Source organism: Nocardioides sp. NPDC006303, assembly GCF_040613175.1.
Classification (GTDB): Bacteria; Actinomycetota; Actinomycetes; order Propionibacteriales; family Nocardioidaceae; genus Nocardioides.
On record NZ_JBEXRR010000036.1, the window covers coordinates 1 to 56,357 of the forward strand.

Sequence of the window (56,357 nt, forward strand, 5' to 3'; positions counted from 1 at the left end):
ATTCCCGCGGGCGGTGATAGAGGACGTACGCAACGCACCGGGCGACCACGATGCTGCTCTCATCCGCGCGGCTGACTAGGCTGTGATCCCTGCGCGTCGGCCACCTTTCCGTGGTCTCTCTGATCCGGCGCCTACTCGGCGAGCACGAAGTCAGCGGCACGCTCGCCGATGAGGCAGGCGGGTGCGTTGGTGTTGCCGCTCGTGATGCGCGGCATCACCGAGGCGTCGGCGACGCGAAGTCCGGCGACCCCATGGACGCGGAGGGAGGACGGATCCACCACGGCGTCCGGGGTCGTTCCCATGGCGCACGTGCCGACCTGGTGGTGGTAGGTGATCGCGGTCCGGCGTACGTAGTCACGCAGCTCCTCGTCGGACTCGAGACCCGGTCCGGGGTAGATCTCGCGGGCGCCCCACTCGGTGGCCAAGGCCGGCTGACGCCCGATCTCGCGACACTTCTTGAGCGAGGCGACCAGGGCATCGAGGTCGGCCTCGTCGTCGAAGACGTTGAGGTCGATCGCGACGGGATCATTGGCACCCGGACCCGTCAGCGTGACCGAACCACGGCTCTCGGGCCGGACCAGACCTGCCATGAGCGAGAAGCCGAACTCCGGCCCGCTCATCCAGTCCTCGGAGTACATGGGGACTCCGAAGTTGATCGGCTGGGTGTCGGGGGAGTCGAGCCCCTCGCGGCTCCGCCAGAAGTGGTGCGTCTGGCAGGCGGCGAGCCCCGGCGTCGGCGGGCCGACCTCTCGTGCCGTTGTCTCGAAGATGACCGGAGCGATGAGATGGTCGTGCAGGTTGCGACCCACGCCGGGCAGATCGCACTCGACCTCGATGCCCAGCGCCTGCAGCTCGTCCGCCGGCCCGATGCCGCTGCGGAGCAGCAGGCGCGGGGAGTCGAGCGCGCCAGCACACAGGATCGTCTCGGCGGCGTACGCCTCGGTCGGGACGCCTTGCACGTCGACCTCGACGCCGCTGACCACACCGTCCTCGACGATGAGGCGGTTGACCCGGGCGCCCGTGACGATCTGGAGGTTGTCCTGCCCGCGGACCGGCTTGAGGTAGGCCTTGTAGGTGTTCCAGCGCTCGATACCGCGAATGTTGAACTGCATCTTCGCCACGCCGTCGAGGCGACCACTGTTGTAGTCCGGGTTGAGCGGCAGGCCTGCCTCGACCGATGCGTCCAGGATGGACTGCTGGATCGGGTCGAGGGTGTACGAGACGTTGATGTCCAGCAGGCCGTCGGTCCCTCGGCCCGTGGCGGGCTGCCCGTCGTACGCCTCGATGCGGTCGTAGACCGGTGCGACGTCATCCCAGCCCCACTCGGTGGCGCCCAGCTTCTGCCAGTGGGTGAAGTCCTCGACGGCGCCGCGCACCCAGATGCAGGCGTTGAGAGCGTGGGAGCCGCCGAGCACCTTGCCTCGCGGCAGGTGAAGGGCGCGTCCGGCCGCGTTCTTCTGCGGCACCGTGAAGTATCCCCAGTCCTGTGGGCTCATCCAGAGCTCAGCCAGGCGCATCACGTCGTGGATCGCGGGATTGGTGTCCTCGTCCCCGGCTTCGAAGAGCAGGACAGACTTGCCCGCATCCACGAGGCGGCGGGTGAGGATGGAGCCGGCGGACCCGGCTCCGACGACGATTACGTCGGCATTCAGCGTCATGACGCGACCTCCCAGTGGTGAAATGTGCGACTCGCGAGGGGTCTCGCGATGGTGGCGCTCCTTCTCATTCTGAGAATCGGAAAGGCCGGCGGAAGAGCGGGCGAGTAGCTGTTCGCGCTACGCCAAGTCTCGATCACGGCGGGCCAAGTCAACGATCGGTTCCCACTCCAGAATCGAGTGGGCGCCCTCTCCGGCGCACCGACCAGCGGCACTCGCCGACCTCACCGCAGCGCAGGAGGACACCGGAATGGCAAGCAAGCTCTTCATCGATGGAGAATGGACCAGTTCCTCCGGAACTTCCGCGATCGACACCATCGACCCCGCCACCGGACAGGTCATCGAGACCGTCCCCACCGCCAACCGGGGCGACGTGGACGCCGCCGTCGCTTCAGCTCGAGCCGCCCTGAGCAATCCCGCATGGGCGGGCCTGCTCCCGGTCCAGCGCGCCGGCTTGTTGTTCAAGCTCGCGAGCTTGGTCGACGAGCATCACGAGGAGCTGGCACAGCTCGAGACCCGTGACCAGGGCCAGCCGATCGGTGTCTCGCGCATGGTCTCGGTGACCGGCGCTGCCGAGCACATCCGCTACTACGCGGGTTGGGTCACCAAGATGCAGGGAAGTACGAACCCGGTCTCCTTCCCGGACACGCTGAACTACACCCGCCGCGAGCCGGTCGGAGTCAACGCACTGATCACGCCGTGGAACTTCCCGTTGATGATCCTGACGTGGAAGCTCGCACCGGCGCTGGCGACCGGAAACACCGTCGTGATCAAGCCCAGTGAAGTCACCCCACTGACGAGCCTGCGCCTCGTAGAGCTCTGTGCCGAGGCCGGCTTCCCACCCGGAGTCGTCAACATAGTGACCGGCGATGGCTCGGTCGGCGAGATGCTCACTCGTCACCCGGACGTCGACCACGTGTCCTACACGGGGTCCACGGCCGTCGGGAAGCTCATCACCATGGCGAGCGCCGAGACCAACCTCAAGCGACTCACGCTCGAGCTGGGCGGAAAGGCCCCGAGCATCATCGCCCGCGACGCCGACATCGACGCCGCGGTCGGCGGCAACATCATGGGTGCCACTCTCAACAGCGGGCAGGTGTGCGCTGCGTACACCCGGTTCTACGTCGAGCGCTCCCGCGAACAGGAGTTCGTCGACAAGGTGGTCGGCGGTCTGGCCCAGGTGCCGATCGGGCCGGGCGCCGACGAGTCCAATGTGCTGGGGCCGCTGGTCTCGGCCAAGCACCTCTCGCACGTCGAAAGGCTGGTCGCGACCGGAGCCGCGGACGGCGCGGAGCTGGTGGCCGGCGGAAAGCGGATTGACCGGGACGGCTACTTCTTCGAGCCGACCGTGTTCACCGGCGTCAAGGACGATGCGGCGATCATGCAGGAAGAGATCTTCGGACCGGTCCTCGCCGTGACCGCGTACGACGACACCGACGAGCTCCACGAGCTCATCAACCGCGCCAACGACACGCCCTACGGCCTGGCCGCCACGGTGTGGACCCGCGACATCGCCACGTCCCAGCGTCTCGCGAACGGCATCAAGGCCGGCGCCGTGTTCGTCAACATGCCGCCCATCCCCGACATGGCCGCACCGTGGGGTGGCTACAAGGCCTCGGGCTGGGGACGCGAGATGGGTCCGTGGGCGCTCGACGCATACACCGAGCTCAAGTCCGTGTGGCTTCACTACGGGTCCTGAGCAACGCGACCGCACCAGCACCTACGCCACTAGGAGAACAAGACGTATGTCCAGCAAGCCGTTTGCTTCGTCCGCCGACCTCGCAGCCAAAGACCAGACTCTCGAGGTCCTCGCCGAGGGTGTCTACGCCCTCACTGCCGAGGGCGACCCCAACCTCGGCGCGATCGAGGGGGAGGACTTCGTGGTGTGCTTCGAAGCGCTGGCGACCCCGGTCGCAGCTCGCCGATGGCTCGCGATGCTCCGCGAGCACACCGACAAGCCCGTCAAGTACCTGGTGCTCTCGCACTACCACGCGGTCCGCGTCCTCGGAGCCAGTGCGTTCGACGCCGAAGTGATCGTCGCCCATGAGCAGACCAAAGTGCTGATCGCCGAACGAGGGGAGCAGGACTGGGCTTCGGAGTACGGCCGCATGCCACGCCTGTTCGACCAACCGGAGTCCATCCCGGGGCTGACGTGGCCGACGGCGACGTTCTCGGACCGGTTCACGATCGACCTCGGAGGTGAGCGTGGGGAGCTCGTCCTCCAGCACCTGGGCCGAGGGCACACCGCCGGGGACATCGTTGCGTGGCTCCCGAAGCAGAAGATCCTCTTCGCCGGCGACCTCGTGGAGGCTCAGGCGGCGCTCTACACCGGCGACGCTTTCCACCGCGACTGGTCCGGCGCGACATTGGACGGCATCGCCGCGCTCGGCGCCGAGCAGCTCGTCGGCGGCCGGGGCGCGGTGGCGCAAGGGGCTGGCGCGGTGTCTGCCGCCATCGAGCAGACTCGCGGATTCCTCACCACGATGATCGACGAGGTCGGCTCGGTCCAGGCCCGCGGCGGGACGCTCAAGGAGGCGTTCGAGGCCACGCACGCGGCCTTGTCCCCGCAGTTCGGGAAGTGGCCCATCTTCGAGCACTGCCTGCCGTTCGACGTGGCCCGCCTCTGGGAGGAGCTCGCCGGGACCGACTGGCCGACCATCTGGACGGCCGAGCGCGACCGCGAGATCTGGGCCCGGCTCCAGGACTGAGTGAAGCCATGGCAAGCGTGAGCTACTCAGAGAATCCGGTTGTCGTCATCGGCGACGGTCCCGTCGGACAGAGCGCGGCGTTGCTCCTGGCGCGATGGGGACTGCCCGTCATCGTGGTGGATGCCCGCCCGGCACGCGACATGGTGGGGTCGAAGGCGATCTGCCAGCAACGCGACGTCCTCGACATCTGGGACAACCTGGGCGGCGCGGGAGCCCAGATCGCGCGCGAAGGCGTCACCTGGACCCGCGCCACGACGTTCCATCAGGACCACGAGCTGTTCACGATCGAGTTCCAAGACCCGGGCGAGTCGCCGTTCCCGCCGTTCGTCAACATCTCGCAGTGTCGCACCGAGGAGATCCTCGACGAGAAGATCCAGGCCGACCCGCGAATCGAGGTCCGGTGGGGCCATGAGGCCACCGGGATCACACAGGACGACTCCGGCGCCGTGGTCACGTGTGTCACCGAGTCCGGTGAGGTTCGCATCACCGCGTCGTACGTGATTGCGTGCACCGGTGCCCGCAGCGACCGGCTCCGAGCACAGCTGGGACTGACGTTCGACGGTTCGACGTTCGGCGACCAGTTCCTGATCTGCGACATCCGCACCGACCTGCCGGGCTGGGGCCAGGAGCGCCGGTTCTACTTCGACCCCCCATGGAATCCGGGTCGCCAGGTGCTCATCCATCCCTGCCCCGACTCCACGTTCCGGATCGACTGGCAGGTGCCGGAGAGGTTCGACCTCGCCGAGGCCGAGCGCTCGGGTTCGCTCGACGAGCGCATCCGCCAGATCATCGGCGACCGCGAGTACGAGGTCATGTGGAGCTCGGTCTACCGGTTCCATTCCAGGGTCGTGAACCGGATGCGCGTCGGACGGGTCCTGCTGGCCGGCGACTCCGCTCACCTGGTCTCGCCGTTCGGCGCACGCGGTCTCAACAGCGGTGTCCAAGACGCCGAGAACGCTGCCTGGAAGATCGCATTCGTGCTGCATGGCTGGGCTCCGGAGAGCCTTCTCGACAGCTATCACGACGAGCGGCACGCGGCGGCGCTGGAGAACATCGATGTCACGACAGCCACGATGAACTTCCTGGTCCCGCATACGGCCGAGGAGCAGAGTCATCGCCGCCGGGTGCTCGAAGCCGCACGTGACGATCTGACGGCACGGGCCGAGGTCGACTCCGGTCGACTCGCCGAGCCGTACTGGTACTCCGACTCGCCACTTACGACACCCAGCATCGACCGCCCGGCATCTGGCCGCCCCCCACGCGGCACGACGCCACCATGCGCGCCGGGCGTGCTGATTCCCGATCACAAGGTGCACGACAGCGTCGACGGGTGTCCGGACCGCCTGAGGCGGCGACTGCGCGACGGCATGACCCTCCTGTGCGGGGAAGCCGTCGACATCGGTCAGGTTCGCGAGGCGGTGGCGGCGAGCTCCGCTCACGTGTACGTCAGCGGAGTCGACGAGCTCGACCATGACCTCGGGCGCGCACTCGGGCTCGGGGCGGAAGAGGTCTGGCTGGTTCGGCCCGATGCCCACATCGCAGCGTGTCTGACGTCGGCCACCACCGAGGACGTCCGCGCCGCGGTCGAGCGCACCCTGGGCAGCGCCGCGAATGCGCTCTCGTGAGTCGACATTGGCCGGTGAGCCGGAGCGGCCGGCTCATCCAGTTGGCGGTCGGCCTGCTCATCGCGTCGACGGGCATCTGGCTGAGCATCCGCGCGAACCTGGGGGTCGCCAGCTGGGAGGTCCTCCACATCGCGCTGGCGGACCGTCTCGGGATCGGTGTCGGAACGGCGTCGATCGGAGTCGGGGTCCTGCTGGTCACGATCGTGGCACTCCTGGGCGTACGTCCTGGAGCGGGAACGCTGCTGAACGTCCTGATCATCGGGGTCGCTCTGAATGTCCTGCTCGACCTGCCGGCACTCGCGTCGTTGCCCTCGGACGGGCTGCCAGTTCGGCTCGGTGCACTTGCCGCCGGAATCGTCGTGTTCGCAGTTGGATGCGCGATCTATGTCGGGGCGCATCTGGGTTCGGGTCCTCGCGACGGGCTGATGCTGGCGGTGCATCTGAGAACCGGACTGGCCATTGGGCCGGCGCGGATCCTCTCCGAAGGCGTCGGGCTGGCCACCGGTTGGCTGCTCGGGGGACCGGCAGGGATTGGGACGGTGCTGTTCGTCCTGACCGCCGGCCCATGTGTGGCAGTCGCGTTTAAGGCTCTCGGTCTGCGGCCTCTGGCACCTACATCACCTCACGCTGCGGCGTGCTGACAACCATCTGCAAGGAGACGACTCTTGTTCTACCGCCACCTGGGTGACATCCCTCGGCACCGGCACACGCAGATGAGGGACGCCGACGGCCGGTTGCACTACGAGGAACTCATGGGGGAGGAGGGGTTCTCCTCGGACTCGTCCTTGCTCTATCACCGCGAGATCCCGTCTGCGATCGTCGCGACTGCAACGTGGGAGCTGACGGACCAGGCGACCGCTCCGAACCACCCCCTCCGGCCGATCCACTTCACGCTCCACGACCTCTTCCGCGACAGCGAGGCTGACATGACGGATGCGGTGATCGGCCGGCGCCTGGTGCTCGGCAACGGCGATGTCCGGATCTCCTACGTGGTCGCAGGTGCGGTCTCGCCGTACTACCGCAACGCGATCGGGGACGAGTGCGTCTACGTCGAGTCGGGCTCCGGCATCGTCGAGACCGTCTTCGGCGCCCTGCCGTATCGGACTGGTGACTACGTCGTGATTCCCCGGGCGGCGACTCACCGTTGGTTGCCGGCGGACGTCAGCCGTCTGTACGCCATCGAAGGCCAGGGGCACATCGCCCCTCCCAAGCGATACCTCTCCCGCTACGGCCAGCTGCTCGAGCACGCACCGTTCTGCGAACGCGACCTGCACGGGCCGGCCGAGCCGCTTCTGGGCGAGGGGTCCGACGTCGAGGTGCTGGTCAAGCATCGAGGCGACGGTCCAGGGGGCATCGTCGGGACGACCATGACGTACGCCACCCACCCGTTCGATGTCGTCGGCTGGGACGGCTGCCTCTATCCCTACACGTTCAACATCGAGGACTACATGCCCCTGACCGGCAAGGTCCACCAGCCGCCCCCGGCTCACCAGGTCTTCGAGGGAAACAACTTCGTGATCTGCAACTTCGTCCCGCGCAAGGTCGACTACCACCCACTCGCGGTGCCCGTTCCCTACTACCACTCCAACGTCGACAGCGACGAGGTGATGTTCTACGTCGGCGGCGACTACGAGGCACGCAAGGGCTCAGGAATCGATGTGGGTTCGGTGACCCTGCATCCCGGCGGCCATGCTCACGGCCCCCAGCCCGGCGCGACGGAGCGGTCGCTCGGAGCAGAGTTCTTCGACGAGCTCGCGGTCATGGTCGATACGTTCCGCCCGTTGGAGGTGGGCGAAGCCGGTCGCACGGTCGACGAGGGTGTGTACGCCTACACGTGGGCGCAGGGCCGCAGCGGATCACTGAGATGAACGACGCGCGACGGCGCCGCTTGTCCCATTGCCAGTTCGTCCGTTTCCAATTATAGTACGAACGTAATTTAAAGTGCAGAACGGCTCAGGAAGGAGCCCCTCATGATGAGCCAGTCGTGGCGGGAGGGCTTCGTGACGTCGTACAAGGACGTGGCTACAGAGAAGGAAAACACATGCCGTCTGTACTGGTGACAGGTGCAAGCCGGCGTAGCCGACGACGCTTGCAGTGGACTCTCGCGGTGCTAGCGGCTATCCCCACCGCCAGCGCCGCGCGCGAGATCGTGCTCGGCCCTCGAGGAGTGCCTGGCGGATCGCCGGAGGTGACCCCGACGGTGGACAGTGCCCTTCGCTACGCCAGCGTGTTCAAGCTCGCCGTGGGACCTGTGATGTGGTCTCAGGTGTCACGCGTCGACAACAGCTCGCCGGCACTCACGTCTGCGCTGGCCGCGCTCTTCGTCGGCGGTCTTGCTCGGACGTGGTCCTGGAAACAGGCTGGCCGGCCCCATCCGGTCTCGGTGACAGCGCTGGGGCTCGAGCTCCTCGCCCCGCCCGTGCTGATTGCCTGGCAGCGGCGAGTTGCCTCGCGCTGAATCTCGTTCATGCCTGGTCACTTGTCTTGGGTGATCGGGTGCTTGAGAATCGTCGACTGTGACCAGCCTCATACGCGCGACGGTCATTTCAGGCGCCCGTGAGCTGATCGACGAGCTCGGCGGGAACGCGGATGAGCTGCTCCTGGCCCACGGCATCGATCCCCGGGCGATCGATGACTTCGACCGCTACGTCCGCTACGCGGATGCGGCCGCGGTACTGGGGCACGCGGCGCTTCAGCTGGATGTCCCGGACGTCGGGCTGCGCCTAGGCGGCAGGCAGGGCATCGGAGTCCTTGGCCCCCTTGGTGTCATTCTCCGCAACGCTGAGACCGTGGGTGACGCGGTGTCGGCATGCTGTCGGTTCTTGGGCAACATCGCGCCGGCCGACACGGCCGAGCTGATCCCGGGATCGGGCTCCCGATCGGCCGTCTACTCGTACTCGACGATCTTGGACAGTCCCTTCGACCGGCGTCAGATGGTGGAGCGGAGCCAGGCGTTGGCCATGCACGTGCTGCGGATCATGATGGGCGATGGCTTCACGCCCCGCCGAGTTACGTTCCAGCACGAACGGCTCGCGGCGGTCGACTGCTATGAGAACGTCTTCGGCTGCCAGGTGGTCTTCGGTCAAGACCGCAACGGCATCCACCTCGCACCGGATGACCTTCGGTGCGCCATCGATCACCGTGACGCGGTGGCTGCCGAACTGGCCGAGGACTACTTGAGCAGGTTGCATCCCGAGATCGCTCTGGCCGAGCACATCCGCGACGTCACCCGGCGGCTCATGATGGTCGGCGAGATCGGGTTACGCCAGGTCGCCCGGGCGGTATCGATCCACGAGCGCACCCTCCAGCGCGAGCTTGCCGCAGAGGGGACGAGCTTCGAGGAGATCCTCGACGATCTACGCCGCGCCACGGCATGGGAGCTCGCGGCGACCGGCATGCAGGCTGCGCAGATCTCTCGCGCTTTGGGGTACGCCGAACAGAGCAGCTTCACCCGCGCATGTCGACGCTGGTTCGGTCACTCTCCCCGCGACCTTCTTCGTCAGCGGCGAGGCCAGAACCCAGGGCGGGAGCCAGCCCGGCGCGCGTAGTGATCGACCGCTGGGTCCGCCTTGCCGGCGTCAGATGACAAATCTGTGTCGCCCGAAGGCAAGTTCACAGACGACCTCCTCTGCCATCTTGTGATGGACGTCATGCCGGTCGGACGTCCTCGAATCGACAGGATGGTGGATCCACGTGTCAGATCTCAATCGAGTCACAGTGCTGGGGGCAGGCGTGCTGGGTGGGCAGATCGCCTGGCACAGCGCCTTCAAGGGCAAGACCGTCGTGGTCTACGACATTGCCGAAGACGCCATCGAGAGAGCGCGTGCCACCCACGACGGCTACGCAGGAATCTATCTCGATCAGGTCGGGGCGAGTGAGGGTGACATCGCCGCCACGCGCGAACGGCTCACGTACAGCACGGACCTGAAGGCGGCGGCGGGCGAGGCGGATCTCGTGATCGAGGCCGTGCCTGAGGTGCCCGACATTAAGCTCGCGGCCTACGAGAAGCTCGCCGATGTCCTGCCCGCGCATTCATTGATCGCGACGAACAGCTCGACCTTCTTGCCCCGGGACTTCGCTGCCGCCACGGGCCGGCCGGACAAGTTCTGCGCGCTCCACTTCGCCAACATGATCTGGGCCATGAACGTCGCCGAGGTCATGGGCCATCCTGAGACGTCGAAGGAGACGCTGACCTCCGTCGCGGAGTTCGCCATCGAGATCGGCATGCGGCCCATCCCGGTGCGCAAGGAGCAGAACGGCTACGTCATCAACACGTGGTTCGTGCCACTGCTCAACGCCGCCCAGACGCTGGTGACCAACGGCGTTGCCACGCCCGAGGACGTCGACCGCACGTTCATGCTCAACGGCGCGAACTTCGGCCCGATGGGCATGTTCGACTTCGTCGGCATGAAGACCGCCTACGACGTTCTCGCCTACTGGGGAGCACGGTCCGGCGACGAGCAGATGAGCCGGAACGCGGCGTACATCAAGGAACGGTTCCTTGACCGCGGTGCGCTGGGGGTCGCCACCGGCTCGGGCTACTACAGCTACCCGGACCCCACCTATCAGCGGGCCGACTTCCTGGCCGTTCCGGACCTGGCGGAAGTCCCAGGTCTGGTCGAGTCGATGCTCCCGGCCTGAGCCCCTCACCCACGCCCAACCCGGAAACAACGAGGAGCCCACGATGACTGCCACAACCTCAGCCCACACGTCCGTTGCCTTCGACCACGTCGACGTACTCGTCGTCGGCGCGGGGATCGCCGGGCTCAGCGCCGCCTACCACCTCAAGAGACTGCAGCCGGGACGTACGTTCGCGGTCGTCGATGCGCGCAGCAACATCGGGGGCACGTGGGACCTCTTCAAATACCCCGGCATCCGTTCCGACGCCGACCTGCAGACCTTCGGCTTCGGCTTCAAGCCATGGCGTCGGGACAACGCGATCGCCGACGCCCACGAGATCCTCGACTACCTCCAGGAGACCGTCGAGGAGAACGACCTGCAGCGACACATTCACCTGGGGCACAAGGTGCTGAAGGCGGACTTCTCGACCGCGGACGAGCGCTGGGTCGTCACGCTCGAACGCACCAGCGACGGGACGCGGGTCGATGTCACGGCCACCATGCTCTTCTCAGCGGCGGGCTACTACGACTACGACCAGGGCTACACCCCTGAGTTCGAAGGCAGGGATGACTTCGGCGGCGAGCTCGTCCATCCGCAGCACTGGCCCGAGAACCTCGACCACTCCGGGAAGAAGGTCGTCGTCATCGGCAGTGGCGCCACTGCCGTCACCCTCATCCCGTCCATCGCCGCGAGCGCCGATCACGTCACGATGCTGCAGCGCTCCCCGTCGTACGTGCTCCCGATCCCTCGGCAGGACCCGATCGCCAACACCCTGCGCCGAGTCCTACCTGCCAAGCCGGCCCACGACCTGGCCAGGGCGTTCAACATCCGTAGGTTGAACGTCCTCTACGGGCTTAGCCAGCGGTTCCCCAGGCAGATGCGCGCACTCGTGCGGAAGATCAACGCCGCATCTCTCCCTGAGGGCTACCCCGTCGACACCCACTTCAACCCGTCTTACAACCCGTGGGACCAGCGCATGTGCATGGTCCCAGACGGCGACATGTTCAAGGCCATCTCCGACGGCAGTGCCTCTGTCGTGACGGACAAGATCGTCCGCTTCACGAAGTCCGGCATCCTGCTGGAGTCGGGTGCCGAGCTCGAGGCCGACATCATCGTGACCGCTACGGGGCTCAGGATGGTGCCCTTCGGAAAGATCGCCCTAGCCGTCGACGGCAAAGACGTCCACCTGCCTGACCACGTCATCTACAAGACGCTGATGGTCAGCGACGTCCCGAACTTCGCTTTCACCGTGGGCTATGTGAACCAGGCGTGGACTCTGAAGGCGGATCTCGTCTCGGCATGGTTCTGCCGCCTTCTCGCCTATATGGATGAGCACGGTCACGCCAGCGTCACGCCAGTGGTCTCGGACAGGTCCATGCCCCTCAAGCGCTACGTGGAGATGGATACGGGCTACGTCAACCGGGCCATGCACCTGTTCCCCAAGCAAGGCACCCGCGGCCCCTGGGTGGCGCCACAGAGCTTCAACCGTGACCGGGTCGTCCTGGGCAAGGACCCCATCGACGACCCAGAACTCCGCTTCACGGATACGACGCTGGCTCCGACGGCAGCCAGGTCCTCGTCCGCCGACCGGGCCTTGGTGCTTGGTGAGTAGCCCGGCGTTCGTCGATGTGCAGGGCCGGCGTGTACGCGTGCGGGTCGCCGGGCCTCTCGAGTGCCCACCGGTCGTCCTGATCCATGGGATCGGTCGAACGCTGGACGATTGGGCCGAACAGTTCCCTCGGCTCTCCTCGAGATGCCGACTGATCGCGCTCGACCTTCCTGGTTGTGGCTTTTCCCAACGTGCACCGCAGCCGACGACGCTGACGGTCCTGGCCCAGGCGGTCGTCGATGTCTTGAACGAGCTCAGCGAGGCGCGGCCAGTGCATCTGGTCGGCAACTCCCTCGGCGGTGCCGTTGCGATGCAGGTCGCCGTCACGGAACCCAGCCGTGTCACGAGCCTCACCCTGGTGGACAGCGCAGGCTTCGGGAAAGAGGTCGCACTCGCACTGCGCCTGCTTGCCGTGCCGTTGATCGGTGAGGCTTTGACCGCACGTCTCCCACGTTGGTTCGCACGAGTGTCGGAGAGCACGCTGTTCGTCGACCCTCGTCTTGCAACCGAGGCGCGGGTGGATCATGCACTCGCGGTCTCTCGCCAGCCCGCCACCGGGAGCGTGATGCTGGAGATCGCGCGGTCGCTGGCGACGCTGTCCGGTGTCAGCGCCGCCTGGCGCACAGACCTCCTCCGCACGGCGGCGGACCTCGAGCTCCCGACTCTTCTGGTGTGGGGCGATCGCGATCGGGTGCTTCCCCATACCCACCTGCAATCGGCACGAGCTGCTTTCCCCAAGGCCGAGTCGGAGTTGTTCCCAGGGGTCGGGCACATGCCTCAGATCGAGGCCCCCGACGCCTTCGCTGAACGGTTCCTCGATTTCCTGGGCGGCGTTCCGCAGCCGACAGGGTCCGGTGCGGTGAGGTCGCCATCAGTACGACGCCAGGCCGAGTGATGCGGTTGGAGTGCTCTCCAAATGTGGCTTCCGGAATTGGGGTGTTCCACATGGCGGTCCCTGTGTGACGGGTGTCACCGTACGGGGGTGGCCCGCACTGATGGCGCGGCGACTGAACCCACTGTTGCTCGGAGGCTTCCATGGTCGATCACCCCTCGGACGATGCGGCACCAGACGATGGCTGGGTCGGGCCGGCCTTGGGTAGACGTAAGGTCCTCGGGTACTTGCTGGCGGCACCAACACTCGCGGTGGCAGTGCGCCTGGGAGTGGACTCGAATGTGCCCAGCGAGGCTGGTGCGCTGACCGCGCTTCCCGTGCCCAGCAACGATCTGCCGGCAGATATCTTCGACCTCGGGGACGCGCAGAACTATGGTGCGAAGCCGACGTCGCACCTGATCTGGATGGAGCTGCGCGAGGACGGCACGGTCCACTTCGCGCTGCCGCGTATGGAGGCCGGCCAGGGCATCGTGACCTCGACGGCGATGATCATCGCCGACGAGCTCGACATCCCGGTCAGCAAGGTCGAGGTGACGCTCGCGAAGGCACGCCCTGAGCTGGTCATGAACCAGCTGACGGGAGGCTCCAACACCACCATGTCGACGTACTACCCGGTGCGCGCTGCGGCCGCCATTGCCCGTGGTGCGCTCCTCGAGGCCGCGGCCGCCATGCTGGGCGGGCTCACCCCGAACCTTCTCGACACCGAGGCAGGCTCGGTGGTCGCGCCCGACGGGACCAAGATCCCGTACGGCGATCTTGCCGCCGCTGCCGCGGTGCCGAAGACCACCGAGGTGGAGGCCGAGCTCAAGGCGACGTCCGAGCTCAACATCGTCGGGTCGCCGATGGGTCGTACTGACGCGCGCGCTGCAGTGACCGGAGCGAAGCGCTTCACCTTGGACCTCGACATCGCCGACGCCCTGCCCTGCATGGTCGCCAAGCCGCCGACGATCTTCGGCAAGGTCCGCAAGCTCAACAACGAGGCCGAGGTCGCCGAGATGCCGGGCGTCACCCACGTCGCCGTCATCGAGACCGGCGTCGCGATCCGGGCACGCACCTTCGGCCAGTGCATCGATGCCATCCGAGCCCTCGATGTCGACTGGGATCCGGGACCGGTCGGCGCCGACTCCGACGAGGATGTGCTGGCTGACCTCAAGCGGGCTGAGGTGCCGCTGCTGGTTCCCAGCGTTCCGCTTCTTGCGAAGACCGTCGATACCGAGTTCACCTTCGCCTTCGCCAGCAACGCATCGCTCGAACCGGACTGTGCGATCGCCGACGTACGTGCCGACTCGGCCGAGATCTGGGGCGGGTTCAAGGCTCCGGTCCCGGCCCAGCAGGAGATCGCCCTGAAGCTCGGCCTGCCGCAGGGCAAGGTGACGATCAATGTGGTCACCGGCGGCGGGTCGTTCGGCCGCAAGCTCTTCCACGACGGCGCCATCGACGCGGCTCTGGCGTCCCAGGCGATGCGGGCACCGGTACGGGTGATGTGGCACCGCGCGGACGCGTGTCGTCACGGGCGGATGCATCCGATGTGCACGTCGCGCGCGCGGGCAACCACGCTGGGCAAGCAGGTCTTGACCTACGAACAGCGGCACACCAGCGCCCGCACCGACTTCGGCCACGGATTCGGCGACATCATCACGGCGGCAGCCGGGAAGCTTCCGGTGACCGACTACACCCTCTCGCAGACCGTCTACTCCCTGACCGCCGGAGCGCACTACAACTTCGGGGCCACCACGTCGCTGCTCAACGAGCTGGTGGACCGACGGTTCAACACGGCGTCAATGCGCAACATCTACTCACCCAACGTGGCGATCGCGCGGGAGGTGACTGTCGACAAGATCGCCCGAACCACCAACCAGGATCCCTACCAGTTCCGGCGCGCCTTCGTCCGCAAGGATCGGTCTCGTGCGGTCCTGGATCGTGTCGCCGAGGCCGGCAACTGGGGACGCTCGATGCCCGCCGGCCACGGTCAGGGTCTTGGGATCCACAACGAGTACCACGGTTTCAGTGCATGTCTGATCGAGGTCGACGCCACCGCGGCGACGGTGAACCGGAAGATCCGGAAGGCCGTGACCGGCCCCCGTGTCACCAAGGTCGTCTTTGCTGTCGATGTCGGCCTGATCATCAACCCGACCGGGCTCGAGGCGCAGATGATGGGCGGCATCATGGACGCCCTGGCGATCGTCTTCACCTCCAGCGTCCACCTGAAGGACGGCAACTTCCTCGAGGCGAGCTGGGACAACTACGCCTACACGCGACAGTGGAACACGCCGCCCGAGCTCGAGATCCACCTGATCGAGTCCAACGACGAGAGCCCGGGTGGAGCGGGGGAGTTCGGGGTGGCCGCGGCCTGTGGCGCTGCCGCCAACGCGTACTGGGCGGCCACCGGCACCATGCCGACGCAGTTCCCGATCAACCACAAGGGCCCGCTGCACTTCGAGCCGTTCCCGTACACCCCGTCCGTCCCGCCGTCGCCGACCGACGGCCTCGACTACGTCAGTTAGGACCACGAGATGTCGACACACACGTTCAAAGTCAACGGCAAGCAGGTCAGCGTCGAGGTCGAGGACGACGTACGTCTTCTCTGGGTCCTGCGGGACGTCCTGGGCATCACCGGACCGAAGTACGGCTGCGGCATCAACGTCTGCAAGGCCTGCACCAGCCATATCAACGGCAAGGCGTTCAACCCGTGCGCGGTGCGAGTCGCAGACATCGCCGACAGCGACGAGGTCATCACCATCGAGGGACTCGCGGACACCGTCGAGGGCGACCTGCACCCGATGCAGCAGTCCTGGATCGACCACGACGTCGCCCAGTGCGGATACTGTCAGCCCGGCCAGATCATGGCCGCCGTCGACTTGGTGCGGCGGGTGAAGGCGGAGGGCCGCGCTGTCACCGACGCCGACCTGGACACGATCCGCAACGTCTGCCGCTGTGGCACCTACCCGCGCATCCGCTCGGCCATCCGCGACGGCGCGGAGAAGATGTAGCCGAGAGGATGTAACCGTGCTGCCGCATCTGTCACGCGCCGGCGCGCAGCACCCGGACTGCTAGGAGCAACTCCACGAGCGACTCGAGCCGGCGAAGGTCGGAACCGGTGCTCGAGGTGATGCGCTCGAGCCGGTAGTAGACCGTGTTGGCGTGAACGAAGAGGGCCTCGGCCGCTTCGCGGACGTTGAGGTTGCTGTCAGCGTAGGCCTCGAGCGTGTCGGCGTAGATGCCGTCGCCAGCCAGATCCTCGGCGAAGAACGCGACCACCTGCTCCCTGAGGAGACGACGAGCGAATGGGTCGGGTCGCCGAATCAGGTAGGTGAGAGGGGAGACCTCGGCAATCGGCATCAACCCCTGGCGGCCCCGGAGTGATTCGCAAGCCAGGGCGGCCGCGCCGTAGGCATCAGCGGCAAGCATGAGGCCTGCTTGGCTCGTGCTGCAACCGACCGACATCGCGGTACCCCGGGCACTCAGCTCATCCGCGAACCGGCGCAGCGAGTGCGTGACCTCCGACTCGGTCCTGTCCAGCAGCGGAACCAAGCCGACCATCTCGCCGCGCCGGGCGACGAAGATGCCGGCCCCCGCAAGTGCGAGGGTCGCCGCCGACACGGCTTCGGACAGGTCGTCACTGCACCCCTGGCCAGCTGCCGGTCGTGCCACCACCAGAAGGAAGGTGGAGTCCTCGGCGAGGCCGGCATCGGTGAGGATGCGTTGGCTCAGCAGCCCCTGTGGAGCTCGCCCGTCCAGAAGGTCGTCCAGTACGTCCCGCTGCAGTCGTTGGAGATCAGCAAGCTGGTGCTGCTGAAGCTCGAAGTACGAACTCGCCACGGCGGAGCTACCGGCCTCGATCAGGCGCATCAGCTGGGTGACCATCCCCAACAACATCTCCGCTGCCTCATCCGACTGAGCACTGTAGGCACGAAGGCCCTCCCAGAGTGTGCGTTGACCGACTCGGAACGCGGTGAGGAAGTCGACTAGCGAGATGTCGGCCTCGAACCTCGGCCTGGTGTGCTTCGACATCCACGGAAAGTCCTCAGGGGTCGGTTCGTGTCCTTCGCGGAGGCTGCGCGCGAAGATCCCGAACACCTGGCGGCAGTGCGCCGCGACGTCAGCCTCTTGGCCACTGCCGCGGTAAGCGGGGACTGCCTCCCAGATGTCCTGGACCGCCTGGCGAGCGAGCGTCTCTGCAGACTCGTCGATCCAGTCGGCAATCTGTGGCGGCGGCGCACTGTCGATGTCTCTCGGGGCCTGCCCGCCCGCCACAAGGATCTCTCCACTACCCGGGCCGTCCGGTTGCATGGTGATCGTTCTCCTCCAGGTGGCGGTCGGGTGGGTGTCAGGCGTGAGTGAGCGTCGGGTAGTCGGTATACCCGCGGGAGCCACCGGTGTAGAGCGTGTCGGCGTCGAGGTCGTTGAACGGGGCATCGGTGCGGAGCCGCTCGACGACGTCGGGGTTGGCGATGGCGAACCGGCCGAGCGGCGCGATGTCGGCCAGGCCTGCGTGGATGTCGTCGGCGATGCGCTCGCGCTCACGCCCGTACCGGACCACGAGCAGCGCATTCGGCCACACGTCCCGGAAGGAACGCAGCAGCTCGTCGTCTCCGAGGTGGTGCACGTGCAGGTACGCCAGATCGAGCTTGGCGAGCTCGCCCACGAGGTAGCGGTACTGGGCACGTACGGCGCCTGTATCGCCCTCATCGAGACCGCCGAGCGGGAACGCGGGGGAGATGCGGATGCCGGTACGATCCGCGCCGATCTCATCCGCGACGGCCCGGGCGACATCGATCACGAACCGGGCCCGGTTCTCGATCGACCCGCCGAACTCGTCGGTGCGCTGGTTGGCGTTGGGGGAGAGGAACTGGTGCAGCAGGTATCCGTTGGCACCGTGGATCTCCACGCCGTCCGCGCCGGCGGCGATCGCGGAGGCCGCGGCATGCCGGAATTCGTCGACAACGCCCTGGATCTCCTCGGTGCCGAGTTCGCGCGGGGCGGGGGTCCTCTTGGGGCCTTCAGCGGTGAACATGTCCTGCTCGGCCGAGATCGCTGACGGGGCGACCGGCTGCCGGTGGTGCGGGGTGTTGTCCGGGTGGGAGATCCGGCCAACGTGCATCAGCTGGATGAACAGGTGGCCACCCTTGTCGTGCACCGCATCGGTGACCTTCCGCCAGCCCTCGACATGCTGGGGTGTGTAGATCCCAGGGGTGTTGGAATATCCCTGCCCGTCGTCCGAGGGCTGCGTGCCCTCGGAGATCAGCAGTCCCAGCGAAGCGCGCTGGCTGTAATAGGTCGCCGCAAGCTCGCTGGGCGTGCCGTCGGTGTTGGCGCGGCTGCGGGTCAGGGGAGCCAGCGCGAGACGGTGGGGGAGCTCGAGCCTGCCGACGGTGAACGGCTGCCAGAGTGAAGAGGAGGTCATGACCGGGTGGTGTTCCTTTGCAATGAGCGGTGGTCCCTGTTTCCGGTGCGAGGCCAGGTCGTCTCGCAACGGCGTGGGAGAATGAGCACGGGCACTTTCGAGCCCACACAACAGTGACTACACTCAAAACTGAGGCTAGTCATAGTTTATTCCGGGAGGAGCACGATGCCAGTGGCGTCCCAGGCGCTAGGGCGACGCGAGCGGAACAAGCAGGCCAAGCTCGAACGCATCACCGCGGCGGCCAGCGAACTGTTCGCCGAGCACGGCGTGGATGAGGTCACCACGCAGCAGATCGCGGACGCCGCCGACATCGGCACCGGCACCCTGTTCCTGTATGCGAAGACCAAGGGGGAGCTGCTGCTCCTTGTCCAGAACGCGCATTACATCGACGCGCTGGAGCGCGGCCGCGCCGGCGCCGAGAGTGCGTCGAACGCGCTGGACGGAGTTCTCGCGCTGATCACGCCGGTCGTGGAATGCAATCGTGTCCAGGTCGACAACGGCCGCACCTACCTGCGGGAGATGGCCTTCGGCGATCCCACCGAACCCCACCACGCCGAAGCGCTGTCCATCGTCGTCCAGACCGAGGAGGCCGTCGCCGGCATCCTGAACGACCGGGCGCGGATCGCCCCCGCCGAGGCGTCGACCCTGGCTCGGGTGATCACGGCCATCATGTTCTTGGACATGGCGGTGACCGTGAACGCAGGTCTGAGCGTCCCTGAGATCCTCGCGAGCATTCGCACCCAGCTGGCAGCGATCCTTCTGCGCTGACCTCGACACGTCAGCTCTCGTAGTGGGGCAGGACCTCGCCGTTCTTCACGTAGGTCAGTGTGGCGGCTACGTCGTAGGCGTGGATCGCCGAGATGTACGGAACCATCAGATCGGTGAGGTCGCCGACTTGGGTGCCGGTGAAGAACGCGTCGCGGGCGACGTCGTCGGCGAAGCCGAGGATGACGGAAGCGTGCAGGTGTTGGTCGCCGGGGTTGTCGTGGGCGACGTTCGGGGTATCCCAGAGCTTCTCGCTCCACGGCAGGAAGACCTGCGTGCGCAGCTCTTTCAGAATTCCCGTCGCGACGAGAGCGGGCACGAGGCTCTTCTTGACGAAGCGGTGGAAGTCGATCGTTCCGACGTCCGAGCGGCGACGTAGGTAGACGACTGCGCGTGATCCAACTCCTTCTCCGGGAGCGACGTCGTACCAGCGGGAAGAGTTGGGCGGGCCGGCGTAGAGAAGGGTGCGGCGGAACACGTTGATCTCGTCCTCGTAGGCGAGTGCGGTCTGCTTGCGCCCGGCCAGTGGGGACAGTGGGCTCTCGAAGGTGACTTCGGCGATGCCGTCGATCTTCCGGTCGACCGGCACCGCCGTCTCGACTCCTGGCGTGGCGAGCCAGCGGCCAGGGTTGGCCTCGGCGAGGTGGATCTGCCGGTACTCGAGCTGACCCGGAGTGTTGGCGATGATGCCGGAGTGGGGGCCTTTCCAGTAGTCCATGCCGGTCTGGCGGGGCTGATCGGTGCGCATCCACAACAGGATCGAGGAGCTGAAGTGCTTCGAGACGTCCGGTGTCTTCGTGGTGGTCTTGCTCATGGTGATGCCTTCCATTCCTCGTGTGCTGTCGGAGACGTCGTTCACGGCGCGAGGAACTTGGCGGCGACTGGGGCGAACTCCTGCCAGTACTGGAAGATGCCGCCGTGGCCCGAGTTCGGGTAGATGATCAGCTCGCTGCCCGCGATCCTCTTGTGCAAGTCCTCGGAGAGCACGGAGGGCACCATGCGGTCGTTGTCGCCGTTGGCGATCAGTGTCGGCTGGGTGATCACGGCCAGGTCCGCTGGGCGGGAGCGACCATAGCGCTGGATGGCCTTGAGCTGTGTGCTGAAAGCCTTGTTGCTGATCTTCTTGTCGCGGTCGGCGGTGCGCTCCTCGAGGCGTTCCACGAACGCCTTTCCTGCCTGCTTGCCCACCTTGTCGCGGTTGAAGAAGAGGAACTCCTTCGGGTCGGACCGTGTGATCACTGACCGGAAGATGTCCCAGTAGGTGACGCCCACGACCTTGTCGATGTTCTCGCCGCCGCGCGGCCCCGTGCCGGTCAGCACGAGCTTGCGGACCAGGTCGGGGTGCTTGACGATGAGATCTTGGGCGATCATCCCGCCCATGGAGAAGGAGAAGACGTCTACCTTGTCGAAGCCGAGCGCGGTGATGAACGCGTAGGCGTCGTCGGCGGCCTTCTCCAGCGTGTCGGGGACGGTTCCGGAGGACGCGCCGACACCTCGCTGGTCGAAGGTGATGACGTGTCGGGTCTTCGCGATGGCGTCGACGATCCGCGGGTCCCAGTTGTCCAGGGTTGCGGCGAGGTGCACGAAGAACACGACGGGGACGCCGCCCATCGGTCCGAGCTCGCGGTAGGCGAACGTGACGTCTCCTGCGGTGACGGTCTTGGCAGGGGCTTTCGCGTACGAGGTGATGGCGGGTTCGCCGGTGGTGCTCATGATGTTGTCCCCTTCGGGGGCCGGTATTGCCGGCTGCGTTGTCATTGGTGTCGCGACGTATCCAGTCGCGTGCTCAGCGGCGCAGGAATGGGAAGCCCTGAACCCAAGTCCCGGGTCGAGGACCTCGCGCCGCCCGAGCCCACTCAATCATGAGCGCGCTCAGTAGAGGTGTCAAGGAGGCCCCTCGCGGGGGAGATCGCCGTCCGCATCCCTGCTCCCGGTCCCGTCAACGCAGCTCGCGCTTGAGGATCTTCCCTGTGGCGGTCATGGGTAGGGAGCTGGCGACTTCGATGATCCGCGGGTACTTGTACGCGGCCATCTGTTCCTTGGCCCAGCGGACCAGGGGCGTGGCCATGCGCTGCGACTGGCAGCGGAGGGCGCCGACATCATCGCGCTGGACATGTGCAAGCAGCTGCCGTCCGCGCGCTACGACCTGGCCACGTCCGAGGACCTGGTCGAGACCCGCAAGGCAGTCGAGGCACTGGGTCGTCGGGCGATCGCCATCGAGGTGGACGTACGTGACGAGCAGCAGCTCGAGGAGGCGTTCCGGGAGGGAGTCGCTGAGATCGGCCCCGTGGACATCGTCATCGCCAACGCGGGGGTCGCCCTGTTCGCGGTGGACCAGCCGCACGAGGCGTGGAAGGACACGATCGACATCAACCTCACCGGCGTCTTCAACACCCTGGAGACAGTCGTGCCGTCGATGATCGAGCGCGGCGCCGGCGGGGCCATCGTGCTGACCAGCTCGACGGCAGGTCTGCGCGGAATCCTGGGGCCGTCCCGGGGGTCACTCGCGTACGTCGCCTCGAAGCACGGCCTGGTCGGGCTGATGCGGTCCTATGCCAACAATCTGGCAGCCCACTCCATCCGGGTGAACACCGTGCACCCGACCGGGGTGGAGACGCCCATGATCGTCACCCCGTCGATCGACGCCTTCCTCGAGGCGAACCCCGAGCTCGTCTCGCACGTCACCAACGCGATGCCGGTCGGCCTCGTATCGGTCGAGGACGTCACCAACGCGGTCCTCTACCTCGTGTCCGACGACGGCCGCTACGTCACCGGGACGACTCTGACGGTCGACGGCGGCTTCGCCAACAAGAACTGATCCAGGACTCATCCACACAACCAAGGAGCACAACATGACTGGACGCGTCGAAGGCAAGGTCGCCTTCATCACCGGGGCAGCCCGGGGACAGGGCAGGGCACATGCCGTCCGGCTGGCCTCAGAGGGAGCCGACATCATCGCGGTCGACATCTGCGCACCGATCGACTCCGTGCCGTACCCCCTGGCGACCGAGGCCGACCTGAAGGAGACGGTGAACCTCGTCCAGGGCCTCGGCCGCAAGATCGTGGCGAGCCACGCCGACGTGAGGGACTTCTCGGCACTCGAGGCTGCTGTGGCGGACGGGGTGGCGGAACTCGGACGGCTCGACATCGCCGTGGCGAACGCCGGGATCCTCTCGGCGGGCCCGACCGAAGCCCTGCCGGAGCAGAGCTGGCGAGACATGATCGACGTCAACCTCACCGGCGTCTACCACGCCGCCAAGGCGGCGATCCCACACATCCGAGCCGGTGGCGAGGGCGGGTCTATCGTGTTGACCAGCTCCGCGCTCGGCATCCGGGCGATGCCGAACATGGCGCACTACGTCGCCGCGAAGTCCGGTGTCATCGGCCTGATGAGGGTCATGGCCCTCGAACTGGCCGCTGAGAAGATCCGGGTCAACACCGTCAACCCCAGCATCGCAGACACACCCATGGTGCAGAACGAGGCTGTGCACAAGCTGTTCGTGCCCCACATCGACAATCCGACACGTGAGCAGGCGGCCGAGGTCTTCGCGACGCTGAACCCGATGCCGACCCCATGGGTCGACGCCCAGGACGTCAGCGATGCGGTGCTGTTCCTCGTCTCGGACGAGGCCCGTTTCGTCACCGGCCTCGAGTTCAAGATCGACGCCGGCTTCTGCCTGGCGTGATCATCGCCCTTCCTCCCGCGGACCTCGGACAGCCCGGGGCCGACCAAGCACCTGCCAAGGAGACCAGATGAGAGCAGTACAGATCCTGAAGGACGACGCCGGCCAGCGCGCCGAGCTCACCGAGATCCCCGACGACGACATCGGAGACGGCGACGTCACGATCGCGGTCGAGTACTCGGCGGTCAACTTCAAGGACGGGCTGGGCGTCACCGGTGCCGTACCGGTGGTCGAGCGCTTCCCTGTGGTCGCCGGCATCGACCTTGCCGGCCGCGTGGTCGAGGCTTCGGCCGAGTCCGGGCTCTTGCCTGGCGATGCGGTCGCCGTCAACGGGTGGGGGCTGGCTGTGAACCACAATGGTGGCTTCGCCACCAAGGCACGCGTGCCCGCAGCGTGGATCACCCAGATACCTCGGCGGTTCACCACCTGGGAGGCGATGGCGATCGGCACCGCCGGCTATACCGCCGGGCTCAGCGTCGTGGCTCTGCAGCAGCACGGGTTGAGGCCCCAGGACGGACCGGTCATCGTCACGGGTGCGGCTGGCGGCGTCGGGTCGGTGGCGATCGCACTGCTCGCCGCGCTCGGCTACGAGGTGCACGCCTCGACCGGACGACCGGCCGAAGAGGCGTACCTGCGTCGGCTCGGTGCCTCCACCATCGTCTCGCGCGGGGAGCTTTCGGGGCCGGCTGCGGCACCACTCCAGAGCGAGCGATGGGCAGGCGGCGTCGACAGCGTCGGCAGCCATACGTTGGTGAACGTGCTCGGCCAGATCCGGTATGGGGGAGTCGTTGCGAACTGCGGGCTCGCCCAGGGACTGGACTTTCTGGGATCGGTGGCTCCGTTCATCCTGCGGAGCGTCACCCTGGCCGGGATCGACTCGGTCAACGCTCCGGAGACCAAACGGAACGACGCCTGGGATCTGCTGGCAGCGAAGCTCGACGCAGACCTGCTCGATCAGATGACCACTACGGTGCCTCTCGGTCAGGCAGCCAAGGTGGCTGAGCAGGTGCTCGCGGGAACGGTACGCGGGCGGACGGTCGTCGACGTCAACGCCTAGCGATCCTTTGGTGGCTCAGGGCGGCGCGCGGTGCGGAACTACGGGAGAGTGTGAGTCATGTTCGACGACTTCCGCCGGGAGGCGGTCCGCACCGCGATCACCATCAACACGGTCGTCGGGGGCAGTGGCAGTCCTGTGCTGCTCCTGCACGGCTATCCGCAGAACCTCTCGATGTGGGCACAGGTAGCCCCAGCCCTTGCTGCCGACCACACCGTGGTCTGCGCCGATCTGCGTGGCTACGGTGACTCGAACAAGCCTGTCCAGGACGAGGACCTGGCCAACTACAGCTTCCGCCAGATGGCGCAGGATCAGGTTGATGTCATGCGGACCCTGGGCTTCGAGCGGTTCCATGTGGTCGGTCACGACCGCGGTGCCCGGACCGCGCATCGCATGGCCCTCGACCATCCCAAGGCGGTGCGTTCGCTCGCTCTGTTGGACATCGCACCTACCTACGACATGTTCGAGCGCGTCGACGCGGCCACGGCAAAGGCGTACTGGCACTGGTACTTCCTGCAGCAGCCGGCCCCGTACCCGGAGGAGATCATCGCCGCCGACCCCGACCACTTCTTCGAGGGCTGCCTGACCGGCTGGGGCGCGATGGAGCTGAGCGACTTCGGCCCCGAACAGTTGGCGTCCTACCGCCGATCCTGGCGCGATCGTGACTTCATCTTCGCCAGCGGCGCCGACTACCGTGCCGCCGGCGAGGTCGATGTACGTCTGGACGAGGCCGATCTCCACCGCAAGGTCGACTGTCCGGCTCTGGTGCTCTGGGGTGAGCGGGGAATCGCCCGACTCATCGACATGGAAGAAGTGTGGTCAGCCCGGCTGTCACAGATGCGCACGGCGACCTTGCCCAGTGGACACTTCTTCGTCGACCAGTTCCCCGCAGAAACGACTCGGATCCTCAGTAGGTTCCTGGCCTCCGTCTGACCAGCCCCGCAGCCAACGGCTGTCGGAAGCCAGGGCGACCTCGCCTCGACGTACGGTCTCGCCGCGAGTCTTGGCTTCGCGTACTCTGCACCCGATGACAACTTGAGAGGGGTCGTGGACGCTGGTGCTCTCATAGGCCCCAATGGACTCCGAGTTGCCGGCCCCCTCGCAGTCGGTCGACATCAGGGCTGCGCTTGGGATGACCTGGCGTGCGTGGTTCAAAGCGGTGAGATCGGGGCCGATCGGGGTTGAGGTGTATGCCTCGTACGGCACACTGATCTCGCCGGGGACTCGGTTGCAGGCAGCGTCGGAGACGCCGAAGCCCATGTCTCTCTGGGGTCATGAAGAAGCCGACGGGGCTCGGATTGGGCTCGCTTTGGTTCGCAAAGGGTCGCAATCGTGTGCTGCCGCCAGCGGAGGCGTAAGACGAGATCACCGCAGGTCAGCGGATAGTCTGGCTCAAGAAAGCAGGCAATCGCAAAGGATCGCGTTCGCGCTCGCCAGCATCAAGGCCTTCCCGATGACGCATCACGTCGAATGCGTCGCTCTTCTCGAGAAGACTGACTCCGAACAGCGGCGCCGCAATTCGCGATGAAGGCGTGGATCTCCGCGGAGCAACTCCAGCGGCGAAGGGCGGTCGACGACGAGACCGTGCCTGCCCTGGCGTTTGAAGCCAACTCTGGTGCCTGCCCGTAGCCCTGCGCCTCGCCCGCAGCGGGTGAAGCGACGGCGAGCTGGGCCTGCGACGGTACAGAGAGACAGTTTCCTCAGCTAGGTGGTGCCCCATGACCAGTCTGACGTTCGCGGTCCATCTCGTCGGCCAGGTCACCTCGCACCCGCCGAGGATCGAGCTGGCCGAACGCATCGAGGAGGCGAGCAACCGTGAGCCCGGGTGAATCCCAGGAGCCACCTACGGACTCGACGCCGAAGACGAACTGGTTGCCGCTGGTGGCGTTGGCGATCGCCCAGTTCGTCATGGTGCTGGACCAGTCGGCGATGAACGTCTCGATCAGTGCGCTGGTGGCGGACTTCGACACGACGGTGACCACGATCCAGGCGGTGATCACGCTCTACTGCCTGGTGATGGCCATGTTCATGCTGACCGGCGGCAAGATCGGCGACATCATCGGTCGGCGCAAGACGTTCGTCATCGGTCTGGTCATCTACGCGTGTGGCTCGGCGATGACGGCGTTGGCGCCGTCGGTGGCCATCCTGACGCTGGGTTGGTCGGTGCTGGAAGGGCTCGGTGCGGCCCTGGTGCTTCCGGCGATGGTGGCGCTGATTGCAGGCAACTTCGAGGGCGCCTCGCGGAAGGCGGCCTACGCCGTGATCGGCGGGGTCGCCGGTGCCGGGATCGCCGTGGGGCCGATCCTGGGCGGTTGGGCGACCACCGAGTACTCGTGGCGGATCATCTTCGCCGGTGAGGTGCTGTTGGTGGCCCTCATCCTGGTGATGACCCCGAAGGTCGCCGACGCGGTGAGGACCGGACCGGCACCGAGACTCGACATCGTCGGCACCGTGCTGTCTGCCACAGGCCTCGGTCTGGTCGTGCTCGGGGTGCTGCAGTCGAGCACCTGGGGGTGGGTCAAGCCGACAGACGACTCCCCGGTGACGCCGTTCGGCTTCTCGCTGACGGTTTTCGTGATCGGCTTCGGCGCGGTCCTGTTGTGGGGCTTCAAGGCGTGGCAGGCTCGCCGAGAGAGTGGTGGACGCGACCCGCTGGTGCACCTCGCGCTGCTGAAGATCGCCCCGCTCCGCTCCGGCCTGGTCGGCCTGTTCAGCCAGAACCTGATCCTGATGGGCGTCTTCTTCACGATCCCGTTGTATCTGCAGCTGGTGATCGGGCTCGATGCCCTGGATACGGGCCTCAGGATGCTGCCCGTCTCCATCACGATGTTCCTCGCCTCGGCAGCCGGGTCACGGCTGTCGCGCCGCTTCCCCATCCGGTCGATCGTGCGGGCCGGTCTGGCGACCAGCATGGTCGCTGCCGTGCTGCTCTTGGCCACCATCGAGCCGGAGCTGGACAACTCGAGCTTCGCCTTGTCGATGGCGGTGCTCGGCGTGGGGATGGGTCTGATCGCATCGCAGCTCGGCAACGTCGTGCAGTCCTCGGTCGACGCGTCGGGTCGGGGAGAGGCCGGCGGGCTGCAGTTCACCGGCCAGCAGCTCGGCTCGTCACTGGGCGTGGCCCTGCTGGGGGCGATCGTGCTGTCGGGGCTCACCACCGCTTTCGTATCGAACATCTCTTCCGATGAGCGGATCAGCAGCGCGGTCTCCGAGCAGGTCGGTGTGGCTGTCGGGTCCGGAATCGACTTCGTGTCCGCCGACCAGATCGGAGCAGCTGCCCAGGAGGCTGGGCTGGACGAGCCGACCACCGAGGCGCTCGTCGAGGGCTACGAGTCCGCACAGCTGCAAGCGCTCAAGACCGGGCTGCTCGCCGCGGCATTCCTTGCCCTGCTCTCACTGGCCTTCACCAGAGATCTGCCGCATGAGGTGCAGAAGCAGAAACCGGCCCCAGACGAGACCGCGGCGGGAAACGTCTAACGCCTACGTGGGCGGTCGGGCATGGGTGTGTGCACACGATCGGGCTGTCCGCACAGCCACGCAGCCGCTGGTGGTGGTGACCTGACGGCTGCGTGCAGCTTGGGGCGGGAGCTCGTGCGTCAGTTGATCTCGCGACGCACCGTGCGGACGAGGCCGACAGCCAGCGGCGCCGCCACCCACAGGGCCACGGCGACGAGGATCTGCGCGGTGTGACCGGACCAATGGCCGTTGAGCAGCCAGGTGAAGGCGGTCGAGTAGTCAAGCCAGTTGGCCACAATCTGCGATGCCGTGCCCAGAAGCGCGAACCCGATGGGCAGCACGAAGGAGGCGACGATCGCGGCCGCCGAGTTGTGCACCAGCGCGCCGAGCGCCACGCCCGTCATGATGTTGAGCAGCACGTACGCCAGGAAGGCCACCACGAGGCCGATGCTGAGGTCGGCCTCCAGCGTCCGACCTGACGCTGCGGCAACACCGAGACCCACAGCGGTGACCAGCGCGCCGAACACCGCCGCACCGACACCCAGCATCAGGGAGACCACGATCTTGGCGATGACGACCCGCATGCGCCGCGGCTCCTGGGTGAACGTCGTGAGGTTGGTGCGCTGGCTCCACTCGCTCGTCAGGGTCAGGATCGCCACCACAGGCAGCAGGATGCTCAGGGCGACCGCGGCGAATCCGAGGTAGCTCGTGTAGGACTGCTCGATGCTCGACGGGGACACGAGCGGCACCAGCATGAGGCCGACTGTCGACAACGCGACCGCGGTGAGCAACCACCGCGAGGCTCGGGTGTCGGTCGCCTTGCCCCATTCGACGCGGAGCAGACGGCTGAACGGGATGGCGGGGAACATCACGTCCGGGGACGTGGAGTCGGCGGTGCCGACTGGGCGAGTCATCGTGGTGGTCATGCTGCTGCCTCCTGGGTTGGTGCCGCGTCCGCGGCGGTGAGTGAGAAGAAGAGCTGTTCGAGACCGCCCGCGTCGGAGTGGCGCAGCTCGGTGAGAAGCACCTGCTTCTCGAACGCGATGCGAGCCACCTTCTCTGTGGTCACGGCACCGCCGACCATGTCGACGACGAACGTCTGGTCCGGGCCGGCGACGTAGTCCACACCGGCGGCGCGGAGGGCGGCGGCGAGTGCGTCCGGGTCGGGCGTGCGTGCCAACAGGCTCGAGCTGGCCAGCAGCTCGTCCATCGGGCCGGACGCGACCACCGCGCCCTGGGAGATGACGACGAGATGGTCGGCGGTCGCCTGCACCTCGTGCAGCAGGTGACTGGAAAGCAGGACGGTGCCACCACGGTCGGCGAAGTCGCGCAGCAGCCGACGCATCCAGGCGATGCCTTCGGGGTCGAGCCCGTTCGCCGGCTCGTCCAGGATCAGCACCTGCGGGTCGCCGACGAGCGTCTGGGCGATCCCCAGGCGCTGCCGCATGCCGAGGGAGTAGCCGCCCACTCGTCGGTCGGCGGCATCTGTCAGTCCGACGCGGTCCAGCAGCTCGTCGACCCGATCGGTCGACACACCAGCCATTCGCGCGGCGATGGTCAGCGTCGCCCGACCGGTGCGGCCCGCGTGCATCGCCGAAGGGTCGAGCAACGTCCCGACCACTCGCGTGGGGTTGGGCAGCTCGACGAAGGGGCGACCGGCGATCAAGGACGTCCCGTGGTCGGGTCGAGCCAGACCGACGAGCATCCTCATGGTGGTGGACTTTCCCGCGCCGTTGGGGCCTAGGAAGCCGGTGATGGTGCCGGGTTCGCAGTGAAGAGAGACATCACGTACGACCGGGGCATTTCGGTAGCTCTTCGTGAGAGCGGTTGTTGTGATCATGTCGGCAAGCGTGGCCTCTGGACGGGTCTTCGCACATCGGGCGACGGACTAGAACCGCCCCTCCGAAATGACCTCGCGAAGCCGAGCGAACGGCGTCTTTCGTCGCGGGGTCACGTCGACCTTCGTTGGTGTCACGGGCGCGAACGGGCCGCGTATGCTGAGGTCATGTCAGGCCACGAATGATCTGGGCCAAGCAGCTGATGCCGCCGTCACCGGTGGCACAGTTCGATCCAGCGCTGCTGGACAGGGTTGGCCCCCGCACGGTGCGCGACTGGGTCGTCGACACCGTCGGGTTCCTCGTCGCGGTCACGTTCGGCGTACTCATCCTGATCCAAGGGGTGCAAGACACCGTCCATCCGCTGACCGGCTCCCAGCTGATCATCGACGCCGTGTGCGGGACCATCTGCTGCCTCGCGTTGTGGTGGCGACGCCGCTGGCCTCTCGGTGTCGCGCTCCTCTGTGTCGTGCTGGGTGTGTTCTCGGCGGCCGCGACCATCGCCGGCCTCCTCGCGCTCTCCTCCCTGGCGGTGCACCGCAGCGTCCGGCAGGTGCTCCTGGTCGCGGTCTTGTGGATCCCGCAGGCCATCGGCTATGCGATCTACAGCGGACGGACCGACGCACCGACGGTGTTGCTCCTGGCCCTCGCGATGGTGCTCGCGGCCACCGCTTGGGGGATGTTCGTCCGTGCCCGCCGTCAGCTCCTGCACACATTGCGCGAGCGCGCGCTGCGTGCGGAGGCCGACCAGTTCGTGCGTAGCGAGAACGCACGTATGGCCGAACGAACCCGGATCGCCCGCGAGATGCACGACGTGCTCGCGCACCGGATCTCGCTGATCGCCTTGCACGCAGGCGGCCTGGAAGTCCGGCCCGATCTGCCGACGGAGAAGGTGCGGGAGACTGCCGTGCTGCTGCGCTCGACGGCCCGCCAGGCTCTGGAGGAGCTACGCGGCGTCGTCGGGGTGCTGCGCGCGGAGCCCGGGCACGAGGTCGCCGCAGCCGCACCGCAGCCCACCCTGACGGACATCCCTCGCCTGGTCGAGGAGACTCGGCAGACCGGTGCGAAGATCGACTTCGAGATGCGGGTCGACCGAGTCGACACCGCGCCCAGCGCGCTGGGTCGAGATGCCTATCGCATCGTCCAGGAAGCCCTGACCAACATCGGAAAGCACGCCCGCGGCACCGCGGCGCGGGTGCGTGTCCGTGGTGCGGCAGGCAGCGGGCTGCACGTCAGCGTCAGCAACCCGCTGCCCGTTCATGCGCATGCCCGGCCGGCGCTTCCGGGTTCCGGTGCCGGGCTCCTCGGGCTCCAGGAGCGGGTGACCCTCGCCGGCGGCACGCTCGTGCACGGGCCGGACGGGTCAGGCGACTTCGTGGTCGACGCCGAGCTGCGGTGGTGAGGATGCGAGTTCTGCTGGTCGACGACGACGCCTTGGTACGAGCCGGGCTACGAACGATCCTGTCCTCGGCCGCGGACCTGGAGGTGGTCGGCGAGGCGTCAGACGGCGTCCGCGCGGTTGCTGCGGTCCGCCAGCACCGGCCCGACGTCGTACTGATGGACATCCGGATGCCGGAGATGGACGGCATCACCGCCACCGCTGCGTTGCGCCAGCTGCACCCACCGCCTCAGGTGATCGTGCTGACCACCTTCCAGGCGGACGAGCAGGTGATGAGCGCACTGCGCGCAGGCGCAGGCGGGTTCCTGCTCAAGGACACCCCACCGGCCGAGATCGTGGCGGCGATACGGCTGGTCGCCTCGGGCGAGGCGATGCTCTCGCCGTCAGTCACCCGCACACTGCTGTCGCACGTCGGTGACGCCCAGGCCTCGGACCGGCGCAGGTCTGCCGCGGACCGACTGGCCGCGCTGTCCGATCGCGAGCGTGAGGTGGCGCTCGCGGTCGGCTCTGGCGCGTCCAACGCGGAGGTTGCAGCGTCGTTGTTCATGAGCGAGGCGACCGTGAAGGCGCACGTGTCTCGCCTCTTCGCCAAGCTCGACGTCGTCAACCGGGTGCAGGTCGCGATCGTCGTGCACGACGCGGGCCAGGCCTAGGATCGCGGGCGGGCCGGTCAGAAGTTGTAGCCGCCGGAGACCTCGATCTCCTGGGCGGTCACCCACCGTCCCTCCTCGGAGGCCAGCGCTGCGATCATCAGCCCGACGTCCTCGGGCTCGCCGATCCGGCCGAGCGCCGTCTGTTCGGCGATCGCGGGGATCATCTCGGGATGCTTGGCGAACGCGTCATCGCCGAGCCGGGTGCGGGTGACGCCGGGGGAGACGGCGTTGACCCGGATCCCGCGCGGGCTGAGCTCCTTGGCGAGATAGCGGGTCAGCGTCGCCATGCCACCCTTCGAGATCGCGTACGCCGAGTAGCCCGGTGTGAGCCCGGCCCCGGTGGCGTTGCTGGTGACGTTGACGACTGCCCCGCCGTCCGCGAGCAGCGGCAGAAGCGACTGGGTGAGGAAGTAGGGACCACGAAGGTTGACCTGCATGAAGGCGTCGAACTGCTTCTCGGTGGTGTCGGAGAACATCAACGGAACCCCGCCGACGCCGGCGTTGTTGACGAGCGCGGTGAGGCGATCGGTGTGCCAGCGCTCGGACAGCGCCTCGCTGACCTGGTCACGGAACGCGGGGAAGGACTCGGGCCGGACGATGTCCAGCGGGAGTGCGACGGCGACACCGCCGAGCTCGGTGATCTCGTCGACGACCTGGCGTGCTCCGTCGGGATTGCGGTTGTACGTGATGACGACTCCGGTGCCACGACGGGCGAGCTGGACGGCGGCGCCACGTCCGATCCCGGAGCTGGCTCCGGTGACCACGGCGACGGGGACGGTGGGCGTTGATGATGCAGACATGTGGTCGGTCTCTCTGGTCGGTTGGATGAGTTGTCATCCAGCCAACCGTCCGGAGCGCTTCAGAGGTAGACGGATCCTCCTCCTCTCTTGCCTGATCCTGCTTGGTTTGGCACGAACCAGCATGTCACCTGGTTCACTGTCCACATGTCGATGGAGCAGTTGCGGAGCCTGATCGCCCGGCACGCCCGGCGGGGGACGAGCACCGCCGCGGAGGGCGTTCTGCTGTCGATGGTGACCGGTCCCGGTGATCCGGCGGCGGTGTCTCTCTCCGGCACGGTTTTCGCCCTGATCGCTCAGGGTCGCAAGACTCTCTCTGTCGGCGACCGCGTCCATGAGTACGGCCCCGGTGAGTTCCTGGTGACCTCCTTGGACCTCCCGGTGAGAGGTCATTACACGGAGGCGAGCGTGCAGCACCCCGCGCTCGGCTTCGGCCTGCGGTTGCGGTCATCGGTGATCGCAGAGCTGTTGCTCGATTCTGCGGCCGAGCCGATCTGGCGCCGCTCCGGCGAGGCCGCGCCCGCGCTCGCTGTGAGCTCGGCCGACGAGGATCTGATCGACGCCGCGGTCCGCATGCTGCGGCTGTTGGACCGCCCCCGGGACATCCAGGTGCTGGCCCCGCTGGTCGAGCGGGAGATCCTGTGGCGGCTGATGACGGGCGAGCAGGGCGCCACTGTGCGGCAGCTCGGTCTGGCAGACAGCCGCCTCCACGACGTCGGCAGGGCGGTTCGCTGGATCCGGGACAACCCCGCCGACCCGGTCTCGGTCGCGGAGCTCGCGCGGATGGCGGGGATGAGCGAGTCGGCTTTCCATCGCACCTTCCGCACGGTGACGGGCATGAGCCCCATCCGGTTCCAGAAGCAGCTGCGCCTGCACGAGGCGCGGGTGATCCTCGCGGGGCGGGCCGGCGACGTCACCGGAGTCGCACACGCGGTCGGGTATCAGAGCGCCTCGCAGTTCAGCCGGGAGTACAAGCGCCAGTACGGGGTGCCGCCGAGCGCGCATGTCGGTGACGCGGGTTCGGTGCGCGCCGACACATAGTCCGTTGCGGGTATGGCGAGTTGCCGGTACAGATTCATCCTGTGAGCGATGACCTGTGGGGGACCGACCGGATCGACCTGACGGCGTACTTGGAGCGGATCGGGGTCACAGAGCCACCCGGCCCGTCGCGGGAGGCGCTGGAGGAGATCTACGACGCCCACCTGCGCACCTTCACCTTCGACAACATCGACGTGCTGCTCGACCAGCATCCCGGCGTCGATCTGCCCGACGTGCAGGGAAAGTTCGTGGGGCGGGGGAGAGGTGGCTACTGCTTCGAGCACGGCACCCTGTTCGCGGCGGTGCTGGAGCGGCTGGGCTTCGCCGTCGAGCGGCGGCTGGCGCGGGTGGGCCCCGAGCCGACCGCGGCAGGACGTACGCATCTGGTGGTCGTCGTCGACCCTTCGACAAGCTCAGGACACCGGCTCGACGGGGAGCGGCTGCTGGCAGATCCCGGGTTCGGGCTGAGCGTCTGGCGCCCGATTCCGCTGGTCGACGGCGCGGTCGACGACGTCCGGGGCATCACCCACCGGGTGCGGTGGAGCGAGCACGGCTGGGCGCTGGAGCGGGCCAAGGACGACGGCTGGGACCTCATGCACACCCACGACGAGGCGCTGGTCGTGCCCAGCGACGTCGCCCTCGGCCACCACTACACCAGCACCCACCCGACGGTGCACTTCCGTCACCGGATGATCGTGACCAAGCTGCTCGACGACCGACACATCAGCCTCACCCACAACACCGTCACCATCCGTCGTGAGGGCGAGGAGACCGAACACCGCGAGATCGGTCTCGACGACGTGATGGCTTACGTCGAAGAGCTCGAGGTGCCGCTCACCGACGACGAGCGGACCCGCCTCGGTGAGCGGCTGAAGACGCTGGACTAGCGACTGGCGTCGTCGGTGATGATCTGCATCGCCATCGTCGGGTCCTCGGAGAGGTCGGTGATCAGCTGCCGGCGGTCCAGGACGGCCTCGTCCAGGTGCGGGCCGAGCGTGCCGAGCAGCTCACCGGTCGTGGTGGCCGGCATAGCGTTGAGCACGCGCGGCGTACGGCGCCCGGAGTAGGGCACCACCCGAGCCAGTGCGCCGGCCACCGACCGGGTCGCCTCCGCGAACGGTGCGGTGATCTGGTCGGTGATGGGACTGAGCCAGTTGGCGGCACGTTCGGCCTCGGCGAGGGAGGTGCGCGCCTTCAGGTCTGCGAGGCGTACGTCCTCCAGGGCCTGCTCCAGGCGACGCTGCTCCAGGAAGGCGAGAGCGACCGCGACGCCGGCGCCGAGCACACCGAGCAGCGCGAGGCTAGCGACCAGCATGGACCCTGACCTCCGCCACCACGCCCTCGTCGGCGAGCCGCTCACGCAGCGACTCCGCGGCCTGGTCGTAGACCATCTTGGAGAGCAGCGCCGGACGTACCCTGTGCAGCATCGTGGCCGCCTTGGTCTGGGCCGAGGCCAGCTCGAGCGGGTTGAGGATGCGAATGCTCAGCAGCCGGTCCTCGGGCGGGAGCTCGGCGTAGGCGGTGCGGGGGGCCGAGATATCGGCCTGCTCCAGCCGCCACAGCAGACCGATGGTCTCGGCACGCAGCGCCTTGTTGGCGCGACGCAGGCGCCAGGCGACAGCGGCGGCGGCCACGGCGATCACCAGCGCCACGACGGCGATCAGGGTGCTCAAGGCTCTCCTCGCATCACTAGTGCCCGACGAGTAGCGGCCCGCCGAGATCCGGTCGGACCAATCATGGAGCATCCGAGGATCGCTGTCAGCGGCGGTGGTCACAACACGGCGCGCCGGGGGTGATTCGAAATGTCGTTCGACATCATGTATCTTGATATCAAGAGATCGACGGCACGGCCGTCGTAAAAGGTTAGGTGAGCCTTTGTTTTCCCGGCGTAGGTAGCCGGGGCAGGATGGGCCTCAAAGACTTGAATTCGTACGTCACTGTGGACGCGAGCAAGGAGATGAACGCGTTGGCCAGCAAGGACAGCTTCGGTGCCAAGAGCACCCTGGACGTGGACGGTAAGTCCTACGAGATCTTCCGCCTGGATGCGGTCAAGGGTGAGGGCCTCGACGTCGCGTCGCTGCCCTTCTCGTTGAAGGTGCTGCTGGAGAACCTCCTGCGCACCGAGGACGGCGCGAACATCACCGCCGACGACATCAAGGCGCTGGCGGGCTGGGACGAGACCGCCGAGCCCGACAAGGAGATCCAGTACACGCCGGCGCGCGTGATCATGCAGGACTTCACCGGCGTGCCCTGCATCGTCGACCTGGCCACCCTGCGCGAGGCTGCGGCCGAGCTCGGTGGCGACCCGACCAAGATCAACCCGCTCTCGCCCGCCGAGATGGTCATCGACCACTCCGTGATCGCCGAGGTCTTCGGCACCCCCGAGGCCTTCGAGCGCAACGTCGAGATCGAGTACGAGCGCAACCGCGAGCGCTACCAGTTCCTGCGCTGGGGCCAGACCGCGTTCGAGGACTTCAAGGTCGTCCCGCCGGGCACCGGCATCGTCCACCAGGTCAACATCGAGCACCTGGCCCGCACCGTCTTCACCCGTGAGGTCGACGGCGAGCTGCAGGCCTACCCCGACACCTGCGTCGGCACCGATTCCCACACCACCATGGTCAACGGCCTGGGCGTCCTCGGCTTCGGCGTCGGCGGCATCGAGGCCGAGGCCGCGCTGCTCGGCCAGCCGGTCTCCATGCTGATCCCGCGCGTGGTCGGCTTCAAGCTCAACGGCGACCTGCCCGAGGGCTCGACCGCCACCGACCTGGTGCTCACCATCACCGAGATGCTGCGCAAGCACGGTGTTGTCGGCAAGTTCGTCGAGTTCTACGGCGACGGCGTCACGGCGCTGCCGCTGGCCAACCGCGCCACCATCGGCAACATGAGCCCCGAGTTCGGCTCCACCATCGCGATCTTCCCGGTCGACGAGGAGACCATCAACTACCTCAAGCTCACCGGCCGCTCCGAGGAGCAGCTGGCGCTGGTGGAGAAGTACGCCAAGGAGCAGGGCCTCTGGCACGACCCGGCCGCCGAGCCGCGCTTCTCGGAGAAGCTCGAGCTCGACCTCTCCACGGTCGTGCCCTCGATCGCCGGCCCGAAGCGCCCGCAGGACCGCGTCTCGCTCACCGACGCCAAGACCTCCTTCGAGGGTCACCTGCCGACGTACACCTCCAAGGCGACCGACGCGAAGATCCCGGTCACCCTGGCCGACGGTCAGCAGTTCGACCTGGAGAACGGCGCGGTCACGATCGCCTCGATCACCTCCTGCACCAACACGTCCAACCCGTCGGTCATGATCGGCGCGGCGCTGCTGGCCAAGAAGGCCGTCGAGAAGGGCCTGACCCGCAAGCCGTGGGTCAAGACCACCCTCGCGCCGGGCTCGAAGGTCGTCACCGACTACTACGACAAGTCGGGCCTCACGCCCTACCTGGAGAAGGTCGGCTTCAACCTGGTCGGCTACGGCTGCGTGACCTGCATCGGCAACTCGGGCCCGATCATCCCCGAGGTCTCGGCCGCGGTGAACGAGCACGACCTCGCCGTCGTCTCGGTCCTCTCCGGCAACCGCAACTTCGAGGGTCGCATCAACCCCGACGTGAAGATGAACTACCTCGCGTCGCCGCCGCTGGTCATCGCCTACGCCCTGGCCGGCAACATGAACGTCAACCTGTTCGAGGACCCCCTCGGCCAGGACCAGGACGGGAACGATGTCTTCCTCAAGGACATCTGGCCCACCCCGGCCGAGGTCGAGGAGACCATCGCCACCGCGATCTCCTCCGACATGTTCACCAAGGACTACGCCGACGTCTTCGCGGGCGACGAGCGCTGGCAGAACCTGCCGACCCCGACCGGTGACACCTTCACCTGGGACGAGGACTCGACCTACGTCCGCAAGGCGCCCTACTTCGATGGCATGGCCAAGGCCCCGGCCCCGGTCACCGACATCGAGGGTGCTCGGGTGCTGCTGAAGCTGGGCGACTCGGTCACCACCGACCACATCAGCCCCGCGGGCAACATCAAGAAGGACTCGCCCGCCGGCAAGTACCTCATCGAGCACGGCGTCGAGCAGCGGGACTTCAACTCCTACGGCTCGCGCCGAGGCAACCACGAGATCATGATCCGCGGCACCTTTGCCAACATCCGGATCAAGAACCAGGTCGCCCCGGGCACCGAGGGTGGCTACACCCGCGACTTCACCCAGCCCGACGCTCCGGTCAGCTTCATCTACGACGCGGCGCAGAACTACGCTGCGGCCGGCACCCCGCTGGTCGTCCTCGGCGGCAAGGAGTACGGTTCCGGCTCCTCGCGCGACTGGGCCGCCAAGGGCACCTCGCTGCTGGGCGTCAAGGCGGTCATCACCGAGTCGTTCGAGCGCATCCACCGCTCCAACCTCATCGGCATGGGCGTCATCCCGCTGCAGTTCCCCAAGGGCGAGAACGCCGAGAGCCTCGGCCTGACCGGCGAGGAGACCTTCTCGATCTCCGGCATCACCGCGCTCAACGAGGGTGTCACCCCGAAGACGGTCAAGGTCACCACCGACACGGGCGTCGAGTTCGACGCGGTCGTCCGCATCGACACCCCCGGTGAGGCCAACTACTACCGCAACGGCGGCATCCTGCAGTACGTCCTGCGCAGCCTGGTCAACGCCTGAGCCTGACCTGACGAACGGCCCGTCACCCCAAGTGGGTGGCGGGCCGTTCCGCACCCTGCCGAGGCGTCAGTCAGGTCGGCCGAAGCGTCACGTACGTCGGCCGAGGTGGCAGCGGTGTGCCGTCTCGGCCGACGCGAGTGACGTCTCGGTCGACCGGGGTGACGCTTCGGCCTCAGGTCAGCGAGGCGATCCTGGCGCGGCTGTCCTCGCTGAGGGTGGCCAGGAGCGCGTCGGCCGCCTCGCCATGGTCGCCGGTGGCGGCGACCACCTCGGCCAGGGTCTCGTCGGAGAGGCCGGCGAGGATCGGGTCGAGCACGGAGGTGTCGTCGAGGAAGAGCGCCACCTGGAGGATCTCGGGGCCGGTGGCGCCGTCCATGACCTGCAGCGAGGTCTCGGCGCCGACGACGCCGGTGAACCTGGCCAGGGTCAGGACGTGACCGTCGGCGAGGAGGCGGCGGCCGACGTCGACGACGAGGGCCCGGTCGAGCTTCGCGATGATCGCCCCGACCCGGCTCGGGTCGAGGTGTACGGAGAGCTCGGCGAGGAACTCGGGCTTCAGGTGGCCGGCCAGCTTCGCCGCGTCGGCCGGGTCCATCACAGCCGCGACCCGGGCGCTGAGCATGGGGCCCATCGCGATCTCGGTGATCTTGGCGGTGACGGCCGCGGGGAGCTTCTTGCTGACCGCGGCCAGCCCCTTCACCCGGGACTCGTGACGGCTGAACATCGCGTGCGAGACGATCCCGCGCAGATCGCGGAGGTCATCGGGGGAGGTGGTGGCGAGGAACGCGAGTTCGGCCTCGTCCACGTGCATCTCGTGGGCGAGCTTGGTGATCTCCAGTGCGCTGGTCAGGGCAGTCATCTGCTACCTCCGAGCATCTTCTGGACGACTCCGCGCAGCATCTTCGGCACCAGCTTCAGCGCCTCATCGAGGGAGGCGTCGAACGCCTTGTCCTCCGCGGTCATCGCGCTCTGGACCAGATCGTCGAACCGGCCCAGCTGCTGGTCGTCGTACGCCTCCAGCGGCGCGAGCCGCGTGGCCGGCACGCCCAGCGTGGCAGCGAGCCGGTCGAGTCCCTCACTCATCGGTTCCTTCCCGCCGGCGGTGCACCTTCGGCCCCCGGCGGCGCCACTATATGCGGGCCGCCGAAACGTTTGGATAGTGTTTCGACATGCTCGTCGCCTTCTCGATCGCCCCCACGACCACCGACGACCCCGACGGCTCGGTGGCCGCGTCCGTCGCGGAGGCGATCCGCATCGTCCGCGAGTCCGGACTGCCCAACGAGACCAACGCCATGTTCACCAACCTGGAAGGTGAGTGGGACGAGGTCATGGGTGTCATCAAGCAGTGCGTCGACGCGGTCGCCGCCGTCTCCCCGCGGGTCGGGCTGGTGCTCAAGGCCGACATCCGGCCCGGCTACACCGGCCAGCTCACCGCGAAGGTCGAGCGGATCGAGCAGGAGCTCTCCGGAGACTGACAGGAGAGCGATCGTGGCTAGAGCCCCCGGGCCATCGCGTCCTGTCCGGTCTTGATGGCCTCCCGGATCCGGGAGTACGTCCCGCAGCGGCAGACGTTGCGGATCGTGTCGAGGTCGGCCTCGGTGATGGCGCGGCCCTCCTTGCGGACCTTGTTGACGAGGGCGACCGCGGTCATGATCTGGCCGGGCTGGCAGTAGCCGCACTGGGCGACGTCGTGCTCGAGCCAGGCCTCCTGCATCGGGTGCAGGCCGTCGCCCGGCGCGGTGTCGGCAAGCCCCTCGATGGTGGTGATCTCGTCGTCGGCGCCGATGTCAGCGACGCGCACCGAGCACGGGTTGAACGCCTTGCCGTTGATGTGCGACGTACAGGCCTTGCAGACGTTGATGCCGCAGCCGTACTTCGGGCCGGTGACGCCGAGGACATCGCGCAGCACCCACAGGATGCGTACGTCGTCCTCGACGTCGACGGTGACGGTCTCGCCGTTGAGCTGGAAGGTGTGAGAAGGCATCGAAGACCTCAGAACGTGTAGGCGAGGCCGTCGGTCGGCGACTCGGGAACGGACGGGATGAAGGACTTGGGCTCGAAGTGGAGCGGCTCGTGGAAGTTGATCGGGAACTCGGTCGGCATCGTGCCGGTGGCCCGGGTGTAGGCACAGGCGACCGCGGCCATCGAGGCGGCCACACCGGCCTCGCCGACACCGCCCGGCTGGCTGCCGTGCGACTCGATGACCTCGCACTCGAACTCGAACGGCACGTTCCACTGACGGGTGTAGGCCGAGTTGTCCCAGCTGGCCTCGAGGAAGTGACCGTCGACCAGGTGGTTGCTGTAGGTCAGCGCCTGGCACATTCCGTCGGAGAAGCCACCCATCATCTGGGCCTTGACCCCTGCCGGGTTGATCACCAGGCCGACGTCGGCGACCACGACGGCCTTGGTGATCCGCGGTCCGGTGACGGCGTCGCGTACCTCGCGGTTGACCGTCTCGGGGCGGCAGTCGATCTCGACGAGGACGGCGGTGGCGCCCTTGTACTCCTTGTGGATGGCGATGCCCTGCGCCGTGCCGGCGGGCATCGAGCGGCCCCAGTCGCCGATCTCGGCGGCACGGTCGAGCACCCGCTTGACGGTGTCGCTCTTGAGGTACCTGCGCCGGAAGGCGACCGGGTCCTGCTTCAGCTTCTTGGCGAGCTGGTCGACCATCAGCTCGCTGGCCGTGGCGACGTCGGGGGAGTAGATGTTGCGTACCGAGCTGGTGTTGAACCGGTCGACCGCGGGCTTCGGCTCGTTGAGCAGCTGGGTGACGACACCGAAGTTGTAGGGCAGCTCGGTGGCGAGCAGGAAGATCGACTCCGAGAAGGTCAGGTTCGACAGACCGGTCGGCAGCGCGGCCGCCTCGGCGGTCAGCCGCTCCCCGAGCCCATGGGTGAAGTCACAAGCGACGCTGGCGTGGCGCTGCTCGAAGGTGAGGATGCTTCCGGCCAGCACGGTCGCCCGGATCTGCGAGACCGCCATCGGGTGCACCCGGCCCTGACGCGGCTCGTCGGCGCGGTGCCACATCAGCTTGACCGGCGCGCCGAACGCCTTGGACGCGTGGGCGGCCTCGACGGCGGCGTCGCTGAACAGCTTGCGCCCGAAGGAGCCGCCGCCCTGGACCACGTTGACCGTCACGCTGTTCTGCGGGAGCCCGAGCGCCTTGGCGATCCTGCCCTGGGCGTCGATCGGCGACTTCAGGCCTCCCCAGACGGTGGCCTTGCCTTCGCGTACGTCGGCGACGGCGCAGTTGGGCTCGAGGGCCGAGCCGCTGCGGAAGTGGAAGGTGAACTCGCCGTCGACCGAGGTCGCCCCGATCTTCGGAACCGCCAGCGGGATCTGCCCGGCCTTGAGCTCTGCCTTGATGTGCTTGGCCGACTTCGTGGTCACGGTGCCGGAGTTCCAGGTCACGTCCAGCGCGCGTACGGCGTCGATGCACTGACCGAAGGTCTTGGCTCGGACCGCGACACCGGTGGGGATGATCGCGACGTGGGTGACGCCGGGCATCGTCTCGACGTCGCCCTTGTTGTTGATCGAGTCCGGCGTGCCGTTGAGCTCGGGGGCGCGACAGACCATCGTGGGCAGCGCGTTGGGGACGTCGAGGTCCATCGCGAACTTCTTCTTGCCCGTGACAGCGGCGCGCGCGTCGACGCGGCGATGGGGCTTGCCGACGATCTGGTGATCCGAGGTCTCCTTCAGCTCGACCTCGACCTTCTCGGTCGTCGGCTGCGCCGCCTTGGCGGCCGCCTGGCCGTACGTCACCGAGGACCCGTCCGGGAGGCTGATCACGCCGTCCTTGGAGATCAGCTGAGTCACCGCGCCCCCGAGCAGGATCGCGGCCGCCTCGAGCAGCGCCTTGCGGGCGATGGCGGCGGCCACGCGGACCGGGGTGTACATCGAGATGATGGTGTTGGAGCCGCCGGTCAGCTGGTTGAAGAGCAGCTCAGGACGGGCCGGCGCCAGGGTGACGTGCACGTGGTCGACCGGAAGCTCGAGCTCCTCGGCGATCAGCATGGCCACGGCCGTGGTGATGCCCTGGCCGACCTCCATCCGCGGGAGTGCGAAGTGGGCGTGCCCCTTCTCGTCGACCTCGATCGCGATCAGGTTCGAGGTCGGCATCGCGCAGTGGGTGAGGAAGTCGTTGAGGTCATAGACCTCGGGGACCTGTGGCACCGACGGGATCGGTGCGGCATGGGCGGCCGATGGAGCCAGGCCCAGGTCTGCGGCTGCGATCAGCGTGGTGCCGCCGATGACGTATCCGACGAACGATCGTCTGGAGACCCGAGCAGGGCCTTCCGGGTTGTGCGTCCCCATGTGTAATCACTCCTGGCGTGGGCAGGGTCCGAGTTTTGTGACCCCCGACACATAGCACCATTCACCAGCCAGATCTCGGTTGGGAAGGGCGCGTCGGGAAATGTGTGAGGGCGCGACAACGCGGATGGAGACAGATCACAAACCGGTTGGAGCGTGACTGTCGCCACACTCGCGCGTTGATCTGGTTGACGCCGCAACCGCCAGCGAAACACCGAGGGAGCGCGATGAGCATGGAGCCGATCAAACGCATCGTCGCGGGCATCAGGGAGGACCTCCCGCACACCGTGGAGATGTTCCTCAAGCACAACTGGGACCAGGTGCCGGCCTACGCCGTCAGCCCCGATCCCGAGCTGCGCAAGGAGGTCGGCGACCATGCCGAGGCGGTCTTCCTGGCGGTGCTCACCACGCTGGAGGAGGGACGGGCGGCCGTACGCGAGGACTTCCAGTTCACCGTGGACCAGGCGACCCGCCGGGTTCGCCAGGGGGTCGCGCTCGCCGACTTCCTGCAGGCCTTCCGTATCGGCCAGGTGGCGCTGTGGGAGCGCATCGTCGAGATCGCTGCCGCCGACCCGGAGACCAGCCGCGCGGCGCTCCCGGTGGCCTCGCACGTGATGCAGGTGATCGAGGTCGGCAGCACGGTCGCGGCCGAGGCCTACCTCGCCGCCCACCAGGTCGAGCTCGCCGAGGGTGACCGGATCCGCCGAGACCTGGTCGAGGACCTGCTCGCCGGGCGCGGGGCCCGGCCTGGCCCGATGCTCGAGGTGGCCCGCCGGTGCGGGCTCGAACCCGACGACCGGATCGTCGTCCTCGTTGCAGTGCCGGTGCGACCGCTACGCCCGGGACGGAGCCTGCGGGAGGCGCTGCGGCACGTCCGCACCGTGCTGGGCTCGGCGCGGGAGGGGGTCACGGTGATCCGCCAGGAGCAGCTCGTCGGGATCCTGCCCGTCGCGACCGATGACGTCAGGACGATCGTGCCCGACCTGAGGCGCATCTACCGCCAGCTCGCCCGGGAGGGGTTCGAGCTGGCCGTGGGTGCCAGCACCGTGCACACCGGCCTGGGTGCGGCACCTGCTGCGTACTCGGAGGCCGCGATCGCTCGCGACGTCCTCGGTGCGGATCCCGGTGTGGTGGCCCTGCCGATGATCTCGACGATCGACTACCTGGTGCTGCGCGAGGATCCGACCGCGCGCCGCCTGGTGCGCCCGGCGCTGCGCCAGTTCGTCGAGGAGGACCTCGCGCGTGACAGCGTGATGATCCAGACCATGCTGGCGTACGTCGCCTGCGACCTCAACGCCAAGCTGGCCGCCGAGCGTCTGCATGTCCACGTGAACACCGCCTACCACCGTCTCGAGCGGATCGCCGAGCGCACCGGCTGCGACCTGCGCCGGTTCGCCGACGTCGAAGAGCTGATCTTCGCGATCCGGCTCCTCACCGAGCCTCGCGGCGTGGCGAGGGCCTAGGCGGCGGCCGGCTTGCGGCCGTAGAACCAGTAGACCGCCGCGCCGAGCAGGTTGGTGCTGCCCCACAGCCGCCACAGGGTCCGCGGCCCGCGGATCTCGTCGTCGGAGCGCGTCTGCAGGTCGCGAAGGATCACCGGAGCGACTGCCGCCTGGGCCACGAGCGCGCCGGTGGTCAGGATCGTCTTCTGCTTCTTGGTCAGTGCCATGGAGCCAGTCTTTGCCTTGGCTTGTGTCCAGTCAAGGAACGTACGTTTCACAGGAGTGTCGGCAGGTCGGCGGTGGAGGGGAGCAGGTGGGTGTGGGGCTCGGTGGCGAGCCGGGCGTGGGTGAAGGAGCCGGTGGCGACGCCGACGACGAAGCCGGCTCCGGCGTTCGTGCCGGCGCCTAGGTCGTTGGGGGTGTCGCCGGCGACCAGGACGCGGCGTACGTCCTGGACGCCCGTGGCCTCCATGCAATGGAAGACCAGATAGGGGGCGGGGCGGCTGGCGGCGACGAGGTCGGAGGTGACGAGGGCGTCGACGGTCGAGTCAGCGTCGGGGCCGACGGTCCAGCCGAGGCCGTCGAGGATGGCGGCGGCGATCTCTGTGGAGTAGCCGGTCTGCAGCGCGACCTTGACCCCTCGCGAGCGCAGCGTCGCGAACATCTCGGGTACGCCCGGGAACGGCTGAGGCGGGGTCTCCCGGTAAGCGGTGACGAGACGCTCGCCGAAGCCGTCGAAGATCTTGTCGACCTGGGCGGTGGTCGGGTCCTGGCCGAGCCCGCGCAGCAGCCCCTGGATCGCCTCCCACTTCGAGGTGCCCTTCCACTGCAGCAGCAGGTCGTGGGGGACCGCCTCGCCGGCGGCGTCGGCGACGGTCGACTCGAGCACGTCGTAGACCAGCCCGCCCTCGTCGACGGTGGTGCCGGCCATGTCGAGGGCGGCTAGGTCGAAGCGGAGCCCGAGACGGTTGGCACGGTCGTAGGCGGTCACGAGATCTCCTTGAGGATGCGTACGTCGGTGCGGATCCCCGCCGCGGACGGGCGGGTGTTGTCGATGGTGAACGTGACCCGGTCGGGCCGGTAGCGGTCGTCGGCGTACTCCAGCGGAGTGCCGTCGGCGGCGGTCGCCCGGCGGCGCTCGCGCAGGAGCGGGCTGCCCACCGCGATGTCGAGCAGGTCGGCGTCGGTCTCGTCGGCCGCGACCGCGTCCATGGTGTGGCGTGCGGCGTGCAGGTCGACGCCCGCGGCCGTCAGATATCCGTAGAGCGAGCCGGTGTCGGGGTCGAAGTCGAAGAGCAGCCGCCCGACGCGCTCGACGAAGGTGCTGCGCTCGAGCATCGCCGGATGACCGTCGAGAAGGCGGAGCCGGAGCACGTCGACCACCGGGTCGCCCTCACTGATGTCGAGCGCCTCGGCGGCGGCGGCGGTGGCGCCGCGCCGGGCGACCTCGATGGTGCGCTGCCCGGCGGTGTGGCCGATCTGCTGCACCCAGGCGCTGAACGAGATCAGCTGCTCGAAGGGCTGCCCGAGGGCGGTGTCGCGCACGGTCGGAGGACGTCCTTGGCCGCCGCTGAGCAGGCCCTCGCGGCGCAGGCTCGCCAGCGCCGTACGGATCGTGCCGCGGGAGGCGCCGAACTGCTCGCACAGCTGCGCCTCCGAGGGGATCGGAGCGCCGGTCGGCAGCTCGCCGGCGATGATCCGGGCACGGATGGCCTCGGCGACCTGGACATGCAGCGGGCTACTCATGGACAGCAGATTACAACTTGATCAGACAAGTGTGATGAAGCGCTTCGTGAACGCCCGGATAACGCTCAGCGGACCAATCGGTGCGCAGGAAAACGACCGGTTAACTTGTATGTACATGTTCGTCGGGACTGTTGACCACGGCTGCTGTGGGGCAGAAGTGTTCGGGCCGTGCCAACTCATACGACCACCCCCGACGGTGCTGCCGACCTTGTCGTCGTCGGTGCCGGGATCGTCGGCCTCGCGCATGCCGTCGAAGGGCTCGCGCGCGGCCTGAAGGTCCATGTCATCGAGCGTGACGAGCGCGCCGTCGGCGCCTCGATCCGCAACTTCGGGCACATCTGCGCCACCGCCCAGTCCGGCCAGGCGCTGGGCTACGCACTCACGGCCGGTGAGCACTGGCTCGCCCTCGCCGCCAAGGCGGGCTTCGGTCTCCGTGAGACCGGCACGGTCGTCGTCGCCCGGACCGACGCCGAGATGGCCGTCCTCGAGGAGTTCGCGGGCGTCCGCGGAGCCGAGCAGGCCCGCCTGCTGGACGCCGACGCCACCCGCGAGCTGTTCCCGCCGGCCACCGCGGAGGTCCTCGGCGGCGCCCACCTGCCGCTCGACCTGAGGGTGGACCCGCGCGAGGCGCTGCCGGCGATCGCCGCGTGGCTGGAGTCCCAGGGCGTCCGGTTCGGCTGGGCGACCCATGTCGGTGCCATCGACCCGGCCGCCGGTGGGATCGACGTCCGCACCAGCCGCGGAACCATCCGTTCCGCCCGGGTCGTCCACGCCGCCGGCCATGACATCGACCGGCTCTTCCCGCAGGTCGCCGCGGAGGCAGCCGTACGCCGCTGCCGGCTGCAGATGCTCGAGGTCGCGCCTCCGGCTGATGTCGAGATCGGGCCGGCGGTCCTGACCGGGCTCTCGATGCTCCGCTACGGCGGGTTCGCCGAGACCACGGCGGCCGCCGACGTACGCACTCAGCTCGAGGCGACCGCGCCCGAGCTCCTCGACGTCGTCATGAACCTCATGCTCACCCAGCGCCCGGGGACGAATGGCCGACCCGGCTCGATCGTCCTGGGCGACACCCACCACTACGACCGCACCCACCTGCCCTTCGACGACGAGCACGTCGCCGAGCTGGTGCTGCGGGAAGGGGCGCGGCTGCTCGGGGCTCCGCTCACCGTCCGACGTCGCTGGCGAGGGGTCTACGCGGACTCCCCGCGGACCGACTTCCTCGACACCGAGCCGTTCCCGGGCCTCCGGGTCGTCTCGGTGACGTCGGGCATCGGCATGACCACAGCACTGGGCCTCGCGCCCACCGTCCTCGACCAGCTGTTCTGACCACAGGAGAAACCGAACATGTCCCCCCTGCGCTCCCTCACCGCCCTCGCCGGCGCGGCCACCTTGACCCTCGCCCTGGCCGCCTGCGGCAGCGAGGCGACGACCGACAAGGCCGCCGCGGGCGGTGAGGTCGGTCCCGACCAGATCTGCCCCGACGGCACCCTGACGATGGGCGTCGAGCCCTTCGAGGACCCCAAGAACCTGATCCCGGTCTACGAGACCCTGGGCAAGGCGCTCGGCGAAGAGCTCGGCTGCGAGGTCGAGGTTCAGATCTCCGACACGTACGTCGCCGAGATCCTGGCCATGCAGAACGGCAAGCTCGACATCGGCCAGTTCGGGCCGCTGGGCTACGTCTTCGCCCAGAAGCAGGCCGGTGCCACGCCCCTGGCCTCCTTTGCGGGCGAGGACGGCAAGGTCTCCTCCTACACCGGCGGCATCTGGGTGCCCAAGGACTCGCCGATCAAGTCCGTCGAGGACCTCGCAGGCACGACCCTGGCGCTGTCTGAGTCCGGCTCCACCTCCGGTGACGCGGTGCCGCGCAAGGCGCTCATCGACGCCGGGATCGAGAAGGACGTCAAGGCCGAGTACGCCGGTGGCCACACCGAGGCGCTGCTGGCCCTGGTCAACGGCAAGGTCGACGCCGCCGAGATCAACAGCCAGACCCTGGCCTCGGCGACGGCCGAGGGCCAGTTCGACGAGTCCGCCTTCCGCCAGGTCTGGAAGTCCGAGCCGATCCTGAACGACCCGATCGCGGCGGGACCGAACATGACTCCCGAGGTGTCGAAGGCCGTCCAGGAGGCGCTGCTGAACCTGCCTGCCGACTCGGTCGCGGAGATCGGCGAGTACCTCGACTTCACCCCGCCCGCCGGCAAGCCGGCGCTGGTGGCGGTCACCGACGAGGACTACCAGCCGGTGACCGACCTCGCTGAGGCCCTCGACCTGACCACGGACGACCTCTGATGGGCGCTGATCACCTCCCCGGGGCGGCCCTGCGTATCGACGGCCTGAGGAAGGCGTTCGGGGAGAAGACGGTCCTGGACGGCCTGGCCTTCGAGGTCGCCTCCGGGGAGGTGGTCAGCCTCCTCGGAGCCAACGGCTCCGGCAAGTCCACCTCGCTGCGATGTGTGGTCGGTCTGGAGCGTCCCGACGGTGGCACGATCACCGTCGGCGGCGTCGCGGCCAAGCCCGGCGAGGCGATGCCGACGGTGGCGATGGTCTTCCAGAAGATCCATCTGGTTCCCCGTCGTAGCGTGCTCGACAACGTCTGCGCGGGAGCGCTCGGGCGGCTCGGCCTGAGCCGGTCCTGGTCCGTGCTGGCCTTCCCGCGCGAGGTGCAGGCCGAGGCGATGGCCTGCCTGGACCGGGTCGGTCTCGCCGACCGGGCCCGCGAGAAGGCGGGTCGCCTCTCCGGCGGCCAGCAGCAGCGGGTCGCGGTGGCCCGCGCACTGTGCCAGCGAGCCGAGGTTCTGCTCGCCGACGAGCCGGTCTCGGCGCTCGACCCGGCCGCCTCCGAGCAGGTGATGAACCTGCTCCGTTCGCTGGCCGACGACGACGGTCTCGCCGTGGCCGCGGTGCTCCACCAGCCCGACCTGGCGCGCCGCTTCTCCGACCGGATCCTCGGGCTGGCCGGCGGCCGGCTCGTCTTCGACAGCAGCAGCGCCGAGGTCACCGACGAGACCGTGGCCGGTCTCTACCGGCCCGCGGTGGAAGCGCTGGAAGCAGCCGAGATGGGGGTGCCCGCATGAGCAGCCTGACCAAGGCTCCGGAACCACGTCTCGACATCCCACCCCGCTTCCGGCCGTCCGGCATCGCCGTCGGGGCGGCCATCACGGTCGCCCTGCTTCTCGTGCACTGGTACGCCGCGGTGCAGACCAACACCTCGCCCAAGGAGCTGCTCGAGGGCTGGCGGGGCCTGTGGAACTTCCTGTTCGGGGTCGACCGCACCTACCCGAACGGCAAGACCATCCATCAGGACGGTGCCTTCCCGCTCGACCTGCGCTGGTCGGAGACCATCCGGCCCGGTCTGGAGTACTGCCTGCTCACGATCTGGATCGGCCTGCTCGGCACGACCCTGTCGATTCCGGTGGCGCTGCTGTTCGCGGTCATCTCCTCGCGTACGACCAACCGGTTCGTCCCGCTGTGGCTCCTGGGTCGCGCGGTGATGTCGGTGCTGCGGGCCGTCCCGGAGACCGTCTATGCGCTGATGTTCATCGCCGCGGTCGGCTTCGGTGCCTTCCCGGGTGTGATCGCGCTGGCGATCCACAACGTCGCGGTCATGGGCAAGCTGTGGTCCGAGGCCATGGACGAGGTGGACCAAGGGCCGGTCGAGGCGCTCCGCGTGGCCGGAGCCTCGCCCGCGCAGTCGGCCGCACACGCCGTGCTGCCAGCGGTGATGCCGTCGCTGCTCGGCCTGCTGCTCTACCGCTTCGACACCAACGTACGCAGCTCGGTCATCCTCGGCACGGTCGGTGCCGGCGGCATCGGGTTCTTCATCAAGACCGAGGTGGACAGCTTCCACTTCGACACGATGATGACGTACGTCTGCATGGTGATCGTCCTGATCATCGTCATCGACCTGTTCAGCGCCTGGCTGCGCCGGAAGGTCGGGGCGGTCTGATGGCAGGGCCCATGGCACGGCTCGCGGTGTGGCGCGGTGGCGCCGAGGTGACGCTGGAGACCGTGGAGCTGCCGGTGCCGGGCCCGGGGGAGACGCTGGTCGAGATCGACCTCGCGACCGTGTGCGGCTCCGACCACCACACGGTCTCCGGCCGGCGTCCCGGTGCCTGCCCGAGCGTCCTCGGGCACGAGGGCGTCGGCCGGATCGTGGGCACCGGCCGACGAGTGGTCTGGGGCGTCACCGTCTCGTGCGGGACCTGCGGCCGCTGCCGACGGGGGCTCACCGCGAAGTGCCGCTCGGTGCGCAAGCTCGGCCACGAGCCCTACGAGCCGGCCTGGCCGCTGTCGGGCACCTACGCGACCCACGTGCTCCTGCCCGCCGGCACCGCGGTCGTGCCTGTCCCCGACACGTTGGCCGACGAGGTCGCCGCGCCGGCTGGGTGCGCGACCGCCACGGTGATGGCGGCCCTGGAGCGGGCCGGCTCGCTGCGCGGCAAGCGGGTGCTGGTGGTCGGCGCCGGGATGCTCGGGCTTACCGCGGTCGCCGCCGCGGCGCACGCCGGGGCGGCCGAGGTCGTGGTGAGCGACGTCGAGCCCGCGAGGCTGGAGCTGGCCGTCGACTTCGGCGCGACGTCGACGCTCTCCGCGGGTCAGGCGCTTCCGCCGGTCGATGTCGCGATGGACTTCTCCGGCGCCGCCGCGGCGATCGAGGCGGCGCTCGGGGTCCTCGACATCGGTGGCTCCCTCGTCCTGGTGGGCTCGGTCTCCCCGGGGCGCGCGATCTCGGTCGACCCCGAGGCGGTCGTGCGGGGCTGGCGGTCGATCAGCGGCGTACACAACTACGAACCGCGCCACCTGGAACAGGCGGTCGCCTTCCTCGCCGGGTCCGATCGTCCATGGGCGGAGCTGGTCGAGGAGCCCGTCGGGCTCGAGCGTGTCGGTGAGGTACTGACGAGGGAGCTGGGGAGGCCGCGGGCATCGGTGCGTCCGCACAGCAACTAGGCTCGCGCCCCATGACCGAGTTCGCCGCTGTGATCCTTGTCGACCGTCGTGGCTGGGTGCTGCTCCAGGAACGCGACGAGCGCCCCGTGATCGCGCCGGAGAAGTGGGCCTTCTGCGGCGGCCACCTGGAGCCGGGGGAGGACCCACTGGCCGGCGCGGCGCGCGAGCTCGAGGAGGAGACCGAGGTCCGGCTGAGCCCCGACGAGCTGCAGCTGGTCGCCGTCCACGACGTCCACCACCCCGAGACCAGCTCCGACGACAAGCTCCACCTGTACGCGGCCGGCGTCGACCTCACCGACGCCGACATCGTCTGCCACGAGGGCCGGCAGATCGTCTTCGTCGACCCTGTGAAGGCGCCTGACCTGGACCTCAGCGACTCGGCCCGGATCGGGCTGACGCCCTTCCTCGGATCGCCCCAGCACGCGGCGCTATCCGGGTCAGGGCCCGTCAGGGTGGAGACGTAGAATCCCCTCCTATGGGTCTCCTCGAACGCATCGCCGCGCCGCAGGATCTTCGTGATCTCTCCGACGACCAGCTCGAGCTCCTCGCGAGCGAGATCCGGGACCTGATGATCCGGACCGTGGCCACCAACACCGGCCACCTGGGGCCGAACCTCGGCGTGGTCGAGCTGACCCTGGCCATGCACCGGGTCTTCGACAGCCCGCGCGACAAGATCGTCTTCGACACCGGCCACCAGTCCTACGTCCACAAGCTCGTCACCGGCCGGGCCGGCGACTTCGGCACGCTGCGCCGCGAGGGCGGGATGAGCGGCTACCCGAGCCAGTCCGAGTCCGACCACGACGTGGTCGAGAACTCCCACGCCTCCACCGCGCTCTCCTACGCCGACGGCCTGGCCAAGGCCTACACGATCCGCGGCGAGGACCGCCACGTCGTCGCCGTGATCGGCGACGGCGCGCTGACCGGCGGGATGGCCTGGGAGGCGCTCAACAACATCGCGATCCAGCACGACTCCAAGCTGGTCATCGTGGTCAACGACAACGGCCGCTCCTACACCCCGACCATCGGCGGCCTGGCCACGGCGCTGACGGCGCTGCGTACGAACCCGCGCTACGAGCTGGTCCTCGACATGGTCAAGCGCCGCCTCAACGCGGTGCCCGGGATCGGCGCGATGGCCTACGACGCGCTGCACGCGGTGAAGAAGGGGCTCAAGGACGCGGTCGCGCCCCAGGGGCTGTTCGAGGACCTCGGCCTGAAGTACGTCGGCCCCGTCGACGGCCACGACCGCCACGCCGTCGAGCAGGCGCTGACCTCGGCCAAGCGGTTCGGTGGTCCGGTGATCGTGCACGCGATCACCCGCAAGGGCTACGGCTACGACCCGGCCGAGCGCCATGAGGCCGACCAGTTCCACTCGCCGGGTCCCTTCGACGTCCAGACCGGCGCCGAGAAGCCCAAGGGCCGGATCTGGACCGACCACTTCTCCGACGCGATGGTGCGGCTGGGAGACAGCCGCCAGGACATCGTCGCGATCACCGCGGCGATGATGCACCCGGTCGGCCTCGACGCGTTCCAGGCCAGGTTCCCCGAGCGCACCTTCGACGTCGGCATCGCCGAGCAGCACGCCGCCACCTCGGCCGCCGGCCTGGCGATGGGTGGCCTGCACCCGGTCTTCGCGGTCTACGCGACCTTCCTCAACCGCGCCTTCGACCAGGTGCTGATGGACTGCGCCCTGCACCGGGCCGGGGTGACGTTCGTCCTCGACCGCTCCGGGGTGACCGGCGACGACGGCGCCTCCCACAACGGCATGTGGGACATGTCGCTGCTCCAGGTCGTCCCCGGCCTCCGCCTGGCCGCGCCGCGCGACATCGCTCGCCTCAACGAGCTCCTCGACGAGGCCGTCGAGGTCGACGACGCACCCACCGTCGTACGCTTCCCGAAGGGCCCGCCGCCCGAGGACATCCCGACGATCGCCAAGCTCGGCGAGGCCGACGTGCTCGTGCGCAACGGCACCAAGGACGTCCTGGTCGTCGGCGTCGGCTCGATGGCCGAGATCGCGGTGGGCGTCGCCGAGCGGCTCACCGCCCAGGGCATCGGCGTCACCGTCGTCGACCCGCGCTGGGTCAAGCCGATCGACCCGGCCCTCATCGAGGCGGCCGCCGACCACAGCCTGGTCGTCACCATCGAGGACAACGGTGTCGCCGGCGGTGTCGGCGCGTCCTTCCTGCAGGCCCTGACCGCCGCCGACGTACGCACCCCGGTGAAGATCCACGGCATCCCGCAGGAGTTCCTCGACCACGCCAAGCGGCCCAAGATCCTGGAGAGCATCGGCCTGACCCCCCAGGCGGTCGCGCTCGACACCATCGAGCGCCTGGGCGCCCTGACTCCCACCCCCCTGCCCCGAGACGTCAGTTTCTGACGCCGAGACGTCGAATTTTGACCCTACGGGGTCGGTCTCTCTGGTCGAGCCCCTGGCGAAGATCGATCGTTCTGGGCTTAGAGTGGAGTCTGTCGGGGGGCGACGAGGGCCCTCGGTATCGTCACCACACAGCACTCGGGGGATTCAATGCTCTATGACGACCTCGTGGCCGAGTTCCGTTGGTCACCTGAGCAGATGTCGGCGCCGTTCGATCTCAGAGCGGCGGACGAACAGATCCGCAAGAAGATCGAGGGCCGGCGCGGCTCAGCGCAGGCCTCGGGTCGCCAGCAGCGGCCCCGCGCGCGGCAGAACATGGGCACGCCGGAGAAGGCGGTCGGCGGCGGCAAGGTGGCCACCGACAAGGCCTGAGTCCCTGCTGAGGTACGTCCGGGCCTGACCCCGGCCCAGCATGGGACCGCCCCCGACCGATCAGATCGGTCGGGGGCGGACTTGCTTCGGTCAGTGGAACTTCTTGCCGGTGACCTTCTCGGAGATGCCCTCGCGGTCGAGGAGCTGGGTGATGCCGCCGTTCCAGAACTGGAAGCCGGCACCGGTGATCATCGCCAGGTCGATGTCCTCGGCGGCCTGGGCGACGCCCTCCTCGAGCATCCGGCCGATCTCGTCGGCGATGGCCTCGAGGGCCTGCTGGCGGGCCTCCTCGGCGGTCTTGACCACGTCGCCGGAGACGAGCAGCGCCTCGACCTCGGGGTCGAGGGTGCGTCCGTCGGGACCGAAGAAGGAGCTCTTCTTGGCCTCGACGACCCGGTGGAGGTTCTCGGAGAGGTGGAACCGGTCGGGGAACGCCTTCGCGAGCGTCTCGTTGTTGTGGTACGCGATCGCCGGACCGACCAGGCCGATCAGCGCGAACGGGCCCATCGGCGCAACCCCGGCGAAGGCGGACTCGACGACGTCGATCGGGGTGCCCTCGTCGGCGACCTTGGAGACCTCGCCCATGAAGCGGCCCAGGAGCCGGTTCACGATGAAGGACGGGCTGTCCTTGACCAGGATGGAGGTCTTCTTCAGCGACTTCGAGACGGAGAACGCCGTGGCCAGGGCCGCGTCGGAGGTCTTCTCGCCGCGGATGATCTCGAGCAGCGGCATCACCGCGACAGGGTTGAAGAAGTGGAAGCCCACGACCCGCTCGGGGTTCTTCAGGTCGGCCGCCATCTCCGTGATCGAGAGGCTCGAGGTGTTCGTGGCGAAGACCGCGGTCTCCGGCGCGACGGCCTCGGCGTTGGCGAAGACCGTCTTCTTGACACCCATCTCCTCGAAGACGGCCTCGATGATGAAGTCGGCGTCGGAGAAGGCCTCCGCGTAGTCGATCGAGGACGTCACGAGCGCCTTGAGGCGGTTGGTCGCGTCCTGCGAGGCACGGCCCTTGGCGAGCTTCTTGTCGAGCTCGGCGTGGACGTACGCCACGCCCTTGTCGGCACGCTCCTGGTCCAGGTCGACCATGACGACCGGCACCTTGAGACGCTGGACGAAGAGCAGCGCGAACTGCGAGGCCATCAGACCGGCACCGATGATGCCGACCTTGGTGACCTTCTGCGCGAGCGCCTTGTCGGGGGCACCGGCGGGACGCTTGGCGCGCTTCTGCACCAGGTCGAAGGAGTAGAGCGAGGCGAGCAGCTGCGGGGTCTTCGACATCGCCACGAGCGCGTCGTCCTCGGCCGCGAAGCCCTCGTCGCGGGTCGCCGTCTTGGCCAGGGTGAGCAGCTCGACGGCCTTCTTGGCGGCCGGGGAGGTGTCGCCGGTCTTGGCCCAGGCGAAGAAGCCGGCGTTCTTGGCGGCCTCGTCCCAGGCCTCGCCCCGGTCGATCTCCTCACGCTCGACCGACACGTCGCCGGACAGGATGCCGTCGGCCCACAGCATCGACTGCTCGAGGTAGTCGGCGCCGCCGAACATCGCGTCCGCGATGCCGAGGTCGAAGGCCTCGGTGCCCTTGAGCACCTTGCCGTTGTTGAGCGGGTTCTCGATGAAGACCTTGGCGGCCTTGGCCGGACCGATCAGGTTCGGCAGCAGGTAGCCACCGCCCCAGCCCGGGATCAGGCCGAGCATGACCTCGGGCAGGCCGACGGCCGGCACCGAGTCCTGGATCGTGCGGTAGTCGGCGTGCAGCGCGACCTCGAGGCCACCACCGAGCGCCAGCCCGTTGATGAAGCCGAAGGACGGCTTCTTGACGCCGTCGGCGCCGTCGCCCAGCTTGCGGAAGACGGCGTGACCGAGCTCGGCGATCGTACGGATCCCGTCCGGGCCTCCCGCCTGCAGCGAGGTCAGGTCGGCGCCGGCCGCGAGGATGAACGGCTTGCCGGTCACCGCGATCGCGTCGATCTCGGGGTCGGCCAGGGCCGCGTCGTACGCCGTGTTGAGCTCGACCAGCGACTTCGGCCCGAACGTGTTCGGCCGGGTGTGGTCGTGGCCGTTGTCGAGGGTGACCAGGCCGAGGACCTTGCCGGAGGGCAGGTTGACCTTCGCCAGCTTGGCCGCGGTCACGACCTCGTCGTCGGAGAAGAGCTTCTCGACATCAGCGAGAAGGGTGTTGATGTCAATCACTTCGACTCCCCAGTCCAGTTCGGGTTCTCCCAGATGACCGTGCCGCCCATACCCAGGCCGATGCACATGGTGGTGAGGCCGTAGCGGACCTCGGGGCGCTCCTCGAACTGGCGCGCGAGCTGGATCATGAGCCGCACACCGGAGGAGGCCAGCGGGTGACCGAACGCGATCGCGCCGCCGTAGGGGTTCACGCGCTCGTCGTCCTCGGCGATGCCGAAGTGGTCCAGGAACGCGAGCACCTGGATCGCGAACGCCTCGTTGACCTCGAAGGCCTCGATGTCGTCGATCGTGAGACCGGCCTTGGCCAGCGCCTTCTCGGTCGAGGGGATCGGGCCGACGGCCATGACCTCGGGGGCGACGCCGGCGAAGGCGTACGACACCAGCCGCATCTTGATCGGCAGACCGAGCTCGCGGGCGACGTCCTCGGAGGCCAGCAGCGAGGCGGTCGCACCGTCGTTGATGCCCGCCGCGTTGCCCGCGGTGACGCGGCCGTGCGGACGGAACGGGGTCTTCAGCTTGGCCAGGTCCTCGGTGGTGGTGCCGGGACGCATCGGCTCGTCGGTGGTGGCCAGGCCCCAGCCGTTCTCGGCGGAGCGGGTGGCGACGGGGACCAGGTCGGGCTGGATCTTGCCGTCGGCGTACGCCTTGGCCGCCAGCTCCTGGGAGCGGACGGCGAACGCGTCGGTGCGCTCCTTGGTGATCGCCGGGTAGCGGTCGTGGACGTTCTCGGCGGTGTTGCCCATGACGAGCGCCGAGGGGTCGACGAGCTTCTCGGAGATGATCCGCGGGTTGGGGTCCACGCCCTCACCCATCGGGTGGCGGCCCATGTGCTCGACACCGCCGGCGATGACGACATCGTAGGCACCGAAGGCGATGCCGCCGGCGGTCGTGGTGACGGCGGTCATCGCGCCGGCGCACATCCGGTCGATTGCGTAGCCGGGGACGGACTGCGGGAGCCCGGCGAGCAGGCCGGCGGTGCGGCCGATCGTCAAGCCCTGGTCGCCGATCTGCGTGGTCGCGGCGATGGCGACCTCGTCGATCCGCTCGGGGGGAAGCTCGGGGTTGCGGCGCGTGAGCTCACGGATGAGCTTGACGACCAGGTCGTCTGCGCGGGTCTCGGCGTACTGGCCCTTGGCCTTGCCGAAA

General features: G+C 68.1%; 53 protein-coding genes (1 of these 53 running past the window's edge). 33 read left to right on the top strand and 20 right to left on the bottom strand.

All coding sequences use genetic code 11. The features are described 5' to 3' along the window. Positions 1-131: 131 nt before the first annotated feature. On the bottom strand, positions 132-1,658 hold the full coding sequence (locus ABZY89_RS22440; protein ID WP_355230765.1) for a GMC family oxidoreductase N-terminal domain-containing protein: 1,527 nt from the start codon (positions 1,656-1,658) through the stop codon (positions 132-134). A gap of 247 nt (positions 1,659-1,905) precedes the next feature. Between ABZY89_RS22440 and ABZY89_RS22445 the strand changes: the two genes are divergently transcribed. The 12 genes from ABZY89_RS22445 (at position 1,906) to ABZY89_RS22500 (ending at position 16,099) form a co-directional block, all read left to right on the top strand. Next, positions 1,906-3,354, top strand: coding sequence for an aldehyde dehydrogenase family protein (locus tag ABZY89_RS22445; RefSeq protein ID WP_355230767.1), 1,449 nt, complete (start codon positions 1,906-1,908; stop codon positions 3,352-3,354). A gap of 46 nt (positions 3,355-3,400) precedes the next feature. Then, complete coding sequence (locus ABZY89_RS22450) at positions 3,401-4,363, top strand: MBL fold metallo-hydrolase (RefSeq protein WP_355230769.1); 963 nt, start codon at positions 3,401-3,403, stop codon at positions 4,361-4,363. 17 nt (positions 4,364-4,380) lie between these two features. Further along, positions 4,381-5,988 carry an FAD-dependent monooxygenase gene (locus tag ABZY89_RS22455; protein WP_355230771.1) on the top strand — a complete coding sequence of 536 codons (1,608 nt, stop codon included), beginning with the start codon at positions 4,381-4,383 and terminating at the stop codon, positions 5,986-5,988. Between the two features lie 41 nt (positions 5,989-6,029). Continuing rightward, positions 6,030-6,629, top strand: a complete 600-nt coding sequence (locus ABZY89_RS22460; RefSeq protein ID WP_355230773.1) for a hypothetical protein — start codon at positions 6,030-6,032, stop codon at positions 6,627-6,629. Between the two features lie 72 nt (positions 6,630-6,701). Further along, a complete protein-coding gene (locus ABZY89_RS22465) occupies positions 6,702-7,856 on the top strand; it encodes a homogentisate 1,2-dioxygenase domain-containing protein (RefSeq protein ID WP_355230853.1) in 1,155 nt (384 codons plus the stop codon). Positions 7,857-8,029: 173 nt separating this feature from the next. Next, positions 8,030-8,446 carry a DUF4345 domain-containing protein gene (locus ABZY89_RS22470; protein ID WP_355230775.1) on the top strand — a complete coding sequence of 139 codons (417 nt, stop codon included), beginning with the start codon at positions 8,030-8,032 and terminating at the stop codon, positions 8,444-8,446. Positions 8,447-8,504: 58 nt separating this feature from the next. Then, complete coding sequence (locus tag ABZY89_RS22475; protein WP_355230777.1) at positions 8,505-9,536, top strand: AraC family transcriptional regulator; 1,032 nt, start codon at positions 8,505-8,507, stop codon at positions 9,534-9,536. Between the two features lie 145 nt (positions 9,537-9,681). Further along, positions 9,682-10,629 (top strand): 3-hydroxyacyl-CoA dehydrogenase, encoded by a 948-nt coding sequence (locus ABZY89_RS22480; RefSeq protein ID WP_355230779.1) that lies wholly within the window; start codon positions 9,682-9,684, stop codon positions 10,627-10,629. A gap of 43 nt (positions 10,630-10,672) precedes the next feature. Beyond that, positions 10,673-12,220, top strand: coding sequence for an NAD(P)/FAD-dependent oxidoreductase (locus tag ABZY89_RS22485; protein WP_355230781.1), 1,548 nt, complete (start codon positions 10,673-10,675; stop codon positions 12,218-12,220). Then, entirely contained in the window at positions 12,213-13,112 is a 900-nt protein-coding gene (locus ABZY89_RS22490; RefSeq protein WP_355230783.1) for an alpha/beta fold hydrolase, read from the top strand. Before ABZY89_RS22485 ends, ABZY89_RS22490 begins: the two co-directional genes overlap by 8 nt. Before the next feature lie 278 nt (positions 13,113-13,390). Then, complete coding sequence (locus ABZY89_RS22495; protein WP_355230785.1) at positions 13,391-15,613, top strand: molybdopterin cofactor-binding domain-containing protein; 2,223 nt, start codon at positions 13,391-13,393, stop codon at positions 15,611-15,613. Positions 15,614-15,622: 9 nt separating this feature from the next. Next, entirely contained in the window at positions 15,623-16,099 is a 477-nt protein-coding gene (locus tag ABZY89_RS22500) for a (2Fe-2S)-binding protein (RefSeq protein WP_355230787.1), read from the top strand. Between the two features lie 31 nt (positions 16,100-16,130). Here ABZY89_RS22500 and ABZY89_RS22505 read toward each other — a convergent pair whose 3' ends face one another. Together ABZY89_RS22505 and ABZY89_RS22510 are read right to left on the bottom strand one after the other, a co-directional pair. Further along, a complete protein-coding gene (locus ABZY89_RS22505) occupies positions 16,131-17,399 on the bottom strand; it encodes a helix-turn-helix domain-containing protein (RefSeq protein ID WP_355230788.1) in 1,269 nt (422 codons plus the stop codon). 37 nt (positions 17,400-17,436) lie between these two features. Beyond that, a complete protein-coding gene (locus ABZY89_RS22510; protein WP_355230790.1) occupies positions 17,437-18,513 on the bottom strand; it encodes an alkene reductase in 1,077 nt (358 codons plus the stop codon). 165 nt (positions 18,514-18,678) lie between these two features. Here ABZY89_RS22510 and ABZY89_RS22515 point away from each other — a divergent pair, with 165 nt between their 5' ends. Next, positions 18,679-19,281, top strand: coding sequence for a helix-turn-helix domain-containing protein (locus ABZY89_RS22515; protein ID WP_355230792.1), 603 nt, complete (start codon positions 18,679-18,681; stop codon positions 19,279-19,281). Between the two features lie 10 nt (positions 19,282-19,291). Here ABZY89_RS22515 and ABZY89_RS22520 read toward each other — a convergent pair whose 3' ends face one another. The 3 genes from ABZY89_RS22520 to ABZY89_RS22530 form a co-directional block, all read right to left on the bottom strand. Further along, on the bottom strand, positions 19,292-20,092 hold the full coding sequence (locus ABZY89_RS22520) for a hypothetical protein (protein ID WP_355230794.1): 801 nt from the start codon (positions 20,090-20,092) through the stop codon (positions 19,292-19,294). 41 nt (positions 20,093-20,133) lie between these two features. Further along, positions 20,134-20,991 (bottom strand): alpha/beta hydrolase, encoded by an 858-nt coding sequence (locus ABZY89_RS22525; RefSeq protein WP_355230796.1) that lies wholly within the window; start codon positions 20,989-20,991, stop codon positions 20,134-20,136. Positions 20,992-21,217: 226 nt separating this feature from the next. Then, positions 21,218-21,346, bottom strand: a complete 129-nt coding sequence (locus ABZY89_RS22530; RefSeq protein ID WP_355230797.1) for a hypothetical protein — start codon at positions 21,344-21,346, stop codon at positions 21,218-21,220. A gap of 39 nt (positions 21,347-21,385) precedes the next feature. Between ABZY89_RS22530 and ABZY89_RS22535 the strand changes: the two genes are divergently transcribed. The 5 genes from ABZY89_RS22535 to ABZY89_RS22555 all read left to right on the top strand — a co-directional run bounded on the left by ABZY89_RS22535 (position 21,386) and on the right by ABZY89_RS22555 (position 27,492). Beyond that, positions 21,386-22,096 carry a mycofactocin-coupled SDR family oxidoreductase gene (locus tag ABZY89_RS22535; RefSeq protein WP_355230855.1) on the top strand — a complete coding sequence of 237 codons (711 nt, stop codon included), beginning with the start codon at positions 21,386-21,388 and terminating at the stop codon, positions 22,094-22,096. A 34-nt stretch (positions 22,097-22,130) separates the two neighbouring features. Further along, a complete protein-coding gene (locus ABZY89_RS22540) occupies positions 22,131-22,964 on the top strand; it encodes a mycofactocin-coupled SDR family oxidoreductase (protein ID WP_355230799.1) in 834 nt (277 codons plus the stop codon). A 67-nt stretch (positions 22,965-23,031) separates the two neighbouring features. Then, the gene (locus tag ABZY89_RS22545) at positions 23,032-24,018 is read left to right on the top strand and encodes an MDR family oxidoreductase (protein ID WP_355230800.1); all 987 of its coding nucleotides are present in this window, start codon (positions 23,032-23,034) and stop codon (positions 24,016-24,018) included. Between the two features lie 57 nt (positions 24,019-24,075). Continuing rightward, complete coding sequence (locus tag ABZY89_RS22550; protein WP_355230801.1) at positions 24,076-24,948, top strand: alpha/beta hydrolase; 873 nt, start codon at positions 24,076-24,078, stop codon at positions 24,946-24,948. A gap of 882 nt (positions 24,949-25,830) precedes the next feature. After that, positions 25,831-27,492: an MFS transporter gene (locus ABZY89_RS22555; RefSeq protein ID WP_355230803.1), complete on the top strand. Its 1,662-nt coding sequence runs from the start codon at positions 25,831-25,833 to the stop codon at positions 27,490-27,492. 119 nt (positions 27,493-27,611) lie between these two features. Here the strand turns inward: ABZY89_RS22555 and ABZY89_RS22560 are convergent, their stop codons facing one another. Together ABZY89_RS22560 and ABZY89_RS22565 are read right to left on the bottom strand one after the other, a co-directional pair. Beyond that, positions 27,612-28,397 (bottom strand): hypothetical protein, encoded by a 786-nt coding sequence (locus tag ABZY89_RS22560; protein WP_355230805.1) that lies wholly within the window; start codon positions 28,395-28,397, stop codon positions 27,612-27,614. Then, positions 28,394-29,311 carry an ABC transporter ATP-binding protein gene (locus ABZY89_RS22565; protein ID WP_355230806.1) on the bottom strand — a complete coding sequence of 306 codons (918 nt, stop codon included), beginning with the start codon at positions 29,309-29,311 and terminating at the stop codon, positions 28,394-28,396. The genes ABZY89_RS22560 and ABZY89_RS22565 overlap by 4 nt, the downstream gene beginning before the upstream one ends. A gap of 179 nt (positions 29,312-29,490) precedes the next feature. On the opposite strand from ABZY89_RS22565, the gene ABZY89_RS22570 reads away from it, so the two are divergent. Both ABZY89_RS22570 and ABZY89_RS22575 read left to right on the top strand, forming a co-directional pair. Next, positions 29,491-30,708, top strand: coding sequence for a histidine kinase (locus tag ABZY89_RS22570; RefSeq protein WP_355230808.1), 1,218 nt, complete (start codon positions 29,491-29,493; stop codon positions 30,706-30,708). 2 nt (positions 30,709-30,710) lie between these two features. Beyond that, a complete protein-coding gene (locus tag ABZY89_RS22575) occupies positions 30,711-31,358 on the top strand; it encodes a response regulator transcription factor (RefSeq protein ID WP_355230810.1) in 648 nt (215 codons plus the stop codon). A 17-nt stretch (positions 31,359-31,375) separates the two neighbouring features. Here ABZY89_RS22575 and ABZY89_RS22580 read toward each other — a convergent pair whose 3' ends face one another. After that, positions 31,376-32,158 (bottom strand): SDR family oxidoreductase, encoded by a 783-nt coding sequence (locus tag ABZY89_RS22580; RefSeq protein ID WP_355230812.1) that lies wholly within the window; start codon positions 32,156-32,158, stop codon positions 31,376-31,378. 144 nt (positions 32,159-32,302) lie between these two features. On the opposite strand from ABZY89_RS22580, the gene ABZY89_RS22585 reads away from it, so the two are divergent. Both ABZY89_RS22585 and ABZY89_RS22590 read left to right on the top strand, forming a co-directional pair. Beyond that, positions 32,303-33,196 carry an AraC family transcriptional regulator gene (locus ABZY89_RS22585; RefSeq protein ID WP_355230814.1) on the top strand — a complete coding sequence of 298 codons (894 nt, stop codon included), beginning with the start codon at positions 32,303-32,305 and terminating at the stop codon, positions 33,194-33,196. A 41-nt stretch (positions 33,197-33,237) separates the two neighbouring features. After that, positions 33,238-34,080, top strand: coding sequence for an arylamine N-acetyltransferase (locus ABZY89_RS22590; protein ID WP_355230816.1), 843 nt, complete (start codon positions 33,238-33,240; stop codon positions 34,078-34,080). Here the strand turns inward: ABZY89_RS22590 and ABZY89_RS22595 are convergent. Together ABZY89_RS22595 and ABZY89_RS22600 are read right to left on the bottom strand one after the other, a co-directional pair. After that, positions 34,077-34,508 carry a hypothetical protein gene (locus tag ABZY89_RS22595; RefSeq protein WP_355230818.1) on the bottom strand — a complete coding sequence of 144 codons (432 nt, stop codon included), beginning with the start codon at positions 34,506-34,508 and terminating at the stop codon, positions 34,077-34,079. The two genes, ABZY89_RS22590 and ABZY89_RS22595, sit on opposite strands and share 4 nt — an antisense overlap. Next, entirely contained in the window at positions 34,495-34,866 is a 372-nt protein-coding gene (locus ABZY89_RS22600; RefSeq protein WP_355230820.1) for a hypothetical protein, read from the bottom strand. The genes ABZY89_RS22595 and ABZY89_RS22600 overlap by 14 nt, the downstream gene beginning before the upstream one ends. 284 nt (positions 34,867-35,150) lie before the next feature. Between ABZY89_RS22600 and acnA the strand changes: the two genes are divergently transcribed. Next, complete coding sequence (acnA, locus tag ABZY89_RS22605) at positions 35,151-37,841, top strand: aconitate hydratase AcnA (RefSeq protein ID WP_355230821.1); 2,691 nt, start codon at positions 35,151-35,153, stop codon at positions 37,839-37,841. 172 nt (positions 37,842-38,013) lie between these two features. Here the strand turns inward: acnA and ABZY89_RS22610 are convergent, their stop codons facing one another. Further along, on the bottom strand, positions 38,014-38,700 hold the full coding sequence (locus ABZY89_RS22610; RefSeq protein WP_355230823.1) for a hypothetical protein: 687 nt from the start codon (positions 38,698-38,700) through the stop codon (positions 38,014-38,016). Continuing rightward, positions 38,697-38,924 carry a hypothetical protein gene (locus ABZY89_RS22615; RefSeq protein WP_355230825.1) on the bottom strand — a complete coding sequence of 76 codons (228 nt, stop codon included), beginning with the start codon at positions 38,922-38,924 and terminating at the stop codon, positions 38,697-38,699. The genes ABZY89_RS22610 and ABZY89_RS22615 overlap by 4 nt, the downstream gene beginning before the upstream one ends. 86 nt (positions 38,925-39,010) lie before the next feature. Here ABZY89_RS22615 and ABZY89_RS22620 point away from each other — a divergent pair, with 86 nt between their 5' ends. Next, on the top strand, positions 39,011-39,316 hold the full coding sequence (locus ABZY89_RS22620) for a thiamine-binding protein (RefSeq protein ID WP_336737691.1): 306 nt from the start codon (positions 39,011-39,013) through the stop codon (positions 39,314-39,316). A 17-nt stretch (positions 39,317-39,333) separates the two neighbouring features. Here the strand turns inward: ABZY89_RS22620 and ABZY89_RS22625 are convergent, their stop codons facing one another. Next, positions 39,334-39,825, bottom strand: a complete 492-nt coding sequence (locus tag ABZY89_RS22625) for a (2Fe-2S)-binding protein (RefSeq protein ID WP_350720292.1) — start codon at positions 39,823-39,825, stop codon at positions 39,334-39,336. 8 nt (positions 39,826-39,833) lie between these two features. Further along, positions 39,834-42,155 (bottom strand): molybdopterin cofactor-binding domain-containing protein, encoded by a 2,322-nt coding sequence (locus tag ABZY89_RS22630; RefSeq protein WP_355230827.1) that lies wholly within the window; start codon positions 42,153-42,155, stop codon positions 39,834-39,836. A 224-nt stretch (positions 42,156-42,379) separates the two neighbouring features. Between ABZY89_RS22630 and ABZY89_RS22635 the strand changes: the two genes are divergently transcribed. Next, on the top strand, positions 42,380-43,615 hold the full coding sequence (locus ABZY89_RS22635; protein ID WP_355230828.1) for a helix-turn-helix domain-containing protein: 1,236 nt from the start codon (positions 42,380-42,382) through the stop codon (positions 43,613-43,615). Here the strand turns inward: ABZY89_RS22635 and ABZY89_RS22640 are convergent. The 3 genes from ABZY89_RS22640 to ABZY89_RS22650 are packed head-to-tail and all read right to left on the bottom strand — an operon-like array spanning position 43,612 to position 45,340. Beyond that, on the bottom strand, positions 43,612-43,821 hold the full coding sequence (locus ABZY89_RS22640; RefSeq protein WP_355230830.1) for a hypothetical protein: 210 nt from the start codon (positions 43,819-43,821) through the stop codon (positions 43,612-43,614). The genes ABZY89_RS22635 and ABZY89_RS22640 overlap by 4 nt on opposite strands. 47 nt (positions 43,822-43,868) lie before the next feature. Beyond that, positions 43,869-44,585, bottom strand: coding sequence for a phosphonatase-like hydrolase (locus tag ABZY89_RS22645; RefSeq protein ID WP_355230831.1), 717 nt, complete (start codon positions 44,583-44,585; stop codon positions 43,869-43,871). Then, positions 44,582-45,340 carry a GntR family transcriptional regulator gene (locus tag ABZY89_RS22650; protein ID WP_355230833.1) on the bottom strand — a complete coding sequence of 253 codons (759 nt, stop codon included), beginning with the start codon at positions 45,338-45,340 and terminating at the stop codon, positions 44,582-44,584. Before ABZY89_RS22650 ends, ABZY89_RS22645 begins: the two co-directional genes overlap by 4 nt. A 168-nt stretch (positions 45,341-45,508) precedes the next feature. On the opposite strand from ABZY89_RS22650, the gene ABZY89_RS22655 reads away from it, so the two are divergent. The 8 genes from ABZY89_RS22655 to ABZY89_RS22690 all read left to right on the top strand — a co-directional run bounded on the left by ABZY89_RS22655 (position 45,509) and on the right by ABZY89_RS22690 (position 53,027). Further along, entirely contained in the window at positions 45,509-46,666 is a 1,158-nt protein-coding gene (locus ABZY89_RS22655; RefSeq protein ID WP_355230835.1) for a TIGR03364 family FAD-dependent oxidoreductase, read from the top strand. 18 nt (positions 46,667-46,684) lie between these two features. Continuing rightward, positions 46,685-47,626, top strand: a complete 942-nt coding sequence (locus tag ABZY89_RS22660; RefSeq protein WP_355230837.1) for a phosphate/phosphite/phosphonate ABC transporter substrate-binding protein — start codon at positions 46,685-46,687, stop codon at positions 47,624-47,626. Next, a complete protein-coding gene (locus ABZY89_RS22665; RefSeq protein WP_355230838.1) occupies positions 47,626-48,411 on the top strand; it encodes an ATP-binding cassette domain-containing protein in 786 nt (261 codons plus the stop codon). The genes ABZY89_RS22660 and ABZY89_RS22665 overlap by 1 nt, the downstream gene beginning before the upstream one ends. Beyond that, a complete protein-coding gene (gene phnE, locus ABZY89_RS22670; protein ID WP_355230840.1) occupies positions 48,408-49,283 on the top strand; it encodes a phosphonate ABC transporter, permease protein PhnE in 876 nt (291 codons plus the stop codon). Before ABZY89_RS22665 ends, phnE begins: the two co-directional genes overlap by 4 nt. Beyond that, the gene (locus ABZY89_RS22675; protein ID WP_355230842.1) at positions 49,283-50,284 is read left to right on the top strand and encodes a zinc-binding dehydrogenase; all 1,002 of its coding nucleotides are present in this window, start codon (positions 49,283-49,285) and stop codon (positions 50,282-50,284) included. The genes phnE and ABZY89_RS22675 overlap by 1 nt, the downstream gene beginning before the upstream one ends. Positions 50,285-50,295: 11 nt before the next feature. Next, positions 50,296-50,748 (top strand): NUDIX domain-containing protein, encoded by a 453-nt coding sequence (locus ABZY89_RS22680; RefSeq protein WP_355230843.1) that lies wholly within the window; start codon positions 50,296-50,298, stop codon positions 50,746-50,748. Between the two features lie 11 nt (positions 50,749-50,759). Continuing rightward, on the top strand, positions 50,760-52,658 hold the full coding sequence (dxs, locus tag ABZY89_RS22685) for a 1-deoxy-D-xylulose-5-phosphate synthase (protein WP_355230844.1): 1,899 nt from the start codon (positions 50,760-50,762) through the stop codon (positions 52,656-52,658). 147 nt (positions 52,659-52,805) lie between these two features. Beyond that, complete coding sequence (locus ABZY89_RS22690) at positions 52,806-53,027, top strand: hypothetical protein (protein ID WP_355230846.1); 222 nt, start codon at positions 52,806-52,808, stop codon at positions 53,025-53,027. Between the two features lie 90 nt (positions 53,028-53,117). Here the strand turns inward: ABZY89_RS22690 and ABZY89_RS22695 are convergent, their stop codons facing one another. Beyond that, a complete protein-coding gene (locus tag ABZY89_RS22695) occupies positions 53,118-55,211 on the bottom strand; it encodes a 3-hydroxyacyl-CoA dehydrogenase NAD-binding domain-containing protein (RefSeq protein ID WP_355230847.1) in 2,094 nt (697 codons plus the stop codon). Then, a protein-coding gene (locus tag ABZY89_RS22700) for an acetyl-CoA C-acyltransferase (RefSeq protein ID WP_350658645.1) crosses the window boundary here: on the bottom strand, positions 55,208-56,357 show its 3' portion. 50 nt of this gene lie beyond the right edge of the window; 1,150 of the gene's 1,200 nt are visible here — the last part of the coding sequence; the start codon falls outside the window, past its right edge; the stop codon is at positions 55,208-55,210. Before ABZY89_RS22700 ends, ABZY89_RS22695 begins: the two co-directional genes overlap by 4 nt.

What these genes read in the sequence shown, in the direction of transcription:
- ABZY89_RS22440 (WP_355230765.1), bottom strand. Translation starts at nt 1,658, where the DNA reads ATGACGCTGAATGCCGACGTAATCGTCGTCGGAGCCGGGTCCGCCGGC.
- ABZY89_RS22445 (WP_355230767.1), top strand. Translation starts at nt 1,906, where the DNA reads ATGGCAAGCAAGCTCTTCATCGATGGAGAATGGACCAGTTCCTCCGGA.
- ABZY89_RS22450 (WP_355230769.1), top strand. Translation starts at nt 3,401, where the DNA reads ATGTCCAGCAAGCCGTTTGCTTCGTCCGCCGACCTCGCAGCCAAAGAC.
- ABZY89_RS22465 (WP_355230853.1), top strand. Translation starts at nt 6,702, where the DNA reads ATGAGGGACGCCGACGGCCGGTTGCACTACGAGGAACTCATGGGGGAG.
- ABZY89_RS22470 (WP_355230775.1), top strand. Translation starts at nt 8,030, where the DNA reads ATGCCGTCTGTACTGGTGACAGGTGCAAGCCGGCGTAGCCGACGACGC.
- ABZY89_RS22485 (WP_355230781.1), top strand. Translation starts at nt 10,673, where the DNA reads ATGACTGCCACAACCTCAGCCCACACGTCCGTTGCCTTCGACCACGTC.
- ABZY89_RS22500 (WP_355230787.1), top strand. Translation starts at nt 15,623, where the DNA reads ATGTCGACACACACGTTCAAAGTCAACGGCAAGCAGGTCAGCGTCGAG.
- ABZY89_RS22505 (WP_355230788.1), bottom strand. Translation starts at nt 17,399, where the DNA reads ATGCAACCGGACGGCCCGGGTAGTGGAGAGATCCTTGTGGCGGGCGGG.
- ABZY89_RS22510 (WP_355230790.1), bottom strand. Translation starts at nt 18,513, where the DNA reads ATGACCTCCTCTTCACTCTGGCAGCCGTTCACCGTCGGCAGGCTCGAG.
- ABZY89_RS22515 (WP_355230792.1), top strand. Translation starts at nt 18,679, where the DNA reads ATGCCAGTGGCGTCCCAGGCGCTAGGGCGACGCGAGCGGAACAAGCAG.
- ABZY89_RS22520 (WP_355230794.1), bottom strand. Translation starts at nt 20,092, where the DNA reads ATGAGCAAGACCACCACGAAGACACCGGACGTCTCGAAGCACTTCAGC.
- ABZY89_RS22525 (WP_355230796.1), bottom strand. Translation starts at nt 20,991, where the DNA reads ATGAGCACCACCGGCGAACCCGCCATCACCTCGTACGCGAAAGCCCCT.
- ABZY89_RS22530 (WP_355230797.1), bottom strand. Translation starts at nt 21,346, where the DNA reads ATGGCCACGCCCCTGGTCCGCTGGGCCAAGGAACAGATGGCCGCGTAC.
- ABZY89_RS22540 (WP_355230799.1), top strand. Translation starts at nt 22,131, where the DNA reads ATGACTGGACGCGTCGAAGGCAAGGTCGCCTTCATCACCGGGGCAGCC.
- ABZY89_RS22545 (WP_355230800.1), top strand. Translation starts at nt 23,032, where the DNA reads ATGAGAGCAGTACAGATCCTGAAGGACGACGCCGGCCAGCGCGCCGAG.
- ABZY89_RS22550 (WP_355230801.1), top strand. Translation starts at nt 24,076, where the DNA reads ATGTTCGACGACTTCCGCCGGGAGGCGGTCCGCACCGCGATCACCATC.
- ABZY89_RS22560 (WP_355230805.1), bottom strand. Translation starts at nt 28,397, where the DNA reads ATGACCACCACGATGACTCGCCCAGTCGGCACCGCCGACTCCACGTCC.
- ABZY89_RS22565 (WP_355230806.1), bottom strand. Translation starts at nt 29,311, where the DNA reads ATGATCACAACAACCGCTCTCACGAAGAGCTACCGAAATGCCCCGGTC.
- ABZY89_RS22570 (WP_355230808.1), top strand. Translation starts at nt 29,491, where the DNA reads ATGATCTGGGCCAAGCAGCTGATGCCGCCGTCACCGGTGGCACAGTTC.
- ABZY89_RS22575 (WP_355230810.1), top strand. Translation starts at nt 30,711, where the DNA reads ATGCGAGTTCTGCTGGTCGACGACGACGCCTTGGTACGAGCCGGGCTA.
- ABZY89_RS22580 (WP_355230812.1), bottom strand. Translation starts at nt 32,158, where the DNA reads ATGTCTGCATCATCAACGCCCACCGTCCCCGTCGCCGTGGTCACCGGA.
- ABZY89_RS22585 (WP_355230814.1), top strand. Translation starts at nt 32,303, where the DNA reads ATGTCGATGGAGCAGTTGCGGAGCCTGATCGCCCGGCACGCCCGGCGG.
- ABZY89_RS22595 (WP_355230818.1), bottom strand. Translation starts at nt 34,508, where the DNA reads ATGCTGGTCGCTAGCCTCGCGCTGCTCGGTGTGCTCGGCGCCGGCGTC.
- acnA (WP_355230821.1), top strand. Translation starts at nt 35,151, where the DNA reads ATGAACGCGTTGGCCAGCAAGGACAGCTTCGGTGCCAAGAGCACCCTG.
- ABZY89_RS22610 (WP_355230823.1), bottom strand. Translation starts at nt 38,700, where the DNA reads ATGACTGCCCTGACCAGCGCACTGGAGATCACCAAGCTCGCCCACGAG.
- ABZY89_RS22615 (WP_355230825.1), bottom strand. Translation starts at nt 38,924, where the DNA reads ATGAGTGAGGGACTCGACCGGCTCGCTGCCACGCTGGGCGTGCCGGCC.
- ABZY89_RS22620 (WP_336737691.1), top strand. Translation starts at nt 39,011, where the DNA reads ATGCTCGTCGCCTTCTCGATCGCCCCCACGACCACCGACGACCCCGAC.
- ABZY89_RS22625 (WP_350720292.1), bottom strand. Translation starts at nt 39,825, where the DNA reads ATGCCTTCTCACACCTTCCAGCTCAACGGCGAGACCGTCACCGTCGAC.
- ABZY89_RS22630 (WP_355230827.1), bottom strand. Translation starts at nt 42,155, where the DNA reads ATGGGGACGCACAACCCGGAAGGCCCTGCTCGGGTCTCCAGACGATCG.
- ABZY89_RS22635 (WP_355230828.1), top strand. Translation starts at nt 42,380, where the DNA reads ATGAGCATGGAGCCGATCAAACGCATCGTCGCGGGCATCAGGGAGGAC.
- ABZY89_RS22640 (WP_355230830.1), bottom strand. Translation starts at nt 43,821, where the DNA reads ATGGCACTGACCAAGAAGCAGAAGACGATCCTGACCACCGGCGCGCTC.
- ABZY89_RS22650 (WP_355230833.1), bottom strand. Translation starts at nt 45,340, where the DNA reads ATGAGTAGCCCGCTGCATGTCCAGGTCGCCGAGGCCATCCGTGCCCGG.
- ABZY89_RS22660 (WP_355230837.1), top strand. Translation starts at nt 46,685, where the DNA reads ATGTCCCCCCTGCGCTCCCTCACCGCCCTCGCCGGCGCGGCCACCTTG.
- ABZY89_RS22665 (WP_355230838.1), top strand. Translation starts at nt 47,626, where the DNA reads ATGGGCGCTGATCACCTCCCCGGGGCGGCCCTGCGTATCGACGGCCTG.
- phnE (WP_355230840.1), top strand. Translation starts at nt 48,408, where the DNA reads ATGAGCAGCCTGACCAAGGCTCCGGAACCACGTCTCGACATCCCACCC.
- ABZY89_RS22675 (WP_355230842.1), top strand. Translation starts at nt 49,283, where the DNA reads ATGGCAGGGCCCATGGCACGGCTCGCGGTGTGGCGCGGTGGCGCCGAG.
- ABZY89_RS22680 (WP_355230843.1), top strand. Translation starts at nt 50,296, where the DNA reads ATGACCGAGTTCGCCGCTGTGATCCTTGTCGACCGTCGTGGCTGGGTG.
- dxs (WP_355230844.1), top strand. Translation starts at nt 50,760, where the DNA reads ATGGGTCTCCTCGAACGCATCGCCGCGCCGCAGGATCTTCGTGATCTC.
- ABZY89_RS22690 (WP_355230846.1), top strand. Translation starts at nt 52,806, where the DNA reads ATGCTCTATGACGACCTCGTGGCCGAGTTCCGTTGGTCACCTGAGCAG.